The organism is Actinophytocola sp., from assembly GCF_035634895.1.
Lineage (GTDB): Bacteria > Actinomycetota > Actinomycetes > Mycobacteriales > Pseudonocardiaceae > Actinophytocola.
Genome location: NZ_DASQCC010000106.1, coordinates 1 through 57,041, shown reverse-complemented (window position 1 = coordinate 57,041; position 57,041 = coordinate 1). Strand labels below are relative to the sequence as shown.

Genomic DNA, 57,041 nt, shown 5'->3' with positions numbered 1-57,041 from the left:
GCGCCGTCGACCGTCTCGACCGGCACGAGGCACGCGGGCACCGGCCGGTCGTCGAGCAGCACGGTGCACGATCCGCAGGCGCCCTGGGAGCAGCCACGTTTCGCCGCGGTGAGACCGAGGGTGTCGCGCAGGACGGTGAGCAGCGAGGTGCCGGCCTTGGCGAGCAGCTCCTCCTCGCGGTCGTTGACGGTCAGGGACACGATTCGGGACGCCATGGTCAGTCTTCTCCAAGCAGGGCCCGGCGGACGTGGACGGGGAGGACACGGACGCGGTACCAGGCGGAGGCGTAGGCGTCATCGAACGCCTCGACCCCTTCGCCGGCCGCCTCCGCCGCTTCGGCCACGGCTCCCGGGTCGTCCCGGAGGATCCGCTCGGCCGCGTACGCGCGGACGGGCCGCGATGCGACACCGCCGAGCGCGATCCGGGTGCGTTCACCGTCGAGGACGGCCGCGACGGTCACGATCGCCGCGGAGTTGTGCCTGCGCCGCATGGCTTTCCGGTAGTGCCAGTTCTCGGGCAGGTCGAAGTGGACCGCGGTGACGATCTCGTCGGGCGCGACGGGTTCACCGACCAAGCCGGTGCGGGCGCCGTCGACGCTCACGACGTCGACGCGGGCGTCGAGGGCGAGCAGCGCCACCGCGAGGTCGCCGTGGGGTTGCGGCACGAGGAGGTTGCCGCCGACCGTGGCCAGGTTGCGAACCGGCGGGGAGGCGATCGAGCGGATCACGGGGTGGAGGAAGCCGAGCCGGTCGTCGGCGCCGACCGCCGCCAGTGTGGTCGCGGCACCGATGGTCACGGTGTCCGCGTCGACCCGGATGCCGGCGAGACCGGCGTGCCGCAGGGAGATCAGGTGCTCGACGGGCACGGCGCCGGTGTTGACCCTGGGCATCACGACCGTGCCGCCGCCGATGAGCCAGCCACCGGCGCGTAACAGGCCGGCCGCCTCCGCCGCCGAGGACGGCAGGTGGACCTTGGAGAGCACGGAACCTCCTCGTCGAGGCTCGAAAATTATCGATAATTGATAATCTGTGTGAGACGCTACGGTTGACGGCGACGAGCGTCAAGAGGAACGAATGACCGGAACACCGCGGCGGCCCGGACCGACCGACGAGCGGGCCCGGAGGCGAGAGCCGAGCGCCGAGCACACGACGACGGAAGGAGGCGGCCCGCGAGTGAGCACAGCACCCAGACCGACACAGCCCCTCCCCCGGCAGACACTGGGCCGCCAGATCCGCGACGGGCTGGTGCGGCGCATCGTGTCGGGCGAGCTGGAGCCGGGCACGCGTCTGGTGGAGACCCGGATCGCCGACGAGTACGGCACGAGCCAGGCGCCCGTGCGCGAGGCGCTGCGCGAGCTGGAGGCCATCGGCATGGTCGAGACCCGGCCTCGCCGCGGCACGTTCGTGCGCCACTTCATCCAGCAGACGCTGCGGGAGAGCTACGTCGTGCGCGCCGCACTGGAGGAGACGGCGACCCGCCTGGCGATGCCGGCCGGCGCCCTGCCGTTCACGGCACTGGAGGACGACGTGGCCGCCATGCGCTCAGCCGCCCGCGCGGGTGACGTCCAGGCGATCGGGGCGGCAAGCGTGTCGTTCCACCGCCACGTCATCGACGCGGCGGGGAACGAGCTGCTCAAGCACGCGTGGGAGTCACTCCAGATCGAGGCCCGCACCGCGGTGACGCTGCTGTCCGTGGAACCCGACCTCGCCGAGGTCGCCGAGGAGCACGACGAGCTGCTGACCGTCCTCCGCTCCGGCGACCTGGCCGCGGCCTGCCAGCTCACCCGCGACCACCAGTGGCACTACGCCGACCTCCCCCACGACGCCCACGGCCGCGCGAGGTGAACCTTCGCCCGTCGTGAGTCCGTGACGGTCAGCCGATGTGCGCACCCACGTGCCAGGCACCCATCGAGCGCGTCGCCGTTCGTCGCGCGAGACTTCTGTCACGACCCGATCAAAAGTTCCCATGTCTGTTTCGACATCCGGCAGAACTCCGGTGTGTTTGACTGTTGAGGTGGTGGAAGGCCCCGTCATCAACGTCGGCGACTCCGGCGCCGGTGCGCTGTTGCACCTGATGCGGGACGGGCAGCCCCGTACCCGCGCCGAGCTGGCCGGGCTCACCGGGCTGGCCCGCTCGACGATCGCGCAGCGGATCGACACCCTGCTCGGCGCCGGGTTCGTCGGGCCGGCCGGTGAGGCGACGTCGACCGGCGGGCGGCCGCCGGCAAGGTTCGCGTTCAACCCGGCGGCACGGGTGGCGCTGGCCGCCGACATCGGCGCGACCCACGGGCGGGTCGCGGTCACCGACCTGGCCGGGCGGGTGCTGGCCGAACACCGGGACGAGCTGGACGTCGCGCTGGGGCCGGAGACGGTGCTGGACTGGATGATCGAGCGGTTTCACGAGCTGCTGGCCGGCGTCGGCCGCGGTCAGCGGGACCTGATCGGGATCGGCGTCGGGCTGCCAGGTCCGGTCGAGCATTCCAGCGGGCGGCCGGTGAACCCGCCGATCATGCCGGGCTGGGACAACTTCGACGTGCAGGGTTATCTGCGCGAGCGGCTCGGCGTGGCGGCCCTGGTGGACAACGACGTCAACATCATGGCGCTGGGCGAGCACTTCACGCAGTGGCCCGCGGCGGCGCACCTGATGTTCGTCAAGGTCGCGACCGGCATCGGGAGTGGGCTGATCAGCCATGGCCGGCTGCACCGCGGCGCGCAGGGGGCGGCGGGCGACCTCGGGCACCTGCAACTGCCGCACGGCGCGGACATCGTGTGCCGGTGTGGCAACACCGGCTGCCTGGAGGCGATCGCGAGCGGGGCGGCCATCGCCGCGCGGTTGACCGGCCAGGGCCTGCCGGCGAAGTCCAGCAGGGACGTGGTGACGCTGGCACGCGGCGGTTCGGTCGAGGCACTGCACGCGGTTCGCCAGGCCGGCCGGGACATCGGCGAGGTCCTGGCGGCGGCCGTGAGCCTGTTCAACCCGTCGGTGATCGTGATCGGCGGGTCGCTGGCGCGGGCGGGTGAACACCTGATCGCCGGCGTGCGGGAGGTCGTGTACCGGCGGTCCCTCCCGCTCGCCACGCAGGATCTGCGGATCGTCCAGTCCCGCACCGGGGACCGCGCCGGCGTCATCGGCGCGGCGGTGATGGTGATCGACCACGCCCTGGCCCCTTCGCAGGTGGACGCGATGCTCGGCACACAGTCCGCACGCTGACCGCCTCTCGTGCACGCCGGCGGCGGCCAGGGCCGGCGCATTCTGAACATTGTCCAATAGCCGCACCTCTGGTAGAACGTGTTCTAGATTCGCCGGGAGGTGTCATGGGAGACGAGCGTGCGTGGGCCGACTTCTGCCAGGCGTTGGAGAAGGCCGGCGAGGTCGTGCTGAAGGGTCCCGACACCCCGCTCGACCGGGCCGAGGGCTACCGCTACCTGACCCGTCTGGTCCGCGAGATGCTGTACTCCACCGTCGAGAACGCGGATCCGGACTTCCCCCGCTTCCACGAGCTGGACCGCGTCAAGATCGGGGCCGACAACCCGGACAACGTGTACCTCTCGGCCAACATCCGGGGGGACCGCACCTACCGGATCACCGGCACGCGCGGCACGATCGCCTACTTCAGCATCGGCTCCAAGGCCAACCGGTACGCCAAGGACGGCACCATGGCCTCCACCGGCGAGCTCTCCGACCGCGACCTCGCCGTCGAGCCGGACGGCACCGTCGAGATCATCGCCAGTGCCACGCCACACGAGAAGAACTGGTTGCCGCTGGCACCCGACTCCACCGGTCTCGTCGTGCGCCAGACCTACCTCGACCGCACGACCGAGACGCCCGGCCGCTGGCACATCGAGCAGGTCGGTGGGCCGGCGCGGCCGAAGGAGCTGACCGGGGAGTTCCTGACCAAGGCACTGCGGCGGGCCGCGCTGTCCGTGCACGGCACCGCGGCCACCTTCGCCTACTGGACCGAGAAGTTCGCCGAGCGCCCCAACGAGCTGCCGGACTTCGGCCAGGACATGTTCCAGCGCGCGGGCGGCGACCCGGAGATCTTCTACCTGCACGGCTACTGGACGCTCGAACCCGGCCAGGCATGGGTGATCGAGACCGACGTGCCCGACTGTCCATACTGGAACTTCCAGCTCGACAACTGGTGGATGGAGTCGCTCGACCACGAGCGGCGCATGACGGTCAACAAGCACACCGCGACGCTCGACGGCGACCGGCTCACCATCGTCGTCGCGGAGCGGGATCCCGGCTGGGGCAACTGGATCGACACCTGCGGGCACACCACCGGCACCGCCCTGCTGCGCTGGCTCGGCGCCACCACGCACCCGATCCCGAAGTGCCGCGTGATCGACCTGGAGAAGTGATGGCAGCCACCCAGACGCTCGACCTCGACCGGCTGCTCGGCGCCGCGCGGGAGAAGACCGGGCTCGCCGACTTCGGCGACGAGTGGTTCGTCGAGCCGCTGCGAGTGCTCGTCGCCGCTCTCACCGCCGAGGCCCGGCTTTCCGAGCTGGGCCTGGCACTCACCCACCGCAGGCTCATCGCGTTGCTGGCGGACCGGTTGCGGCTGCGGCAGCTCCACCGCGACCACCCCGAGGTGCTGGACGAGGAAGTCACCGTCGCCGCCGAGATCTGCGGGTTGCCGCGCACGGGATCCACGCTGCTGCACCGGCTTCTGGCGTCCTCGCCGCACGTGACGTCGACACTGTCGTGGGAGACCTCCTACCCGCTGCCGTTCCCCGGCGAGGGGCCGGACGCGGCGCAACGCAAGCGGCTCGCGCAGGACCGGGCGAAGCTGTTCCTGGAGATGACACCGGAGTTCGGCGACATCCACACCATCGAGTGGGACGGTCCGGAGGAGGACGTCATCCTGCTCGACCGCACGTTCACGTCGATGAGCTTCGACTCGTTCTACCAGGTGCCGACGTACGGACTGTGGCTACGCAAGGTCGACCAGGGCCCCGCCTACCGCGAGCTGCGCGAGTGGCTGCAGGCGTTGCAGTGGCAGGACCCCACACGACGCGGCCGCCCGTGGGTCCTGAAGTCGCCGCATCACCTCACGGCCGTGGACACCGTGCTCGACACGTTCCCCGGCTGCCGGATCCTGATGACGCACCGCTCGCCGGTCAAGGCCGTGCCGTCGTACGCGTCGATGGTCAGCTCGATCTGCCACCAGTACAGCGACGACGTCGACCGGGTCGCGATCGGCCGCTACTGGCGGGACCGGTTCGTGACGACGCTGCGGGAGTTCCAGGAGGTGCGGGCGCGCCGGCCGGACCGCTTCGTGGACGTGCGGTTCACGGACGTGGTGGCCGATCCGGTCGCCACGGCGGCGCGGGTCATGACCTCGTTGGGGCTGCCCGCGGAGCCGGACGCCTTCGCCGCCTACATGACACGCAACCGCGAGCAGCGGCACGGCTCGCACACCTACACCGCGGCGGACTTCGGGCTGTCCGAAGGGGAGCTGGCGCGGGACTTCGCTTTCTACAAGGAGGTAGAACCGTGATCCTCGACGGCGAGGTGGTCATCGTCTCCGGTGTCGGGCCCGGGCTCGGCGCGAAGCTCGCGGCCCGCGCGGCCGCCGAGGGTGCGAAGGTGGTGATGGCGGCCAGGTCGAGCCAGGTGATGGACCAGGTGGCCAAGGAAGCCACCGCCGCGGGCGGGGAGGCGATCGCGGTTCCCTGCGACGTCAGGAAACCCGAGGACGTGGCACGGGTCGCCCAGGCGGCGGTCGAGCGGTTCGGCCCGGTCACCGGGTTGGTGAACTCGGCGTACTCGCACCCCGGCTTCCACGATCTCCTGGCCACACCGGACAAGCAGCTGCGCCGCTCGATGGACATCATCGTGCACGGGGCGCTGGAGATGACCAGGGCCGTGGTGCCGCACATGACCGGCGGCGGCTCGATCGTCAACGTGGGCACCATGTCCACGCGCAAGCCGATGCGGGGCGAGGGTGGCTACGCGGTGGCGAAGGCCGCGATGGCGTGTGCCACGCAGTACCTGGCCGTCGAGCTCGGCGAGCAGGGCATCCGGGTCAACCAGGCCGTTCTCGGCTGGCTGGACGGGCCGAACGTGCGGTTCTACCTGAAGATGACCGCGGAGCAGCGTGGCGTGTCCGAACAGGACATCTACGACGAGATCGCCGGTCGCAACCCGCTCAACCGGATCCCGCCGGACGAGGCGTGTGCCGGGGCGGTGCTGTTCCTGCTGTCCCGCCTGGCCTCCGAGGTCACCGGCGCCGTGCTGGACGTCAACGGTGGGGAGTACATGCCGGCATGACTCACGTGGTCACCTCGGTGACGGTGGAGATCGACGCGCCGGCGGCGGTCGTGTGGGACGTCCTCGTCGACTATCCCCGTTACCCGGAGTGGAATCCCTACACGGTCGCGGTCGCGACGACCTTCCGGATCGGCGAGCCGATCGACCTCACGCTGCCTGCCGTCGACGGCTCCGGCACCACGTTCGTCAACCGGGAGCACATCCGGGTCGTCGACCCACCACACCACCTGCGGTACGACACCGGCGAGGAGATGCCGGGGATCTTCGCCATCCGGGACCAGTGGATCACCGAGCTCGGCGCCGACCGCTGCGCGTACCACACCACCGACACGATCAGCGGCAAGTACGCCGACGTCGTCATGGAAAAGACGGGCGACTGGATCAAGGCGGGCTTCGACTCGGTGGCGCATGCGCTCAAGGCCCGCGTGGAGTCCTCGACCCGGCAACCCGGTCGCTGAACTTCGCTGACTGCTCACCCACGGCGAAGCTGGCATCGGCGACGTGCCGTTCAGGGCAGGTCGGTCACACCGAGCTCGGCGAGCCTCGCCAGTACCCGTTCCGCGGCCTGCTCCGCGGTCAGTTCCGTCGTGTCGAGGCGGAGCTCCGGGGCGTCCGGGCGCTCGTAGGGTGAGTCGATGCCGGTGAAGTTCGGTAGCTCGCCGCGCCTTGCCTTGGCGTACAGGCCTTTCGGGTCCCGCTGTTCCGCGACCGACAGCGGGGTGTCGACGAAGACCTCGCAGAACTCGTCGGCCGCCACCACCCCGCGGGCCAGCGCCCGCTCGGCGCGGAACGGTGAGATGAACGACACCAGCACGATCAGCCCCGCCTCGACCATCAGGCCCGCCACCTCCGCCACCCGCCGCACGTTCTCCACGCGGTCGGCGTCGGTGAAGCCCAGGTCCTTGTTCAGCCCGTGCCGCACGTTGTCCCCGTCGAGGATGAACGTGTGGCGGCCCGCGCGATGCAGCCGCTGCTCCACCAGGTCGGCGATCGTCGACTTGCCCGCGCCGGACAGGCCGGTGAACCACACGACACAGCCCCGGTGCCCGTTCAGCCCGGCCCGCTGGGACTTGTCGACCGACAACGCCTGCCAGTGCACGTTCGTCGCCCGCCGCAACGGGAAGCGCACCAGGCCGGCGCCGACCGTCGCGTTGGTCAGGCGGTCGATGACGATGAAGCCGCCGAGATCACGGTTGGCGCGGTAGGGATCCAGCGCGACCGGCTGGTCGAAGTGGACGTTGCCGACACCGATCTCGTTGAGCCGCAGCGTCTTCGCGGCCAGCTCGGTGCCGGTGTCGATGTCCAGCCGGTGCTTCGGCTTGTCCACCGTGACCCCCACGGTCCGCGCGCCCACCTTGGCCAGGTACCGGCGGCCCGGCAGCATCTCCTCGTCCGACATCCAGATCAGGTCCGCCTGGCACGCGTCGGTCAGCCCCGGCGGCTCGTCGCCGGCCAGCACCGCGCCGCGGGACACGTCGACGTCGTCGGCCAGCACCACCGTGATCGACTCGCCCACCGCCGCCGACTCCAGGTCGCCGTCGAACGTGACGAGCCGGGCCACCGTGCTCTCGGCGCCGCCCGGCACGACCCGCACCCGGTCGCCGACGCGCACCGAACCGCCGACCACCAGACCCGAGACGCCTCGGAAGTCCGGGCCGGGCCGGTTCGCCCAGCGTACGATCAGGCGGAACGGACCGGGCCGGGCGTCGTCCACGGACACGGTCTCCAGCCACTCGAGCAGCGTCGGCCCGTCGTACCAGGGGGTCCGCGCGGAGCGGTCGACCACGTTGGACCCGTCGACCGCCGCGACGGGCACGCAGGTCACCTCGTCGATGCCGATGCTCGTCGCGAATTCCCGGTACTCCTCGGCTATCGCGACGAACCGGGACTCGGTGAAGCCAACCAGGTCCATCTTGTTGACCGCGAGCGCGACCCGGCGAATCCCCAGCAGCGACACGACATGGCTGTGCCGGCGGGTCTGCCGCAGCACACCCTTGCGTGCGTCCAGCAGGATCACGGCCGCGTCCGCGGTCGACGCGCCGGTCACCATGTTGCGGGTGTACTGCTCGTGCCCCGGCGTGTCCGCGACGATGAACCGGCGCCTGGCCGTGCCGAAGTACCGGTACGCCACGTCGATCGTGATGCCCTGCTCGCGCTCGGCGAGCAAACCGTCGACCAGCGACGCGAAGTCCATGTCCCGCGCGGAGAGCGCGGCCAGCTGGTCGGTGTGCAGGACGCGGGTGTCGTACAGCAGCCGGCCGATCAGCGTGCTCTTGCCGTCGTCGACGCTGCCACACGTGATGAACCGCAGCGTCGACGGGTTCGCTTCACCCCGAAGATCCATCAGAAGTACCCCTCGCGCTTCTTCCGCTCCATCGAGCCGGACTGGTCGCGGTCGATCACCCGGCCCTGCCGCTCGGACACGTCGGCGGCCTCCGTCTCGGCGATGATCTCGCGCAGGGTCGTCGCCGTGCTGGGGATCGCGCCCGTGAGCGGGTAGCAGCCGAGCGTGCGGAACCGCACCATCCGCCGCGCCGGCTCCTCGCCCGGCCGCAGTGGCATCCGGTCGTCGTCGACCATGATCAGCGTGCCGTCGCGCTCGACCACGGGCCGGCGGTCGGCGAAGTACAGCGGCACAACGGGAATCTCCTCGCGTTCGATGTAGCGCCAGACATCGAGCTCGGTCCAGTTGGACAGCGGGAACACGCGGATGCTCTCCCCTGGCGCCTTCCGCGCGTTGTACAGCCGCCACAGCTCCGGGCGCTGGCCGCGCGGGTCCCACTGATGGTCGGCGGTACGGAACGAGAAGACGCGTTCCTTGGCACGCACCGGTTCCTCGTCGCGGCGGGCGCCGCCGAACGCCAGGTCGAACCGGTGCTTGTCGAGTGCCTGACGCAGCCCCTGGGTCTTCCACAGGTCGGTGTGCGCGGCCGAGCCGTGGTCGAACGGGTTGATGCCCAACGCGAGACACTCGGGGTTGCGGTGGACGATCAGCTCCAGGTCGAGCTCGGCGGCCACGCGGTCGCGGAAGGCGATCATCTCGCGGAACTTCCACGTGGTGTCCACGTGCAACAGCGGGAACGGCGGCTTCGACGGGTAGAACGCCTTGCGGGCCAGGTGAAGCAGGGTCGAGGAGTCCTTGCCGATCGAGTACAGCAGAACAGGACGCTCACTCTCGGCGGCCGCCTCGCGCATGATGTCGATGCTCTCCGCCTCGAGCCAGTCGAGATGCGTTCGCATGGTGACGACGTTACGCCCGTTCTGAACAACGTTCAATATGCTTTTGAACATCGTTCGATTTGCGGTACGGTGGTGACCGTGGAGAGCACCACCGCCTGGGGAGACGCGGAGGGACGCAGGCGTGACATCCTGCACTCCGCCGAGAAGCTACTGGCCGAGGCCGGCTACGCGGGCCTGACGATGCGGGCGATCGCCGTCGGCGCCGGGGTCAGCTCAGGCACCCTCTACCAGTACTTCGACGGCAAGGAGGACGTGTTCGTCGCGCTGATGGCCGGCCGGCTGGAGTCGCTCCGGGCCACACTGGACGGCCTGGACCGCGGCGTCGGGATCGCCGGGCTGTGCAGGGAGATCCTGCCGCAGGTGCGGGAGATCTGGCGGCTGTTCGGCCGCTCGGCCCAGCAGTGGCAGGCGAAGGTGCTCGCCGGCGGCCCACGGGGCAGGCGGGCGGTCGCGTCGGCGACGGTGTTCCGCGGGATGGCCCGCGCGCTCGAGCGGGCGTTGCACGAGACCGCCGCCGCGTCGGGCCGGACGCTCGTCGACCACCCGGCCATGGCCTACTGGGTCTGGGACTCGCTCATCGGGCTGGCGGACGACATCGTGCACGGCGGCTCGCTGCAGGCCCGCGTCTCGACGAACCGGCTGGTCGACTTCGCCACGGAGGCCATCGAACGAGGGATCGTCGCCATGCCCTGAGGGGGGTGGCAGGGCATGGCGACGATTGGACGGGGCGCTCGCGCGCCCGAAGTCACCCTCAGCGACGCGACGGTCGCCGCGTCGGCAGCGGCTGGGAAAGCGGCTGGGCCTGGGGCTGGGGTTGGGGCTGCCGCGGCCGCTGCTGTTGCTGCGGCTGTTGCTGTTGCCGCTCCTCCGCGTAGCGGTCGACCAGCTCCTGCACGCCACGCACGCCCTGACCGGTCGACTGCCGCATGTACCGGTGGTCCCGGCGCTGGGCAGTGGGCTCCGGCGTGTCACGCTCCTCGAAGGCCACCTCGCCGTCATCGGCCTCGTTCCACGTCGAGGACATCAGGACGGCGTAGATCGGGACCGCCAGCGCGACCACGGCCAGCACGAACACCGGGAACAGGAACGTGAAGACCTCGGCGCCGGCCGGCGCCTGCGCGGCGGGGTTGAGGTTCACCTCGACCGCCGCCATGCCGGTGTAGTGCATGCCGGTGACCGCGATCCCCATGATCAGACCGGCGACGACACGTAACGCGATGCTGTCGAACAGGACGGTGAACCACAGCGCCGCGGTGGCCGCGACGATCGCTATCGCGATGGACAGCCACACCAGCGCGTCGTTGTAGGTGATCGTGCCCTGGATCTGCAGCGCCCACATGCCCGTGTAGTGCATGAGGTTGACGGCGAGACCCATGATCAGGCCGCCGAGCAGCAGTCGCCACGGCGAGTAGCGGGACCGGACGCCGAACACCACGAGCCCCACGAAGACCGCGGTGATCGAGAGGGCCGCGGAGATCGCGGTGCGCCCGATGTCGTAGCGGATGGGCGAGCCGGGCGTGTCGAACCCGAGCATGGCGATGAAGTGCATCAGCCAGATGCCGACGCCGCCGATCGAGACCGCCGCGGCGGCGAGCCAGCCGAGTCGCGGGGTGTCCTGGGCATGGCGTGCCTGCAGCGTGCATGCCAGACCGACGACGCAGCCGACAACGGACACCAAATACGCGAAGAACAACAACCAAGAGCCCATCGCGAAATGGTGAACATGTCCCGCGGCAACAGGCATGACAAACCCCCTCATTGACCCGCGCGACGCTCCGAACAGCGCCAAAAATGTTCTTACCAGATCTACTCGGTACCATTCGTTCTGAATAGAAGCCCGTTCGAAGCAGCATGTCAAGGGCCTTGGTAACCACCAATACCATTCCTGCAAATTGCATCGAGCAAGCCCGCGGAAACAACTTGTTGATCGATAAAGAAGGATTACAAAAAAACGCGGGCCGCCGAGTTCCGGCGGCCCGCGTCAATTGCTACTCACGCGTTCAACAACTGGTTCAAGAATGATCGGTACTCCTGGATGACGACCCGGAGCTCCTCCGTGTCACCCTCGCCGTCCCGCCACTGCTCGTCGATGCGCTGCTTGCGCTCGGCCAGTTCACTCATGATCTCGTCGACGAGGTCGTTGGCGTTACGCACCGCCTGCGCCGGATCGTCCACGAAGTCGGCCTGGAGCTCACGCCACCGCTCGCGGAACCGGCCGGCGGCACCGTTCTCGAAGAACCCCTCACCCGCCGACGACTCGACGGACCCGGTCACGGGCTCACCGGCGGCGACCGCGGGCTCGCTCAGCGAGGTCTCCGGCTCGGCCAACGGGGTCTCGGTCTCGCTCACCGAGGCCGCCGGCTCGGCCGGCGGAATGTCGGTCTCGCTCACCGCGGTCTCCGGCTCGCTCACCGAGGTCCGCGACTCATCCCAGGCGGTCGCGGGCTCATCCACAGGCTCGTCCACGGGTTCCTCGACCGGTTCCGCGGTCTCGGTCGCCGGCACGGACCCTGACTCACGGGGCTCGTCCGGCAGCGGCTCGTGATCACTCCGGTCAGGGCGTTCCGCCGAAAGATCACCCGCAACGGGGATGCGCTCGGTGGGCGCGTGGTCGTAGCCGGCAGGTTCCTCGAAGGTCCTGGTCGTTCTGTTCTCGGTCATGTCTGTCACCTTCAGTTCGGCTGCACGCGGGCGCCGTTGTGGTCGACGCTGCGCTGGTCGACGCTGCGCTGGTCCACGCTGTGCTGGTCGACGGGATGGTCGGCGTTCTCGCGGGCGGCCGGCACATCGACGGGTGCGACCGTCTCGATCGGACCGACGAGCGAACGGAAGACCGTCCGGTAGTGCACGAGCGCGTTCCGCAGGTCCTCGGTCTGGGCGTCGCCCCGGCCGTGGACGCGGTGGGCGTCGCGGTAGTTGCCGACCACCGAGCCGTGCTCGACGGACAGGTCGGCGGCCTGCTGGTCGAAGCCGTCGGTCGGGTAGCCGCGGTCACGCATCACGGCGTGCACCAGCTCGCTCGCGTCACCGACGGTGCCGGCCGGGTCGTCGACGAACCGCTCCTGGAGACGCGCCCACTGCTCGGTGTAGCGGGCCCTGGCGGCGACGGACAGCGGCTTCAGGCTCAGCTGTGCGTGCCGCTTCTCCCGCTCGGTGAGCTCCCGCTCAGCCGCGCGGCGGTTGTCGGCGGACTCGAGACTGCGCTCGTACTCGGGGCCGAAGCGGTTGCGCAGGCGGCGACTGCGTGCCCGGCCACCGAGGAACCAGCCTGCCGCGAACAGCACGGCGAGCAGAACGACGACCAGGACGACTATCGCAGCGGTCGACATCGCACGCTCCTTCCATGAACTTTGTCGCGGGGGTAGTGCCCGTTGACATGGCCGTGGAAACCCGGTCTCGCGGGGATTGGGCCATCCGGACCAACGCGGCCCATCGCGTCGGCGCATCCCAGCCCGCGCAACGGGTTCGGGCGAGCCGCGGTGGTCAGACCGGTCAGCGCCCGGATAGGTTGCCGGGCATGGCGGAGGCGGTACTGGAGACCGGGATCGACCCGGACGACCCCGATGCGCTGGTGCTCGCCGTGGTCATCGACCCGGCCGGGTCCGCCGGCGAGCGGGCGCTGGTGGCACTCGGCGACCTCTGCTATCCGGACGAGGACACGGGCGCCTACTACATCCTCGGCACCGACGCGTTCGCCGACCGGCGCATCGAGGACGGTGAGGTCATCGTCGACATCGTCACCTACCCCGAGGTGCTGACCGGCATCGGCGTGGCGGCCCAGTTCCCGCCGTACGACGCGGAGACCGTGCTGCTGCTGCGGGCCACCGGCGAGACCGAGCACGACACCCTGCCCGCCGCGACGCTCGTGTTCACGACGCCGATCGACGAGCTGACCGACAACGAGGACGAGCAGCCGTACGTGCTCGCCCCTCCCCCTGGTGAACGCCACGCGGCCGAGAAGGTCCGGCCGTAGGACCCGGTGGACTACCGGCGAATCAGTGTTCGCCCTGTTCCAGGGTGACCGCGGTGCCGTGGTGTTCTGCCCACTGGTCACGCCACCACGGCGTTTCCACGAAGCCCCGCTTCAGCGTCAGCAGCTCAACCGACGCGTTCCAGCCCACCACACCGGACAGCTTCGCCAGCGTGGATGTGGTGAACTCGAACAGGCCGCGGGTCGAGTCGGCGATCACCTCGCACAACAACGCGTTCCCGTCCAGGGTCGCGCCCAGGTAGCGGACCGACGGGTTCAGGGCCAGTGCCGACGCCACCTCGTTCAGCTTCGCCGGCTCGACGGTCACCCACAGCAGTGTCTCCGCCTCCAGGCCGAGAAGTGAGGACGGGACGATCGTGAACACCGACGCGCAGCCGTCGGTGATCATCCGCTCGAAGCGGCGGCGGACCGTGCTCTCGTTGAGGCCCAACGTGTCCGCCACGGTCTTGAAGCTCGCCCGGCCGTCGTTGCGCAGGCAGTCCAGGATCGCCCAGTCCACCTTGTCCAGGTGGTCCGGCGCGCACAGGGACACCTCCGCCTGCGCCGACTCGTCGAACAGCAGCTGGCGGTACCAGTTGTGTGACACCTTGTACACGTGCAGCAACAGGTCGCTGTACCAGCGCTGGACGCCCTCGATCTGTTGCAGCTCCAGCATCGTCCTCGGGTAGCGGGTCGCGCCCGCGTTGACCACCAGCTCGATCGCGATGTCGTACGAGCCGGTGATCAGCGACGCCCACCGCACGTCCTCGCGCGCCACCAGCTGCTCGGCCACGTCGAGCTGTGTGCCGGGGCGGCAGCCGATGCGGGTGAAGAACGTCTCGACCGGACCCGTGCTGCCCAGGTTCGGCAGCACCGCGACCTTCAGCAGGTTGTCGGCCACCAGCTGCTGGACCCGCCGGGCGACGGTCGGCACGGAGGTCTCACACAGCGCGGCGACCGACGTCCAGCTGGCCCGCCCGTCGCCCTGCAACGCCACGACGATCTGCCGGTCGAGGTCGTCGAGGTCCCGGCCGCCGTTCACGGCGCGACTTCTGCCAAGAACTCTCGCACCACCTTCGTCCACGCCTCGGCCTCCTCGATCTGCGGTGAGTGGCCGGACTTCTCGAACACGACGAGCCGCGCGCCGGGGATCAGACTAGCGATCGTCTCGCTGCAGGACACGGGTGTGATCCAGTCCGTACGGCCGACCGTGACCAGCGTGGGCGCGGTGACCAACGGCAGCACCGGCTTGAGGTCGTAGCCGGGCATGTTGACCGAGAACGCGTGGTTGTGTGCCTCGTACCGGTACGGCGTGGCCTCGACCTTCGCCTCGACGGCCGCCGGGTCGTAGTGGTAGTCGTACAGCGGCAGGATCTCGCGCCAGCAGTCACGCAGGTCGGCGTCGTCGCGGACCCGACCGGCGAAGATGCGGTCCAGCTTCTCGCGGTCGATCTCCACCCGCGTGTTCGCGAGCGCGTTGGCCAGCGCCTTCTCCTCGTTGGAGTTGTCGGGCGAGGTGTCCCGCAGCACCAGCGCACGCACGCGGTCGGGGTAGCGGGTCGCGTACTCCATGGCCATGAAGCCGCCGTACGAGCCGCCGGCCATGACGATCCGCTCCGCGCCGACCCATTCCCGCAACGCGTCGACGTCGGCGGCCCACTGCTCGTGGCTGAACGTGCCGTTGCCCTCGCTCTGCCCCGACCCACGCGCGTCGAAGACCACGACGCGGTAGGTGTCGGCGAGGCGGCCGAAGCTGGCACGGGGCTCGGCACGCGAACCGAGGCCCGGCGCGCCGTGGTGGGCGATCAGCACCGGCGCGCCCGCCGGGCCGAGTACCTCGACCGCCAACCGGTTGCCGTTGATCTCCACCATCTCCGCGTCGGTCGTGGCGGCGGCGAACTCAGACACACCAATCTCCTTACCTGTGTTGATCTTGCGCTGCGCGGCCTCGCTCAGACGGGAACCACGCAGTCGTCGAGCGAACGCGGGAAGCTGGTCAGTGGGCGCGAGCCGTCCTCGGTGACGAGCATGCTGTCCGAGATCCGGTAGCCGGCGTGCCCCGGCACGTAGATGCCCGGCTCGTTCGAGACGACCATGCCCGGCTCCAGCACCGTCGGGTCGCCGTCCTCCAGCCACGGCGGCTCGTGCATGCCGAGCCCGATGCCGTGTCCCTGCCGGTGCCGCAGGTACCGGCCGAGTCCCGCGGCGCGGATCACCCCGAGGCACGAGGCGTTCGCCGCGCGGCACTCCGCGCCCGGCTTGATCGCCTGCCCGCCGACCTCCTGTGCCCGCCGCACGGTCTCGTGGTACCGGCGCTGCTCGGCCGACGGTTCGCCGAGCACGAACGTCCGCTCCCCCTCGACGAACCGGCCGCCGACCGCGCAGCCGAGCGACAGCTGGAACGTGTCGCCGGGCCGCAGGCGGTAGCCGGACGGCAACCCGTGCGGGTACACGGAGTTCTCCCCCGCGTAGACCAGCCCGCCCGCCAGCGGCGACACGACCACGACACCGTCGTGCTCGGCGTACATCGTGGCCGTGCCGACCTTCGTGACGTGTGCGGCGAGCTCGGCCTCGCTCGGGAACCGGCCGCCCGCGGCGACGGCCTCGGCAACCAGCCAGACGCCGGCCGCGAGCATGAGGTCGGTGATCCGCGCCGCCTCCTGGTGCAAGGCGATCTCGACGGGATCCTTGACGTAGCGGGCGACCGTGACCACGTCCGCCGGCACCAGCTCCACAGTGGACAGTGCGGTGCCGGCCGCATGCAGCCGGCCGTAGGACATCGACGTGGCGTGCCCGGCGCGGCGCCGGCCGAGGCCGACCGCGCCCGCGAGCACCGCGAACGGCGGTGTCGTGCCGGGATACTCGGGGTAGGACACCAGCTCCGCGACCGCGTGCTGGACCTGCGCGTGCTCCCGTTCCAGCTCGGGTAGCAGCAGGAAGCACCGGCCGTCGGTGTCGAGCCACACCGCGACCGGCCGCTCGCACGGATGGTGGAAGAAACCGGTCAGGTAGGCGACGTCCTCGGGGTCGTCGGTGAGCACGCCGTCCAGCCCGGCCTCGGCGGCACGCACACGCACCCGGTCCTGGACGGTTTCGAAGAAGCGGCGGTCGAGCCGCTGGGAGAAGGTCATGACTTGTTCCGCCTCGGGTTGCGGGCGTCGTTGTACGCGGTGGACAGCAGTGTCGATGCCAGCACCAGCAGGAAGATGGCCAGGGACGGGAACATCGGCAGCCACCACGCGGTCGACATGGCGCCCGCCTGCTGTGCCTCGTAGAGGATCCGGCCCCACGACCAGGTGTTCGGGTCACCGAGGCCGAGGAACGCCAGGCCCGCCGCGGACAGCACGGCCCGCGACGAGGTGAGCACGACCGACACCAGGATCAGCGGCATCACGGCCGGGATGACGTGCCGGCGGATGATCCACGCCGGCGAGCTGGTCATCAGCCGGGCCGCGTCCACATAGGGCAGTCGCACGACCGCAAGCGCTTGCGAGCGCACGACCCTGGTGACCTCGGGCCACGAGAACGCGGCGATCACCAGGATGATCGTGATCGTGCTCGGTCCGATGAGCGCCGCGACGAGGATCATGAGCGGCAGGACCGGCAGGGACAGCGTCAGGTCGACGACCACGCTGATCACCGCGTCCAGGCGGCGGAAGTACGCGCCCAGCACGGCGAGCAGCGTGCCGAACACGATCGCGATCACCGACGCCGCGGCCGCGACCAGCAGGCTCTGCCGGGCGCCCCACACGACCTCGCTGTACACGTCGAGGCCGAGACTGTCGGTGCCGAACCAGTTCGCCCCCGACGGCGGCGACAGCACCGCGTTGCCGTAGCCGGTCGGGTAGTCCGCCAGCAGCGGCGCGGCCACCGCCACGAACACCAGCGACACCAGCACGACCAGCGCCGCCACCCCGAGGGGCTCACGCAGGAACCGCCGCCACGTGTTCCGCGCCGGCGAGTCCACGGCGGACGCGGCCGGCAGTGCCGCCTGGAGCACCGGGTCCACGGGCGGGGTGGGCTCGGTCATCGTCATGATCCCACCTTCACTCGCGGGTCGAGCAGGCCGTACACGACGTCGGTGATCATGTTGACCACCACCACGACCGCGGCGAGCAGCAGGAAGGCTCCTTGCAGCAGCGGGAAGTCGAGCCGGATCACCGCGTCGTAGATGCCGCGCCCGATGCCCGGGTACGCGTACACGGTCTCGATGAGGATCACGCCACCGACCAGGTACAGGCAGATCTGCAGGCCGATCAACGTGGTCGTCGGCAGCAGGGCGTTGCGCAGCGCGTGCTTCCACAGCACCCGCCGGCCCGGCAACCCGTTGGCGTGGGCGAGGGTCACGTAGTCCTCGCCCAGCGCCTCGATCAGCGTCGACCGCACGGTCAGCACGTAGCTGCCCAACTGCACGAGCACCAGCGACAGCGACGGCAGCACCAGATGCGAGATGACGCTCACGTACCACGCGCCGCCGTACGTGCCGTCGGTGTACGCGCCGCCGATGGGGAACCAGCCCAGCTGCAGGCCGAACACGTACAGCAGCAGGATGCCCACACTAGGCACGAACAGCGACTGCCCGGTCACGGCGACCACCTGGACGAGGCGGTCGAGCACCCCGCCGGCGCGGGCGGCGGCGGCCACGCCGAGCGGGATGCCCAACAACACTGTCACCACAAGAGAAGCACCGACCAGCAACAGTGTCCACGGCAACATCTCCATGAGCGAGTCCGTCACGGGGATGTTCTGGCTGAAGGAGATGCCCAGGTTCCCCTGCAGCAACTGGCCGAGGTACTTGACGTACTGCACGGGCAACGGCTGGTCGAGGCCGTAGGTCCGCAGCAGCTCCGCCCGGATCGCGGGGGTCATGTTCGTGCTCGCGATGGCGATCGCCGGGTCCCCCGGCAGGAGCCGCAGCATCAGGAACGTGACCGTCACCGCGAACCAGATGGTGAGCAGGCCGCGACCGATCCGCTTGAGCACGAACGACAGCAACGACATCCGGGTGGCTCTCCGTTACGTGGACTTCTGCTTGGACTGCTACTTGGACTTCGTCGCGGACGCGACCGAGATCGGGTTGACGATCGAGAGCAGCTCACTCGGCTTGACCGAGAACCCGCTCCAGTCCGACCGGTAGGCGACGTAGAGGTTCTGCGTGTACATGATGTTGTCGTACACGTTGTCCCGCACCATCTTCGCCGCCTTCTGCAGGATCGGCCGCTGCTTGTCCCGGTCGAAGGTCACCCGTGCCCGGGTGATCAGGTCGTTGAGCGCCGAGTCGTCCACGTAGGAGTAGTTGATGGCGCCCTTCGGGAGGTAGGTCAGGGCCATGTTCGTCGCCGGGTCGTCCATGATGGCGAAGTTGCCGGCGTAGATGTCGAAGTCGCCCGCGTTGGTCTTGGCCAGGTACGTGTTGCGTTCCAGGCCCTGCAGCTCGATCGTGATGCCCGCCTTGGCCGCGCCGTCCTTCACCAGCGTCGCCCACTGCGTGGTCACCGGGTCCTGCAGCGAGTAGATCATCCGGAACGTCAGCGGGAAGTTCCCGTTGCCGTCGGCGGTGTACCCGGCCTGCTGGAGCAGCTTCTTCGACCCGGCGGGATCGTAGGAGTACTCCTTGATCGAGTCGTCGTAGAAGTCCTTCAGCACCGGCATGATCGGGCTCGACCCGGTCGAGACGCCCTGGTCCTGCAGCACGACCTTGCGGATCGCGTCGTAGTCGACCGCCTGCGCGAGCGCCTGGCGGACCTCCTTCTTCGCCAGGTCCGGCTTGGTCATGTTGTAGGTCATGTGCGCGTAGCCGAGGCCGGGGACCTCCGCGACCTTGATGCCGTCGGTGCCCTGCAGCCCCTTGACCTGGGCCGGCGGCAACGAGTTCGCGATGACGTCCACGTCACCGTTCTTCAGCGACAGGATCTCCGTGTTGACGTCCGGGAACACCCGGTAGACGATCTTCGCCGCCTTGGGCTTGCCGCCCTCGACCAGCGGGTAGTTGTCCACGCGGGTCATCGTGTAGCTCTGTCCACGTTGGACGTCGGAGAGCACGTACGGGCCCGCGGACACCCAGCCGCCGTTCGACCCGTCGTTGGCGAACTTCGCGACCGAGCCCGCCGGCTCGAACACGTGCTGCGGCACGATGTTGCCCCAGAAGCCGACCTCCGGGATCACGGTCGAGTCCGGTGCGGACAGCTTGACCTCGACCCGGGTGTCGGACACCGCGGTCGCCGACGCCATGTTGGTCAGCTGCCCGGTGAGCGTGCCGGCCGGCTTGTCCCGCTTGGTCGCGTTGAGCGTGAACGCCACGTCCTTCGCGGTCAGCGGCTTGCCGTCCGACCACTTCAGGCCGGACTTGATCTCGTAGTACCCGCTCGTGGGGTTGTCATAGCCCCACTTCGTCGCCAGCTCCGGCTGCTTGTTGCCGTCGGGGCCGATCGAGAGCAGGTGCGGGTACATGAGGTTGGTGATCCAGTAGTCACTGCGGCTGTTGCCCACCAACGGGTTGTAGTTGACCACGTCGGTCGTGGTCGCGATGGTCAGCGTGGCGTCGCTGACCTGGTTGCCGGATGTCGACCCGCCGCTGCCCGTGCCGGGCGCTTCCGGCGCGCACGCGGCCAGTAGCGCCACGGCGACGGCCGCGGTGATCAGTCGGGGACGCGATATCAAACCCAGACCTCCTTGAGGACTCGTAACGTGTTACCCCCGACGACCTTGCGGATCTCGTCGTCGCTGTAGTCGTGCCCGACGAGCCAGCCGATGATGTTGTGGAAGCCCTCCGCCGGGTTCTCCAACCCGTCCACGTACTCGACCTGGTCGAACTCGACGCCCCCGTGCGCCTGGCCGAGCGACAGGTTCGCCGAGAAGGCGTTGTGCAGGCCGACGTGGTCGCCGAACAGCGTGTCCGGCCCGAAGCTGACGTGGTCGATGCCGACCAGGTCCACGCAGAACCTGAAGTGGTCCATCACGGACTCCAGCGAGTGCCGTGGGTGGTCCTTGGACAGCGTGGTGTGCGGCGCCGCCTCGATGCCGATCACGCCGCCGCGCTCGGCGCACGCCCTGATCGTCTCGTCGTCCTTCATCCGGTTGGTCGGCCAGACCGTCCGCGACCCGGCGTGCGTGATGAACACCGGCACCTTGGACTTCCTGATCACGTCGAGGCCGGTCCGGTCGCCGGAGTGTGAGATGTCGATCGCGATGCCGAGCTTGTTCATCCGCTCGACCGCGCGGTCGCCGAGGTAGGTGAGGCCGCCGTCGCCGCGCTCCTTGAGGCCCCCGCCCAGCAGGTTGGCCTCGGAGTAGGCGATGCCCATCTGCCGCACGCCGAACCCGTAGAGCACGTCGAGCCGGTCGATCTCGTTCTCGATCGGGGTCGCCGCCTCGAGCGCGAAGATGTGCGCGATGCGGCCGGTCTCGGCCGCGTGCTCGATGTCCTTGACCGACTCGGCCTTGATCACGAAGTCCTGGTGGGCCAGGTCGGCCATGCGCACGCCCAGGTCGAACAGCACGTCCTGGTACTTCCAGCCCGCGTCGGAGCTGATGCAGCAGGTGCCGTCCATGCCGTTGTCGAACACGGCGGTCAGGCCCGAGCGGGCGAGGCCGTCGTAGCCCGTCGGCTCGCGACCCTGGCGGATGTGTTCCCGCAGGTCGGACATGTCGTCGGGGAAGACCTGCACGTGCTCGTGCAGCGAGATCACCGTCTCCTCGGCGAGGAGGCGCCTGGTCCGCTCCGCCTGCTCGGTGTTCAGGTCGAGCCCCTGGTAGGCGGGCACGCGACCGACCTGCGGGGCGTAGGTGAACGCCCGGTAGTCCTTGCCGGCCTCGAGGTACTCGTAGGCCGTGTAGCCGGTGTAGCGGGGAGCGGGATCCAGCACGCTGTGTCTCCTGTCTTGACTGTCTCGTGTGGAATGAAGCAGAGTGTCAGCAATATCCGGCATGGTTGTCAATGCATGTGTTCAAAGTCGGCATGATCGGTGACAAGATGAAACTTATCGGCAACACGCTGATGCGAGGATGCCCTGGTGAGTAGCCCTCCCCTGGCCCTGCGGGTGCGCGGCCTGTCCGTTTCGTTCGCAATGGACAGTGGCTCCGTCGACGCGGTCCGGAACGTCGACCTCGATGTGCCGCGCGGCCAGCTGGTCGCCCTGCTCGGCGAGTCCGGGTCGGGCAAGTCCGTGACGGCGCGGGCGGTCATGGGGCTCGCGGGTCCCGCCGCGACGGTCAGTGCCGACTCGCTCATGCTCGGTGACACCGATCTCGGGGCGGTGTCGCCCCGGCAGCTGCGCGGCCTGCGGGGCACGCGGATGAGCCTGGTGCTGCAGGACGCGCTGTCCGCGTTGAACCCGGTGCTGACGATCGGCGACCAGCTCGGCGAGCTGTTCCGTGTCCACAGTGGCGCGTCGAAGCGGACCGCACGCGCCAACGCCGTCGATCTCCTCGGCATGGTGGGGATTCCGGCGCCGGCGCAGCGGGTCGGCGACTACCCGCACCAGTTCTCGGGCGGCATGCGGCAGCGGATCCTGATCGCGATGGCGATCGCGCTGGAGCCGGAGCTGCTGATCGCGGACGAGCCGACGACCGCGCTGGACGTGACGGTGCAGGCACAGATCCTCGACCTGCTCGGCTCGCTGCGGTCCCAGCTGGACATGGGTGTCCTGCTGATCACCCACGACCTGGCGGTGGTCAGCGAGGTCGCCGACCACCTCGCGGTCATGTACGCGGGCCGGATCGTGGAGGCCGGCGACGCCGACACCGTGCTGGGCCGGCCGGGACATCCCTACACCGAGGCGTTGCTGCGGTCGGTGCCGCGGCTGGCGGCCCAGGGGTCGGACCTGTTCACGATCCCCGGCGCACCGCCGAACCCGGCGCGGGTGCCGTCCGGTTGCCCGTTCCACCCGCGCTGCCACCGGGTGGTCGAGACGTGCGCGACGGTGCTGCCGCCGCTGGAGACGGTCGCTGGCAGGTCGGTCGCGTGCCACCGGGCGGAGTCGATGTTGGCGTTGCATGCTCCGCTGCGAGGTGATGCCCGGTGAACACGCCGGTTGACACGACCGTCCTCGAGGCGGACTCCCTGGTCCGGCAGTACGCCGTCGGGTCGGTGTTCCACCGCGGCCACGTGTCGGCGGTCGACGGGGTGAGCCTGTCGCTGCGGCGTGGCGAGGTGCTGGGCATCGTCGGCGAGTCCGGCTGCGGGAAGTCGACGCTGGCACGGATGCTGGTCGGGCTGGAACGTCCGGACAGCGGCACGCTGTCGTACCGGGGCACCGACGTGACGGCGGGCGACCGCCGCTCACGCAGGCTGCTGCGCGACGGCGTGCAGATGATCTTCCAGGACCCGTACGCGTCGCTCGACCCACGCATGACGGTGCGCGACATCGTGTCGGAACCGTTGGCGGCAACGGGTTCCGGCAACCGCGCGACGCGAGCGGAGCGGGTCGCCTCGCTGTTGTCGCTCGTCGGTCTGGCGCCGGAGCTGATGGGGCGGTACCCGCACCAGTTCTCGGGCGGGCAGCGGCAGCGGATCGGCATCGCCCGTGCGCTGGCACTGGACCCGGCGGTGCTGATCTGCGACGAGCCGGTGTCCGCGCTGGACGTGTCGGTGCAGGCGCAGGTGATCAACCTGCTGGCGGACCTGCGCGAACGGCTGGACGTGGCGATCGTGTTCATCGCACACGACCTGTCGGTGGTGCGGCACCTGGCCGACCGGGTCGCGGTGATGTACCTGGGGCGGATCGCGGAGGTCGGGCCGACGGCACGGATCTACGACCGGCCGGCGAACCCGTACACGCAGGCACTGCTGTCGGCGGTGCCGTCGCCGGACCGGGCGGACCGTGGGCGCCTCGCGGAACGGCGTGTCCTCACCGGCGAACCTCCGTCACCGCTGGACCCGCCGGCCGGGTGCCGGTTCCATCCCCGTTGCTGGCTGGCACAGGACGTGTGCCGCGGCGAGACCCCGCCGCTGCGGGAGGTCGACGGTCGCCTGACCGCATGCCACTTCGCGGAGGAACTGGGAGCCCATTAGTGTCCCGCGCCGGAAATGCGGTGATAAGTCGGTGGATCCGGGTTTCTGCTGGCAAGACGCCGGTTCGCCCTCGTACTGGGTCGTACTTGGGCGAACCGGCAACGCCGCCAGCAGGAAGCTGGGCCGCCGAATTAGTCGCCTGATTTCCGGCGCGGGACACTAAGTGCACGCCTTCCGTAGCGCGTCGAGGCGCGCGGTGTTGCGCTTCACCCACCGCGCCACCACGCCTGCGTCCTCGAGCCGCTCCTTCTGTACCTGGAGATAGGAGTCCGCGAGTCCGAGCAACGACGACTTCACGTCCTCGTCGGCGACGTCGCCGGCCAGGTCACGGAGGCGTTGTTCCTTGTCCGCGGCGCGCTGCTTGAGCTTCTCCGGGTCGACGAGCGGGTTGAGGTCGGCGAGCCCCAGCGCCTCGGCGCACACGGACGCCCTGTCCGCGAACGAGTTCGCCTCCTCGGCCGCGTTGCCGACTTCCTCGCACCCCGCCAGTGCCAGCACCGAAGCCAGCACCACGCACACTCGCCTGATCCCCATACGACCCAAGGTAGCGTCCAGCACCTTCCGCGCGCGGGCTCTTGCTCGGATAGAGACAATTCTCCACACGAGCGGAGCACACCTCCCGGTAGGGAACGTGCCGTCGACAGGCTGCCGCGGGCGCCGGTCGAGCGTGGGCGACCGGCGCCCGACCGGTCGCAAGCGTCCACTTCGGACCATAATCGTCCACAAAGGACGTCGACCGGCCGGAACCAGGAGATCGGCGTGGAAGAGTTTCCCCACGACCGTGCCGGGTAGCCATTGACATGCGAGAGATAGTCGCGGCGCGTGGGCCGTTCGTCTCGATACACCTGCCCCCCGGGGCAGGCGCCCGGGCCTGGGGAGTCCTGAGGCACTCGCTCGACCTCGACGCCGCGACGGTAAGACTGCTGGACCGCGCCCTGGCGGACCCCGGCGCCACCCCGGCCGGGCGGTCCCTGATCGCCGCCGAGTCCAGGCTGCTGGTCGACGAGTCGCCGGCCTGGTGGCCGCCGGCACTGGTCGCGCGCGTGTCCGAGCTGCCCTACCTGCTGCCACTCGCGCCACGGCTCGGCACCAGGGCGCTGGTCGGCGGCCGTGAACCGGGACGCGGGACGTTCGAGCGGTTCCTCGCCAGACCCGTCGACGGCCTCGCCCGGTGCGCTGCCGAGCTGACCGCCGGCCGGGTCGAGGCGCTGGTGATCCAGCCCTACCTGCTCGGCAGCCGGCCGGTATGGGTGCACCACGGCAGGATCACCGCCGGCCAGGCGGCGGGCGCGACCCGCCGGCGCGCGGACGAGGCCCTGCCGATGGCGGCGCTGACCGCCGGCGCGGAGGTGCTCGTCGCCGACGACCTGAAGCTCGCCGACGGTGTCGGCGCGTTGCTACACCTCGACCCCGGCGTCGGCCAGTAGGTCGCGTGCCGCGTCGAGCTGGTCCTCCGCGACCAGGACACGGTTCGGGATGGCGCCGATCGACCCGTCGATCGTGCTCATCTGGTAGTCGGCGATGGTGTGCGTGATCTTGGCGTCCTCGAGCAGCGACGCGGTGTACGAGATCAGCACCGGATCATTGGAGCGGAGCAGCTCGATCATGGCGGCCCCCCTTTCAGGTCAGTTCAGCGTAGCCGCGAAACCACCGCGGGCCGCCCGCCACGCTTTCCCACGACGTGACATGGACCTCGCAGACTGTATACAGTATTCGTTTCTGCCTATAGTCTTGACCGAGGACCGTGTCGTAGAGCAACGAAAGGCTTCTGCCCTCATGTACACAGTCACCAACCCGGCGACCGGCGAACTCGTCGAGGAGATCGAGAACGCGACCGACGAGGAGGTGCGGGCCGCGATCGAGCGGGTCCACCACGGCTACTCGTCGTGGCGGCGCCGCCCCGTCGCCGAGCGGGCGAAGATCGTCTCGCGGGCGGCGGAGCTGTTCGCCGAGCGGGCCGACGAGCTCGCGGCGATCATGACGCTGGAGATGGGCAAGCGGATCAACGAGGGCCGCGGCGAGGTCGGCATCGTCGTCGACATCTTCGACTACTACGCGGACAACGGGCCCGCACTGCTCGCCGACGAGCCGCTGGAGCTCCGGAGCGGGCCGGCGGTGATCGTCAAGCAGCCGATCGGCGCGCTGCTCGGCGTCATGCCGTGGAACTTCCCGTGCTACCAGGTCGCGCGGTTCGTCGCGCCGAACCTGGTGCTGGGCAACACGATCCTGCTCAAGCACGCGTCGATCTGCCCGCGCTCGGCCGCCGCCATCGCCGAGATCCTGCACGACGCGGGCGTGCCGGAAGACGTCTACGTCAACACGTTCGCGTCGAGCCGCCAGGTCCCGGCGATCCTCGCCGACCCACGCATCGCCGGCGTCTCCCTCACCGGCAGTGAGCCCGCGGGCATCTCCGTGGCGACGGAAGCCGGCCGCAACCTCAAGAGGACCGTGCTGGAGCTGGGTGGTTCCGATCCGCTGATCGTGCTGGACACCGCGGACCTCGACGAGACCGTGAAGGCCACGGCCACCGCCCGGATGCGCAACTGCGGCCAGTCCTGCAACGCGCCGAAGCGGATGATCGTCCTCGCCGAGCTTTACGACGAGTTCGTCGACCGGATGTCCAAGCATGTCACCGACTTCTTCCAGCCGGGCGACCCGGCCGACCCGGCGACCAAGCTGCCGCCGCTCGCGTCGTCCTCGGCCGCGGACGAGGTGGCCGGGCAGGTGCGGCGGGCGGTCGAGCAGGGCGCCACGCTGCGTGCCGGCGGCAACCGGGTCGGGCCCGGCGCGTACCTCGAGGCCACGGTGCTGACGGACGTGACCCCGGAGATGGACGCCTACCGCGAGGAGATCTTCGGGCCGGTCGTGCTGGTGTTCCGCGCGTCGACCGAGGACGAGGCCGTGGCGATCGCCAACGACTCGCCGTTCGGGTTGGGCGCCAGCGTGTGGGGCACCGATCCCGAGCGGATGCGCCGCGTGGCCGAACGGATCGAGGCGGGAATGGTGTACCTGAACCGGGCCGGCGGGTCGGTCGCGGATCTGCCGTTCGGCGGCATCAAGCGGTCGGGTATCGGCCGCGAGCTGGGCGCCGCGGGTTTCGAGGAGTTCATGAACAAGAAGTCGATACGCCTCTGAACAGCAGGTGTCGGCGGGGACGAGCACGCTCGTCCCCGCCTTCGTCATTTCCGAAACTTTTAGCCGGATATCCCCGTCATTGACAACATCTCGGGCCAATCTCTACATTCAATTCCGGAATAGTTTCGAAACTTCCGGAAATCTCAAAGGCGCGACGACGGGAGACCCAACGTGGCCGCCGCACGAAGACTCAGCCAGCTGCTCGTTCCGCTACTCATCGCCGGCGCCACCATCGGCGCGACGCCGGCACACGCCGACCGGCACTCCTCGCCGACGGCCACGATCGTCGACTCGACCCGGCAGGGCGGCCGCACCGTGGCCTTCACGTTCGACGACGGGCCCGACCCCACGAACACCCCGGCACTGCTGGACCTGTTACGCCGCAAGCACATCCGGGCCGTGTTCTGCCTGTGGGGCGACCATGTCAAGCAGTACCCGCGGCTCGTGCGGCGGATCGCGGCCGAGGGCCACATCCTGTGCAACCACACGATGCACCACGACGACATGAGCACGTTGACGCCGGAGGCGATCCGCGCGGACCTGCTGGCGACGAACGCCGCGATCCGCGCCGCGGTGCCACGGGCACGGGTGCCCTACTTCCGCGCCCCGTTCGGTGCGTGGGGACAGACGCCGGAGGTCGCGGCGTCGCTCGGCATGCAGCCGCTCGGCTGGCGCCTCGCGATCACCGACTGGGAGCCACCGGGCACCGACGTGCTGGTCGACCGGCTGATGACCGGGATCACCGAGGGCGCGGTCGTACTGATGCACGACGGCGGCGGCGACCGGACGCAGACCATCGAGGCGGTGGCCGCGGTGACGCCGCGGTTGCGTGCCGACGGCTGGCGCATCACCGTCCCGGCGCGGCGCGGGTGACGGCGATGACACTGAAGATCTCCTGCGTCGCGACCCAGTCCGCCGAGCCGCCGCGCCGGTCCCGGCTGCTCGCCGTCCTGGCGACGGTGGGCCTGCTGCTGTCCGGCTTCGCGTCGGCCGGCGGCGAGACCGGCTCCCCCGCCGGCGTCGCGAACTGGGTCGGCACCTGGGCGGCGGTGCCGACGGCGACGCCGGCCACGTCGACGCCGGTGCTGGACGACGAGACCATCCGGCAGGTGATCCACACGAGCGTGGCCGGGAGCGAGCTGCGGCTGCGGCTGACGAACGAGTTCGGCACGCGGGCACTGCGGATCGGCGAGGTGCACGTCGCGCGCCGAGCCGGCGGCACCGGTACGAACATCGTCCCGTCGACGGACCGGGCGGTGACGTTCGGCGGCATGCGCTCGCCCACGATCCCGGCGGGCTCCCCGATGCTGAGCGACCCCGTCCGGCTGCCGGTCCCGGCCAGGACCGACCTGGTGGTGAGCATCTACGTGCCGGCCCCGACGCCGGTCACCACCCTGCATGCCTTCGCCAACAGCGGCAACGTGATCGCGGCGGGCGACGTGGCCGACGACCCGGCGGTCACCGGCCGGGCGGTGGGTCAGTGGTTCTTCCTGTCGGCGGTGAGCGTGCGTGCCGACCGCGGCGCCGGCGCGGTGATCGCGCTGGGCGACTCGATCACGGACGGCTCGACGGCGGCGGCCGACACGAACCGCCGGTGGCCGGACCTGCTGGCGAACCGCTTGCGGGACACGGGAATGCTGAACCTGGGTGTGGCGGGCAACCGCCTGCTGCACGACCCGAACCCGCCGCCGGGCAGCGACGCGCAGAACTTCGCGATGTTCTTCGGTGTGGCCGCGCTGAGCCGGTTCGACCGGGACGTGGCCGCACAACCCGGTGCCCGCTACGTGATCGTGCTGCTCGGCGTGAACGACCTCGGCCACCCCGGCACGGTGGCGCCGCCGTCGGAGACGGTGAGCGCCGAGGAGATCATCGCCGCGCACGAGCAGTTGGTCACCCGTGCCCACGCGGCGGGCCTGACGGTCTTCGGCGCCACGATCCTGCCGTTCAAGGACGACACGCTCGGCTTCTACAGCGAGGCGAACGAGGCCAAACGGCAGCGCGTCAACCGCTGGATCCGCACGAGCGGCGAGTACGACGCGGTGATCGACTGGGACAGGGTGATGCGCGACCCGGCCGACCCGCTCCGCCTGAACCTCGCCTACGACAGCGGGGATCACCTGCACCCCAACGAGAACGGCAACGCGGCGATGGCGGCCGCGGTACCCGTTCGGCTGTTCCGGTAGCCAGGACGGTCCGCTCCGGCCATCCCCGGGGCGGACCGCGTCCGCGGCTCGGGTGGCTCAGTGGTCAGCCACTGAGCCACCCGAGCCACTTCCGCTCGTCAGGCGGGAAGGTGCCAGACCTGGTTGCCGGACGCGGCGCAGTCCCAGATCTGCAGGCGCGTCGCGTCCGCGGAGCTGTTGCCCGTGGCGTCCAGGCAGCGACCCGACGCGGGGTTGCGCAGCGTGCCGTTGGACTGGGCCTGCCAGACCTGCGCGCCCGTCCCGTTGCAGTCGTACAGCTGGACGACCGTCCCGTTGGCGGTGCCGGCCGCGGCGATGTCCATGCACTTGCCGAGCGCGCGCAGGGTGCTGTCCGAGCTGACGGTCCAGCTCTGCGCGTTCGTGCCGTTGCACGTGTACAGCTGGATCGCGGCGCCGTTGGCAATGCTGGCGGCCGCCACGTCGACGCACTTGCCGGCGATGCCGGTGATCGGCCCGGTGCGGCCGGTCGGCGGGTTGCCACCGCCACCGGTCGCGGCCTCGTAGATGGCGCTCACCAGCGACGTGCCGCCGGTCGTGTCCTGGGACAGCTCCCAGTTCATGATGCCGCCCGCGTTGGCCATCGCCCACTGGGTCTTGCGCTTGACCGTGGGAATGCCGTTGTAGCACTCCTGCGCGCCGTTCGCGGTCGTGCAGTCGCGGTTGGCGTTCGCGGAGTCCAGTGCCACCAGCTGGGCATAAGTCAGGTAGCCCGGCCGGCTGTAGAACGGCACGCCCAGCACCGTCTTGCTGGCCGGCAGGCCGCGGCCCTTCCAGAAGTTCGCCGACGCGATCGACCAGTCGTAGTTGGCGTGCGGGCTGCCGCCGTCGTACGCCATGATGTTCAGCCAGTCCACGTAGCCGAACACCGCGGGCTGCACGCCGTTCGCGGTGCCGCCCTCGGACACCACGGCGGCGGTCAGCAGCTTGCCCTGGCCGTGCAGCGTGTTGCTGAGCTGCTGCATGAGCGCGGTGTAGTTGTTGCCGGAGGTGCCGGGGTCCGGGTACTCCCAGTCGATGTCGACGCCGTCGAGACCGTACTGGTTGAGCACGCTCACCACGCTGTTGACGAACGTCGTCCGTGAGCCGGAGTTCGCCGCCAGGGCCTCGAAAGCGGAGTCGTTGCCGTCGTTCCAGCCGCCGATCGACAGCGACACCTTGACGCCGTTGCTGTGGCCGAGGCTTACCAGCGACGAGAGCTTGCCGCCGTCGGGCACACCCTGCAACGTGCCGTTCGAGTTCGGCAGCACGAAGGCGTAGTTGATGTGGGTCAGCTTGCTGTACTGGACGCTGTTCACGCTCCCCGACCACGACGGCAGGTAGCCGACGCTGCGGAAACCGTTCGGGAGCGCCGCCGCTGCCGACGGTGCGGCGGCGGCCGTCGGCGCGGCGGCCGCGAAGGCGAGACCGGTGGCGACCGTCGCCGTGGCGAGGGCCGCCGCACCCCACCGGCGCCGTCGCCGGGACAGGTATGCAGACATGAGAGTTTCCTTCCAAGGCAGGGAGAAGGCTCGCTCAGTGAACCCCCGCGAACGAGTCTCAGTCAATAGTGGACGGGCTATTGGTTGAACCAATGTGCGCAGATTGTTAGTCAACCTTCCAAACCTTGCGGACCTGCCCGGAACCGGTTACGATCGGCCGCGACGATCGCGAGCGTCGGCCTGCGCCGCGCGTGTTCTCCTTTTCCCGTAGGCGATTTCGCCGCCGCTTTGTTCTGGGCTGGATTTCTCCGAAGCGTCGCGACCCCGTGACGCACCGTCGGGACCGCCGGGCGGGCCGTGCTCACCGTCGACCACGACGACGAGGAGCCCATGAGCGCGTGCGCGCCGCCCGTGCGAGCATCATGGGGTGGAATTCAACGACGACGCGGGACTAGACACCTCCCAGATCAGCGACAAGCGCGGGATCGGCGGCGGCATCGCGTTGGGCGGCGGTGGTCTCGGTGTCATCGGCGTGATCATCTACTTCGTGATCTCGCAGTTCAGCGGTGGTGGCGGCGACGCGTCGTCCGGCTTGGGCGGGTTCGACCTCGGCCAGAACGAGCAGGTCGGCGCCTCGTCGCTGGCGGACCGCTGCCGCACCGGCGCGGACGCCAACCGCGACGCCGACTGCCGGGCGGTCGCGTTCATCAACTCGATCCAGGGCTACTGGTCTGGCCAGCTCGACGGCTACCAGGTGGCGGAGACCAACTTCTTCTCCGGCGGTGTGCAGACGGGGTGCGGCAACGCCGACTCGGCCACCGGGCCGTTCTACTGTCCCGCGGACTCCGAGGTCTACATCGACCTGACCTTCTTCACCGAGCTGCACGACCGCTTCGGCGCGCAGGGTGGGCCGTTCGTCGAGGGGTACGTCCTCGCGCACGAGTACGGGCACCACGTGCAGCACCTGGTCGGGACATCCGACAAGGTCGGGCAGTCGGCCGGCGCGGAGTCCGGCTCCGTGCGCCTGGAGCTGCAGGCCGACTGTTACGCGGGCGCGTGGGCCAACCACGCCACGACCGCACCCGGGGCGTCCGGCAAGCCACTGATCACCCAGGTGACACAGGACGACGTGGCCGCCGCGCTGGACGCCGCGGCCCACATCGGCGACGACTTCATCCAGAAGGAACTGGGCGGCGGCAAGGTCGACACCACCCAGTTCACCCACGGCACCTCGGCACAGCGCCAGAAGTGGTTCTCGACCGGCTACCGGTCCGGGGACCCACAGCAGTGCGACACGTTCAACACGAACGACCTCGGCTGAGCGGAGCCGGCGGAGCGAGCATCGGAGTCCGACATGGCCACCCCGCCCGAGGCCCCTGCCGATCCGCCGGCCGAGCCGGCCGGCGGCACGCGGGTCGGGTCGCCGGCCGGGTCCTCGTCCGTCCCGGTCGCCGGTCCACCGGGTGACCCGCTCGTCGCCCCGGCCGGACCGCCACCCGATCCGCTCGCGCGGTTGCGGCGAGTGGCGCTGGCGTGCCTGTACGTGCTGGTCATCGCCGCGACGCTGTGGGTGTTCGGCCAGGTCGTCGCCCGGCTGTCGGTCGTGGTGGTGCCGTTGGCGGTGGCCTTGCTGGTCGCGTCGCTGTTCGCGCCCGCGGTCACCTGGTTGCACAGCCGTCGCGTGCCACGGGGGCTCGCCACCGCGGCGGTGCTGCTCGGTGGGCTCGCGGCCGTCGGCGGCCTGATCTACTTCATGGTGTCCACGCTCATCGACGGCCTGCCCGACCTCGGCGACCGGCTCGACGACAGCTACCGCCAGCTACGCGACTGGCTGACGAACGGGCCCCTCGGCCTCACCGGCGACCAGCTCGACCGCATGCTCGACGAGGGCAAGGCCTGGGTCACCCGCAACCGCTCGGAGCTCGCGACCGGTGCGCTGGGCGTGCTCACCACCGCGACCACGATGCTGGCCGGCCTCGTGGTCGTCGTGTTCCTCCTGGTGTTCTTCCTGCACGAGGGCTCCCGGATGTGGCACGGGACCACCAAGTTCCTGCCCGAGCCCGCGCGCACCAAGGTGCGCCACGCCGGGGAAAGGGCATTCCACGACCTCGCCAAGTACGTCCGCACGACCCTGCTGGTCGCGCTGATCGACGCCGTCGGCATCGGCATCGGTCTGGGGCTCACCGGGGTGCCGCTCCTCCTTCCGCTGTCGGCACTCGTGTTCCTCGGCGCGTTCGTGCCGATCGTCGGCGCGTTCGTGTCCGGGCTGGTCGCCGTGCTCATCGCGTTGGTGAGCAAGGGCGTCGTGGTCGCGCTGATCGTCGCGGGGGTGGTGATCGCGGTGCAGCAGCTGGAAGGCAACGTGCTGGAGCCGATGCTGATGAGCAGGTCCGTGCAGCTGCACCCGGTCGCCGTGCTGATCGCGATCGCGGTGGGCGTCGAGCTGGCCGGCATCGTCGGCGCGCTGTTCGCGGTGCCGGTGCTCGCGACGGTCCGGGCGGCGTGGCGCACGGTTGTGTCCCACGACGGCTGACGGTTACGTTGGGGGCATGCGCCGCCAGCTCACCGTCGCGTTGGCCGTCCTCTCCCTGCTGGGCAACGGAACCGCGCACGCGACCGGACATGATCCCTTGGCCCGCACCGAAAGCGGGGTGGTCCGCGGCACGGATGCCGGCCGGGTGGACAGTTTCCTCGGCATCCCGTACGCGGCCGCACCCGTCGGCGACCTGCGGTGGCGGCTGCCCCGACCCGCGCCGCACTGGCCGGGTGCGCGGGACGCGACGTCCTACGGCGCGGCCTGCGCGGCACAGGCCAGCACCAACGGCCCGAGGTCGGAAGCCGAGGACTGCCTCTTCCTGAACGTGCAGCGCCCGGCGGGCACCCGGCCGGGACAGCGCCTGCCCGTGTACTTCTGGATCCACGGCGGCGGGTTGCGCAACGGCAGCGGCAACCAGCACGACGGGTCGCTCGTCGTGCGCCGCACCGGCGTCGTGGTCGTGACCATCAACTACCGGCTCGGCGTGTTCGGCTTCCTCGGCCACCCGGGGCTGACCGCCGAGTCCGGCGAGTCCGGTGACTACGGGTTCGCCGACCAGCAGGCCGCGTTGCGTTGGGTGCACGGCAACATCGCCGCGTTCGGCGGTGACCCGCGCCGGGTCACGATCGGCGGCGAGTCCGCGGGTGGCTTCTCGGTGTGCGCGCACCTGTCCGCGCCCGGCTCGCGGGGACTGTTCGCCGCGGCCATGATCCAGAGCGGCTCGTGCCCCACGCAGACCCTGGCGTCGGCCGAGGCGGCGGGCACCGCGCTGGCCGGGGCGGTCGGTTGCGCGGACGTGGCGTGCCTGCGTGCGCTGCCGGCCGGGCGGTTGCTCGACGCCGGCGCGAACACACCCGTCGCCATCACGCGTGGGGTGCCGACGCTGCCGGACGACCCCGACCAGTCCGTGCGCACCGGCCGGTTCGCCCACGTGCCGGTGGTGATCGGCGCGAACCTCGACGAGGGCCGCACGTTCGCGCAGGGCTTCATCGGTCAGACCCGCGAGCAGTACGAGGCGTTCGTTCGGTCGAGCTTCGGCGACGGCGTGCTCGCGCGGTACCCGTGGCCCGCCGCCGCCGACCAGTTCACCGCCGCGTACCTCGTGGGCGCGATCTTCACCGACAGGGGCACGTTCGCGGGCATCGGCGGCTGCCCGAACCTCGGGCTGACACGGGCGTTCGCCGCGTACACCCGGACCTACGCCTACGAGTTCGCGCACCGCACCGGCCCCGGGCTCGCACCGCTGCCGGCCGGCTACGTGTGGGGCGCGGGACATGCCGCGGAGCTCGCCTACGTGTGGCCGAGCTTCGACAACGGCACGCCGATCGCGCCGACGTTCGACGCGTCAGAACGCCGGCTGGCGGCCGACATGGTCGACGCGTGGGGCCGGTTCGTGCGCACGGGCAGGCCACTGGCGGCCGGCGTGTCACCGTGGCCGAGCTTCGACCACACCGCGCGGGTGCTGTCCCTGCGTGCCGGCGGACGGTCGATCTCCCTGCCGGACAGGGAGATCGCCGCCGAGCACCAGTGCGGCTGACCGGGGTGCCGTCACGTCACTGTCGGCCGGCCCCCGGGGCTGGTGTCCCGCGCCGGAAATGCGGTGATCAAGTCGGTGGATCCGGGTTTCTGCTGGCAAGGCGCCGGTTCGCCCTCGTACTGGGTCGTACCTGGGCGAACCGGCAACGCCGCCAGCAGGAAGCTGGGCCGCCGAATTAGTTGCCTAATCTCCGGCGCGGGACACTAGTCGAACAGGCGGGCCGGCACGGCGGCCGCCATCACGCCGTAGCCGGTCGGGTTGAGGTGCAGGTGGTCGCCGACGTCGTAGGCCGCCAGCAGCTGGCGCGGTGCCGCCGGGTCGCGGACGGCCCGGTCGAAGTCGATCACCGCGTCGAACTCGTGGCTGGTGCGGATCCACTGGTTGACGGCCTGCCGCGCGGTCTCGCGGACGCCGGCCGGGTCGTCGTAGCCGGTGTTGCCGCCGAAGGGCAGCAGCGTCGCGCCGAACACCTCGATGTCCTTCGCGTGCGCCCGGGTCACGAACTGCTCGTACGCCGCGATGAGGTCGGCCGCGACCTGTTGCTGTGCCTCGGGAGTGGCCGCCGCGGTGCCGATGTCGTTGATGCCCTCGAACACGACCAGCCACTCGACGCCGCTCGTCGCGAGGACGTCCCGGTCGAAGCGGGCGAGCGCGTTCGGGCCGAGACCGTCGTTGAGCACGCGGTTGCCGCCGGCGGCCTGGTTCAGGATCGCGACGTCCGCGGTGCGGTGGCCGGCCTGCAGCCGGTCGAGCAGCTGGTCCGGCCAGCGGTCGTTCGCGTTCGTGGTGGATCCTCGGCCGTCGGTCAGCGAGTCGCCCAGCATGACCGCGCCGGACGTGCCGCGCTGGGCGAACGCCTCGACGCCGCTGAGGAAGTACCAGTGGTCGGCGCGTGCGGCGCCGGGCAGGTCGGCGTCCGCGACGTGGTTGCCGGCCAGCAGGTAGGAGGAGGTGCGCGAACCCGGGTGCGAGGTGATGTTGTTCGACGCCTGGCCGGTCGCGAGGTAGAGCGTGACGGCGAGGATGGTCCTCGGCCGGACGCGGAAGCCGAGCGGGTCCGACACCATCTGCGCGCCGACGGGGACGACGGTCGACGGCCGCCCGTTGAAGGTGACCGGGCGGGCGGTGTCCGGTTGGATCGCGGACACGCCCGCCTGGCCGCCCGCGGGCAGGGCGACGGAGACCGCGGTGATCGGCAGCGCCGCGCCGCCGAACGCGTTGGAGAACCGGAGCCGCAGGTTCGACCCGCCGACGGTGACGCGCACGGTCTGGCGCAACGTGGTGTCGGCCATGACGAGGCCGTCCTCGGTGAACGGGGGCGGCGGCATGTTGCCCGGCTCGGTCAGCTGCGGCATCGAGGTCCAGGTGTTGACCCAGCCGCCGGCCGCGACCGGTGACCCGTTCGCCGCCACCGAGTGCGGCGCGAGTCCGACCGAGACGGCCAGCACTCCCGCCAGACCGACAACGAACCGTCTTCCGCGCATGGCCCCATCGCCTCCCGCAGTATCGATGCTCGTTACGGAACCGGTTTCCGAGAATTATCGGAAATCATCGGCCCTAGCGGGAACGTAGAGCATTGTTTATTTCCCGGTCAACAGGACAACTGTCGCCGAAAATATCGCCGGCAAGTTCGGACACGATCGCGGAAACCCCTACTCCGCGGGAGTTACGTCGCTAAGGTCTGCGCATGAAAGCCGCGGTGCACATGAGGTACGGCCCACCGGACGTGGTCTCGGTCGCCGAGGTGGACAGGCCTTCGGTGGGCGAGCACGACGTGCTCGTCGCGGTGCACGCCACCACCGTCAACCGCACGGACTGCGCCTACCGCGCGGCCAGGCCGTTCTTCGTGCGTTCGGCGACCGGGCTCACCCGGCCGAAGCGGCCGGTCCTCGGCACGGAGTTCGCCGGCGTCGTCGCCGCGGTCGGCCGGGACGTCTCGAACTTCGACGTCGGCGACCGGGTCTTCGGCTACAACGAGGGCGAGTTCGGCACGCATGCCGAGTTCCTGGCGCTCCGCGCGAGCGGGTCGATCGCACTCATGCCGCCGGACGTGCCCTTCGCCACCGCGGCGGCCGCCACCGAAGGGGCGCACTACGCGCTCGCGTTCATCCGGACCGCCGGCATCGAGGCCGGGCAGGACGTGCTCGTCCACGGCGCGACCGGCGCCATCGGCTCGGCCGCCGTGCAGTTGCTGAAACACCTCGATGTCACCGTCACCGCGGTGTGCGACACGGCGAACCTCGCGCTCGTCGAGGGTCTGGGCGCCGACGAGGTCCTCGACTACACGACCGGCGAGTTCGCCCGTCACACCGGCACGTACGACGCGGTGCTCGACGCGGTCGGCAGGTCCACGTTCGGTCAGTGCCGGCGACTGCTGAAACCGGACGGCGGCGTCTACCTGTCGTCCGAGATGGGGCCATGGGCGCAGAACCTGGTCCTGCCGCTGGTCACGGTCCGCCGGAAGGCGCGGGTCAGGTTCCCGGTCCCGCGGCATGACCAGCGGATGATCGCCTACCTCGCCACGTTGCTGGCGACCGGCGCGTTCACGCCGGTCATCGACCGCCGTTTCACGCTCGACGAGATCGTCGCCGCGTACGAGTACGTCGAGACCGGCCGCAAGGTGGGCAACGTCGTCGTCGATGTCATCGGGTGACCGGCACGGCGACCGGTCGGATGCCGGTCAGATGATCGCGGCGGGATCGAGCCAGTCCCGCAGCGTCGGCGGCAGCCGCTTCTCCATCCCGTACGGCTCCAGGTGCGCGCCGAACACCTCGGCGAACGCCCGCGCCACGCTCTCGTCGTCCCAGCTCTCCCTGGTCAGGATCGGCGCCTTGAAGTACGGCTGGCCCATGATGTGCAGCTGCGGCCCGTTGCAGCGGATCACCTGCCCGGTGACGCCGATCGACCGGTCCCCGAGCAGGAACGTGACCAGCGGCGCGATCCGCTCCGGCGTGCGGTCCGGCGGGCAGTTGCGCATCGCCCTCTCGGTGGCGAGCACCATCCGGGTGCGGGCCAGCGGGCACACCGCGTTGACCCGGATGCCCGCCGCCTCCAGATCGAGCGCCCACGAGTACGTGAGCGACGCGACCGCGCCCTTGCTGGCCGCGTACGTGCCGAGCGCCCGCTGCCCGAGCAGGGCGCCGGAGGAGATGTTGACGATCGACGTGCCCGGGCGCATCACCCGCACCGCGGCGAGCCCGGTGTAGATGACGCCGAGGACGTTGACCTCCACCAGCTCACGCACCCGGTCGGGGTCGTCGTCCCAGGGCAGCGCCGAGTAGTTCAGCGCGGCGTTGTTGACCAGCCCGTCGAGCCGGCCGAACTCCTCGACGCACAGGTCGACGAGCTCCCGTGCCTCCCGTGCCTCGGCCACCGAGTGCAGGCTGGCCACGGCGACGCCGCCGGCGGCCGTGATGGCGGCGACCGTCTCGTGCGCGAGGCCGGCGTCGACGTCGTTGACCACCACCGCGGCTCCCACCGAGGCGGCATGCCGCGCGAACGCACGCCCAAGCCCCTGTCCCGCCCCGGTCACGATGACCGCGCGCCCGTCGAGCGTCGTCAACCTCGTCCTCATCCTCGTTGCCATGTCCGACTCCCCACAGTCGACCACCGTGATCGACACCAGTGTCCAACGTCGCTGGCCAGCGCGGGGCCGGTCGCGCCAGGAGGTCGCATCCTGCGCCAAACGCGCTGTCCGGAGTTCGGTCCGGGCGTACCGTCCGGCCGAACGTCAAGCGGCGTAACGTCGGGTTGGTGACGAGTGCGGACCTGTTGGTCGACGCGTTCGGGCGGATCCGGGAGATCGTCCACGCAACCGTCGACGGGCTCAGCGAGGACCAACTGACCTACCGGCCGGGGGACGATGCGAACTCCATCGCCTGGCTGGTCTGGCATCTGACCCGCATCCAGGACGATCACGTCGCCGGCGTGGCCGGCACCGAGCAGGTCTGGCCGAAGTGGGCGGACCGGTTCGGGCTGCCGTTCGACCAGCGGGACACCGGCTACGGTCACCGCTCGGCGGACGTCGCCGCGGTGCGGGTGCCTGCCGAGCTGCTCACCGCTTACCACGACGAGACGTGCGAACGGTCGCTGGAGTATCTTCGCCAGATCACCGACGCCGACCTCGACCGGATCGTGGACCGGCGCTGGGATCCGCCGGTGACACTCGGGGTCCGGCTGGTCAGTGTCGTCTCCGACGACCTGCAGCACGCCGGGCAGGCCGCGTTCGTGCGCGGGCTGTTACCCGGTTAGGGGGACTGGGCATGGGACGTGGCTGGCGGTGGCGCCGGCGAAGGCAGGACTGGCTCACGCGCGACCTCGACAACACCGAGTTCATGCTGCGGCTCACCCGCTGGCTCGCGTCACGCTGGACGCGCCACGACTTCGACGTCGGCTCGATCCTGCTCGACTACACCCGCCGGCTCAACGAGGCCGGGCGGCACGACGAGGCACTCGCCGCGCTCGACGAGGCCATCGCCATCGGGCGCCGGCACGTGCACGCGAAACCGGTGCGGTACGCGCCGAACCTGGCCGCGGCGTTGCTGATGAAGGGGCACCTGCTGGCCGAGCTGGGGCATCTCGACGAGGCCATGTCGTCGGCCGAGGGCGCCGTCGACATCTACCGGACCCTGGTGCCCGGCGACCAGCTGCGGTTCGAGCCGATCCTGTTCGCCGCGCTGACATCGCTCGGGTTCTGGCGCCACCAGCGGGGTGAGTTCGCCGCGGCGCTGGGCCCGTTCGAGGAGGCGTCGGTACTCGCGCGGCGCCTGCCGCCCGCGCGGCTGGCGGACCAGGCGATGGCGTTGAACAACCTGGGCGCGGTGCTGCAGGAGGTCGGGCGGACCTCGGACGCGCTGCCGCCACTCGAGGAGGCGGTCGCCATCCGGCGGCGGCTGCTGGCCGAGGACCGTGCGCGGTTCGAGCCGGATCTCATCGCCTCGCTGCGCAATCTGGAGCAGGCGCTCAGCGGGCTTGGCCGCTACGTGGAGGCGGTGCACGTCGTGGACGAGCTGGCCGCCCTGAACAGGAGCTCCAGCCCGGCGAACGACGCGGAGCCCGGCCCGGCCTAGGAGCTGATTCGAGCACGCCGTCGCGTGCGGTTGCTCACGGCGAGCGGGTTTGCCTTCGGCGAGCCGAGTTCGGCTCGCCGAACAGTCGGTGGTGACGTCGATCGCGGAACTGCCCGCCCAGGTCGGCGAGCGCCGCCCGCTGCCCGCCTGAGGGACCGAGGGCCGTTGGCCTGCGGTCCCTCCGCGTTCGCACCCCTCAGGTCGTTCGGCGACCAGTTCGGTTGTTTCGACGATCGTGAGGGTGGGGTTATCAAGTCCCCGGGCGTGACAGCGGACGAACGCGACACTGTCGTTAAATTGCCAATCGTCGTCTACTTCTTGCTACCAGCAGCCGCGATGTTGCATGCTGTTATTCGAACGTCGGCACCCCTGCTTGTCTCAAAGAAGAGAGACGCCCATGAAGCGTTCACGGCTGACCGCTGCCCTTCTCGTGGCAGGGCTGACCGCCATCGGCATTTCCGTCACCCCGGCGTCCGCCGCGAGCGGGGCCGAGCCGCCGAGTGCGGCGGCGGTCGCCGACGTGCCGCTCACCAGGACGATCTCCGCCAGCAGCGCGCTGCCGGGCTATCCCGTCGGCAACGCCGTCGACGGCAACCAGGCCACCTACTGGGAGAGCGCCAACAACGCGTTCCCGCAATGGATCCAGGCCGACCTCGGCTCGACCAGGGCGCTCACGCGGATCGTGCTGAAGCTGCCGGCCGGCTGGGAGGCACGCACGCAGACCCTCGCGGTTCAGGGCAGCACCAACGGAACGTCGTTCGGCGACCTCGTCGGCTCCACCGGCTACAGCTTCTCCCCCAGCGCCAACACGGTCACCGTCCCGCTCACCGCGAGCACCCGCTACGTGCGCGTCAACGTCACCGCCAACACGGGCTGGCCGGCCGCGCAGCTGTCGGAGTTCGAGCTGTACGGGCCGGACTCCGGCGACACCCAGGCGCCGTCCGCGCCGGGCAACCTGGTGCTCACCGAGCCGGGCGGCGGCCAGCTGCGCCTGGCCTGGTCCGCCGCGACGGACGACGTCGGCGTCACCGGGTACACCGTCTACCGCGACAACGTCGCGGTCTCGACGCTCACCGGCACGACGTTCACCGAGACCCGGCCGGCCGGCACGCGGATCGAGTACTTCGTCCGTGCCAGGGACGCGGCGGGCAACGAGTCAACCGACAGCAACCACGTCGTGCGTGCCGGTCCCGTCGCGGGCGCGAACCTGGCGGTGGGCAAACCGATCGAGGCGTCGTCGAGCGTGTTCTCCTTCGTCGCCACCAACGCCAACGACGACAACACCGGCACCTACTGGGAGTCCGGCGGCTACCCCGGCACGCTGACCGTCAAGCTGGGCGCCAACGCCGATGTCACCTCGGTCGCGGTCAAGCTCAACCCCGACCCGGTGTGGGGCGCGCGCACGCAGAGTTTCCAGGTCCTCGGCCGTGACCAGGGCGCCACGAACTACACGGAGCTGGTCGCGCGGGCGGACTACGCGTTCAACCCGGCCACCAACCAGAACACGGTGACGGTCCCGGTCACCGCGCGGACCGCGGACGTGCGGCTCCAGTTCTTCGCCAACAGCGGCGCGCCCGGCGGGCAGGTCGCCGAGCTGCAGGTCTTCGGCACCCCGGCGCCGAACCCCGACCTGGTCGTCACGAACACGACCTGGACACCCGCGAACCCGACCGAGGCCAGCCAGATCACGTTGTCCGCGACCGTCAAGAACGCGGGCACCGCGAACGCGCCCGCCACGACCGTGAACGTGAGCCTCGGCGGCGCGGTCGCCGGCGACGCGCAGGTCGGCGCGCTGGCGGCGGGCGCGTCCGCGACGGTGACCGTCAACGCGGGAACCCGGCCGACGGGCACCTACGCCGTGTCGTCCACAGTGGACCCGGCGAACACCGTCGTCGAGCAGAACGACACCAACAACACCTACACCGCACCGACTCCGCTCGTGATCACCCAGACGCCGGGGCCGGACCTCGAGGTCACCGGCATCACGTCGAACCCGCCGAACCCCGCGGCCGGCGCGGCCGTCACCTTCGCGGTCAGCGTGCACAACCGGGGCACCAGCGCCGCGGCCGCGAGCGTCACCAGGGTCAGCGTCGGCGGCACCACGCTCAACGCCAACACGGCGACGGTCGCGGCCGGCGCGACGGTGAGCGTGCAGGCCGGCACCTGGACGGCCACGAGCGGCGGCGCCACCGTCACCGCGACCGCCGACGCGACGAACGCCGTCGCGGAGACCAACGAGACCAACAACCAGCTCTCGGTGGCCATCGTCGTGGGCCGCGGCGCGGCGGTGCCGTTCGTCGAGTACGAGGCGGAGGCCGCGCAGTACCAGGGCCAGCTCCTGGAGGCCGACCCGCTGCGCACGTTCGGGCACACCAACTTCGCGACCGAGTCGTCCGGCCGCAAGTCGGTGCGGCTCGACAGCACCGGCCAGTACGTGGAGTTCACGTCGACCACCTCGTCGAACTCGATCGTGGTGCGCAACTCCGTGCCCGACGCGGCCGGTGGCGGCGGCCAGGACAAGACGATCAGCCTGTACGTCAACGGAACCTTCGTGCAGAAGCTGACGCTGTCGTCGAAGCACAGCTGGCTGTACGGGACCACCGACGACCCGGAGGGCCTGACGAACACGCCGCAGGCCAACGCGCGGCGGCTGTTCGACGAGTCACACGCGCTGCTGGCGCAGTCCTACCCGGTCGGCACGAAGTTCCGGCTGCAGCGCGACGCTGGCGACGACGCGGCGTTCTACGTCATCGACCTGATCGACCTGGAGCAGGTGGCGCCCGCGCTGCCGCAGCCGTCCGGCTGCACCTCGATCACGCAGTACGGCGCGGTGCCGAACGACGGGATCGACGACTCGACGGCGATCCAGCGCGCGGTGACCGACGACCAGAACGGCGTCATCGGCTGCGTGTGGATCCCGGAAGGGCAGTGGCGGCAGGAGAAGAAGATCCTGACCGACGACCCGAACGTGCCCAACGGCGGCGGCCAGTACAACCAGATCGGCATCTCGAACGTGACCGTCCGCGGCGCCGGCATGTGGCGCTCGCAGCTGTACTCGCTGATCGAGCCGCAGGACGCGGGCGGCATCAACCACCCGCACGAGGGCAACTTCGGCTTCGACATCGACAAGGGCGTGCAGATCTCGGACATCGCGATCTTCGGCTCCGGCCGGATCCGCGGCGGTGACGGCAACAAGGAGGGCGGTGTCGCGCTCAACGGCCGCTTCGGCACCGGCACCAGCATCACCAACGTGTGGATCGAGCACGCCAACGTCGCCGTCTGGGTCGGCCGCGACTACGACAACATCCCGGCGCTGTGGGGCCCGGCCGATGGCCTGCAGTTCAGCGGGATGCGGATCCGGGACACCTACGCGGACGGCATCAACCTCACCAACGGGACGAGGAACTCGAGGGTGTTCAACTCGTCGTTCCGCACCACCGGCGACGACTCGCTCGCCGTGTGGGCCAACCGCTACGTGAAGGACCCGAACGTCGACATCGCGCACGACAACGTGTTCACCAACAACACGATCCAGCTCCCCTGGCGCGCCAACGGAATCGCGATCTACGGCGGCTACGGCAACCGAATCGAGAACAACCTCGTCCACGACACGATGAACTACCCGGGAATCATGCTGGCGACCGACCACGACCCGCTGCCGTTCTCCGGCACGACCGTGATCGCCAACAACGCGCTGTACCGGTGCGGCGGCGTGTTCTGGGGCGAGCAGCAGAAGTTCGGCGCGATCACGTTCTTCGCGCAGAGCCGGGACATCACCGGCGTGACGTTGCGGGACACGGAGATCTACGACTCCACCTACGACGGCATCCAGTTCAAGACGGGTGGCGGCCAGATCCCGAACGTCGCGGTCACCAACGTCCGTGTCGACAGGTCCAACAACGGCGCCGGCATCCTCGCGATGAGCGGCGCGCGGGGCAGCGCGACGCTGACGAACGTGACGATCACCAACTCCGCGACGGGTGACGTCGTCGTCGAGCCCGGCTCGCAGTTCGTCATCAACCGGTGAACGAGGGCGCGGCCGGTCGGTCCCACCGGGGACCGGCCGGCCGCGCCGTTCGACCCCGCTACCTGCCCTCGGCGGTCAGGAGGCGGTGCGTCCTCATGATCTGGTCGTAGGACCGGGGCTTCGCGGTCGCCGTGCGAGCCGCGGCCGCGGCGGTGCCGTTCGGGCCCACCGCCGGCTTTCCCTTGGTGTAGAGCCAGGTGTTGAACAGACTGCCCAGCCGCTGGCCCGAGATCTTCTCCGCCAGCGCGATGAACTGCCTCGTCGTGCCGGTGCCGTACCTGTGCTTCGCCACCCACGTCCGCAGGATCCGGAAGAACGCGTCGTCGCCGACCGCGGTGCGCAGTGCCTGCAACGTCATGCCACCCCGGTCGTACACCGCGCCGTCGAACTGGTTCGCCGCGGTCGGGTCACCGGGGAGCACCTGCCAGAAGTCGTCGTCGGCCGGGATGCTGTCGTACCGGAACTGCGCGACCTCGGCCGGCGTGCCCTCGCCGAGGTAGTCCGACCACAGGAACTCCGCGTAGGTCGCGAAGCCCTCGTTCAGCCAGATCTCCTTCCAGTCGTTCACCGAGACCGCGTCGCCGAACCACTGGTGGGCGTTCTCGTGCGCGACCACGTAGGTGTCGGCGCCGTCGACGAAGAACCCGCCGTCGTAGACCGGGCGGGTCTGGTTCTCCAGCGCGAAGCCCAACCCGTTGTCCACGACACCGCCCTGCGCCTCGAAGGGGTACGGCCCGAACCAGCCCGACTCCGCCTCGAGGATCTCCGGCGTGCGTTCCACCGACGCCCGCGCGGCCGCGCCGCTGTCGCCGAGGTCGTCGCCGTAGGCGGTGATGACCGGCTGGCCGTTCGGCGCGGTCCCGAACCGCAGGTCGTACTGGCCGACCGAGATGAAGGTCAGGTAGGGCGCCTGCGGCCTGGTGCTGCGCCAGTTCCACCGCACCAGGTTGGGCACCTGCTGCCGCCTGCTCACCAGCACACCGTTGGACACCGCCTCGACGCCCGGCGGCACCGCGATCGACACGTCGAAGGTCGCCTTGTCCCGCGGGTGGTCGTTGCTCGGATACCACCACGGCGCGATCTGCGGCTCGTCGCTGGCGAGCACGCCGGCCGGCGTGCGGTGCCAGGCCTGGTAGTCGTACAGCTCGTGGCTGCCGGGCGTGTCGGTGTAGCTGACCACGATCGTCAGGGCGGTGCCCTTCGGCAGCCTGGACCTCGGCGTGACGGTCAGCTCGCCGGCGTCGGTCCGGAAGGCGGCCGGCACGTTGTTGACGCGGACGGAGGACACCCTGAGCAGGAAGTCGAGGTTGAAGGACGACAGGTCCTGGGTGGTGCGCGCGAGGAGCGTGGTGGTGCCGGACAGCACGTCGGTGGTCGGCACGTAGCTGAGCCGGATGTCGTAGTGGGAGACGTCGTACCCACCGTTGCCGTCCAGGGGGTAGTACGAGTCACCGATGCCGGCCGCGCCGGGCGAACCGGCGGCCGCGGCGGCGGGCGAGGCGAAAAGCACCGCGGCCAGACCGGCCACGATCAGTGCAGGGGCTCTTCTCATGTCCGGCACCCTAAGTCGGCGGTGCGCGTGCTCACCACCCGACAAACGTGTTGTCCCGCAAGGTAAAACACCACAAACCGGACCTGTCGGTATGATCCGCGCCCGGCCTCCGACACCTCGTCGGGCGGGCCCGGCCCAGGTCGGCGGCCAGGGGCCACGCGGATGACGCGGGGGGTAGCCGGTGCGCGGCTCGGTGTCGCGATCTTCCGCCGCAAGGGTGACACCGGGGTGCATCCTCGTCCGGTCTCGGTTAGGCTCGACATCTTCCCAGGTCACGGAGGCTGTCATGCCTGAACTCGACGACCTGCTGTGGCTGGAGCGGTCGGTGGAGAACCACTCGGTGGTGGTGCGGGCCGTCGGCGAGGTCGACATGCTGACCGCGCCGCGGCTGTCCCGGCAGTTGGACCTGGCCGAGGCGATCGTCGTCCCGCCTGCGCCGGTGGTGCTCGACCTGACCGGGCTGACGTTCCTGGCCTCGGCCGGCCTCTCCCTGCTGCTGGCACACGACAAGCGCTGCACGGAGCTCGGCAGCAGCCTGGCGATCGTGCCGGGTGGGCGCGCGGTCACCCGGCCGCTGAAGCTGACCGGCCTGGACAAGCTCCTGACCGTCACGCCCGATTTTGTCGGTGGGCCTGCCTAACCTGTCCCGCATGAGCACCGGAATAGCCGCTGACCTGCACCGATACCTCCAGCAGAGCCGGGAGTCGCTGCTGCGTTCGCTGGCGGATCTGCCGGAGTACGACATCCGCCGGCCCATGACCCCGACCGCCACGAACCTGCTGGGAATCGTGAAGCACCTCGTGGGCGTCGAGCTCGGCTACCTGGGTGACTCGGTCGGCCGGCCCGCGCCGGTGACGCTGCCGTGGCTCGAGGACGGCTCGGTGTGGGAGAGCGCCGACATGTGGGCCAAGCCGGACGAGACCCGGGAGTACATCGTCGACCTGTACCGCCGGGCCTGGACACACTCGGACGAGTCGATCGAGCGGCTGCCGCTGGACGCGCCCGCCTCGGTGTCCTGGTGGGCGGAGGACCGCCGCGAGACGACGTTCGGCTCGCTGCTGGTGCGCGTGCTGGAGGACACCGCGCACCACGCCGGCCACGCGGACATCGTCCGCGAGCTGATCGACGGCCAGGCCGGCAGGGACCACACCGCGACGGGCGACGAACAATGGTGGACGGACTACACCCGGCGCGTCCGGGAGGCAGCCGACCACCACCGCTGACGCCGGCCACCACTACCTTCGGGCACGGTCTTCCCTCGCCGAGCAACCGGGGCGAGGTGGGCACGTCCACCGGGCATGAGGTTCCTCGTCACGCAGCTGCTGCGCTTCGCGTGGGTGGAGGCCCGCTGCTGCGTCTTCGCGGTCGCGGTGTTCGGCGGGCTCGCGGTGTCCAGGATCGTGCCGTTGCCCATCGCGCGCTACGACGCGCTGCTGGTCTACTGCGTCCTGGTCACGGCGCTGTTCTGGCGCATCGGCTGGGAGACGGGCCGGGAGGTGCTGGTCATCGCCGGCTTCCACCTGGTCGGGCTGGTGTTCGAGCTGGTCAAGGTGCCGCTCGGCTCGTGGGCGTACCCCGAGGCGGCGGTCACGAAGGTGCTCGGCGTGCCGCTCTACAGCGGCTTCCTCTACGCGGCGGTCGGCAGCTACGTCGTCGCCGCGTGGCGGCTGTTCGACCTGCGGGTCTCGGGCTACCGGGCCGTGCCCACCGCGGCGGTCGCCGGCGCGATCTACGTCAACCTCATCACCCACTACTGGCTCCCGGACCTGCGCTGGCCACTCGCCGGGGCGCTCGTCGCGGTGACCTGGGGCGCGACCGTGCACTTCACCGTCGGCGGGCACCGCTACCGCATGCCGCTCGCGCTGTCGTTCGTGCTGATCGGGTTCTTCCTGTGGCTGGCGGAGAACATCGCGACGTTCTTCGGCGCGTGGCGCTACCCGCACCAACTGGAGGCGTGGCGGGTCGTGGACCCGGCGAAGTTCGGCGCGTGGGCGATGCTCATCAGCGTCACGTTCGTGCTCGTCGCGGCGTTCCACGCACGCGCGGGCCTGCTGCGGGAACCGGTAAGGCCTTTGCCAGCTCACCGATGAGCCGCCAGCACCACCCCGAGCGTCATACCGGGTGCCGGTCGGGCAGGCCGAGGTTCTCGCGCAGTGTCGTGCCCTCGTACTCCGTGCGGTACACGCCACGCTCCTGCAGCAGTGGAACCACCTTGTCGGCGAAGGCGTCCAGCCCGCCCGGCGTGATGTGTGGCACCAGGATGAAGCCGTCGCTCGCGTCCCGCTGCACCAGGTCGTTGATCTGTGCGGCCACCGTGGACGGTGCGCCGATGAACGTCTGCCGGGCGCTGACCTCGATCATCAGGTCGCGGATGGACAGGTTCTTCGCCGCGGCCAGCTCGCGCCATTTCCGGGCCACGGCCAGGGGATCCTTGTTCATGCGCACGCTCGCGCGGCCCTTCGCGACCGTGTGCTCGCCGAGCAGCGGGTCGTCCTCGGGCAGCGGGCCGTCCGGGTCGTGGGCGCTCAGGTCGCGGTTCCACACCTGTTCCAGCAGCTTGATCGCGGTCTGGCCGCTGACCTGCTGGCGCCGCACGAGCGCGGCCTGCTCACGGGCGTCCGCGTCGGTGTCGCCGAGCACGAACGTGGCCGCCGGGAACACCTTCAGCGAGTCGGGTGTCCGGCCGAAGCGTGCCAGCCTGCCCTTGACGTCCGCGTAGAACTCCTGTCCCGCCTCCAGCGTGCCGTGCCGCGAGAAGATCGCGTCGGCCGTGGCGGCGGCGAAGTCGCGGCCCTCGTTCGAGTCGCCGGCCTGGAAGATCACCGGGCGGCCCTGGGGACCGCGTGGCACGTTGAACTGGCCGGCGATGTCGAAGTGGTCGTCGGTGTGCGCGAAGGCACCCGGCCTCGGCCCGGCCAGGAACTCGCCGGTCTCCTTGTCCGCCACGATCTCGTCGCCGCGCCAGGAGTCGAACAGCTCCCACGCGGTGCGCAGGAACTGCTCGGCACGGCGGTAGCGGTCGCCCTCCGCGAGGAAGCCGCCGCGGCGGAAGTTCTCGCCGGTGAACGCGTCCCAGGAGGTGACGACGTTCCACGCCGCCCGGCCGCCGGACAGGTGGTCGAGACTGGCGAACTGGCGAGCGACCTCGTAGGGCTCGTTGAACGTCGAGTTGATCGTGCCGGCCAGGCCGAGGTGGGTGGTCACCCCGGACAGGGCGGCCAGCACGGTGAACGTGTCCGGGCGGCCCACCACGTCGAGGTCGTAGATCTCCCCGCCCTGCTCGCGCAGCCGAAGTCCTTCCGCCAGGAAGAGGAAGTCGAACCTGGCGCGCTCGGCCGTGCGGGCGAAGTGCTCGAACGACGAGAACTCGATGTGGCTGCCGGCCGCCGGGTCGCTCCACACGGTGGTGTTGTTGACGCCCGGGAAGTGCGCGGCCAGGTGAACCTGCTTGGTCATCGTGCCCCCTGTGTCATCGTGCCCCCTGTGTCGCCGCGTAACGGTTCTCCGGCCTCGGCAGGCCGAGGCGGTCGCGCAGCGTGCCGTTCTCGTAGGAACGGCGGAACACGCCGCGCTGCTGTAGTTCCGGCACCAGTCCCCTGGTGATCGCGGTGAGGTCGTGCGGCAGCGTGCCGGGGCGCAGCCGGAAGCCGGTGAGACCGTGCTGTCGCCACGTGAGGAGAAGGTCGGCCAGCTCCGCCGGGGAGCCGGTGAAGACGGCGGTGTCGGTGCTCAGCTCGGCGCGGTCGTTCAGCCGGGCGAGGCGGTCCGCGCCGTCCATGAACACCGTCAGCTCGCCGAAGACGTGTGGCACGCCGGTGATCTGGGCGGTGATCGCGGCCGCGTCGTCGGCGTCGCGGGGTGTCACGAGCACGACGTCCGCGGCGCGTTCGGCGAGCCGGTAGACGGGGGCGGCGTGCGCGAGCGCGAAGACCAGCGGCTGGCCCTGCGGCGGGCGCGGGGTGATCGACGGGCCCTTGACGTCGAACCAGCGGCCCGCGAAGTCGATGTAGTGCAGCTTGTCGCGGTCGACGAAGCGGCCGGTGGCGGTGTCGCGGATCTCGGCGTCGTCCTCCCAGCTGTCCCAGAGCCGCCTGACGACCTCGACGTAGTCCGCGGCCTCGTCGAGGAGGTCGGTCCGGTCGAGCGGCGCACGGCGGCCGATGTGCTCGGCGTGGTCCGGGTCGACCCGCACCCGGACGCCGGCGCGGCCGGTGCTGGCGTAGTCGAGCGTGGCGATGGCCTTGGCGATGTGGAACGGCTCGGTGTGGGTGGTGATGACCGTGGGCACGAGGCCGATCCCGCTGGTGCGGGGCGCGACCGCGGCGGCGATGAGCGTGGCGTCGAGCCTCGCCGGGAGCCCGAAGGAGTCCTCGAAGGTGACCAGGTCGAGCAGGCCGCGCTGCGCCTCCCGGACCAGGTCGGTCCAGTAGCGGGCGGTGAACAGCTCGGTCGGGCGGGCGTCCGGTTCGCGCCAGGCGGCGGGATGCCAGCCGGCACCGTCCAGGGCGACGGCGAGGTGGAGGGTCATAGCTCGGCCACCGCGGCGTCGATCCTGGCCTGGAGGTCGGGCGCGAGCACGACGCCGTCCGGGGTGCGCTCGATCTGCTTGTCGATCAGGAACAGGCCGGTGAGGACGTGCCGGGCGCCGAGGGCGGTGAGGACCGGGCGGAGCGCGTAGTCGAGGGCGAGGGCGTGGACGGGAGCGCCGCCGGTGAGGATGGGAAGGACGGTCTTGCCGGCGAGCGCGGCGGGCGGGAGGAGGTCGAGGAAGGTCTTCAGGACACCGGAGTAGGCGGCCTTGTAGACGGGCGAGGCGACGATGAGAGCGTCGGCGTCGGCGACCTTCTTGACAACCTCGCTGACCGCGGGGTCGTCGACGTCCGCGCCGAGCAACGCCTCGGCGGGCAGCGCACGGATGGGAACGACGTCGACATCGTGCGTATGACTCGCGATGTGCCGGAGCAACGCGACGGTTCGAGAGTCGACCGACGGACTGCCGGCCAACGCGACGATCGAGGGCACGGAACCTCCTGTTGGGACAGAGCGAACCGCGGCACCGCCCACGCGTCCACCGCGAGACGGTCCACGGGCACGGCGCGGCGCATGGTCACCGCCTTCTCCCCTGGCCCTTTCATTCAAGGCACGGGACGCGGACCAGGCAACGGAGTCCGCATCGTGGAACCGGCCGGGCTGGTGATCACCCGCGGCGGTCGGGCAGAGCCGCCGGCCGGCGGGCGCCGGGCGCCAGGCGCCCGGTGCCCGGCGCCGGGTGCCGGGCGGCGGCTGCTGTGGGGCGGGCGGCGGGTGCTGGGCGGCGGGCGGGCGGGGCCGGCGGGTGCCGGGTGCCAGGTGCCGGCTCGGACGCCGAGCCTGCGTCTGTTCCTGGGCAGCGGATGGCCCGCGGAGACTTCTGGACGGTGGCGATGCCGGGCACGCGTCTCGATACCGGTCATGATCGATACCCGACCTGCCTCGAGCGCGCCAGATCCGCTCGCGAGGGCGGGACACGGGCGCTCAGGTGAACTGGGCCAGGATGTGGCGGGCCACGGCGTCGTTCTGGCGGAAGCCCACCGCGTTCGTGTTCGGTCTGGTGAAGGCGCCGGGGGCCCGCGAGCTGGTGTGCGGGCCCAGCGCGAACCGCCGGGGGTGGGGCCAACCCGTGGCGTCCACCAGCAACCCCGCCTCCGTGGTCAGGATGCGCCCCGTGCTGTGTTCCGCCGCCGCGTCCAGGAGGACCTCCTCGGCCAGTTCGCCCCGGCCGTGCATCGCCCGCAGCAGCGGGTCCGTCGCCCGCCGGATGCTCGGGGCCGGGAGCCTCGCCTCCACCAGCGTGCTCGCCTCGATCTCGCCCGGCACCGCCGGGCTGCCCGCCACGAAACGGCCGTTCTCCGCGCGTACGAACATGTCCGGACCCACGAACCGCACGACCCCCGCCTCCGCCAGTGCCAGCAGCTCCCGCAGCCGATGCCCCGGCGGCCCGCTCGCGAAGAAGCTGAAGAACCCGAACCACCAACCATCCACATCGTCCAGCTGCGAGGACGGCCGCAGCTTCCCGGCCGCCACCACCCGCGCCAGCTGCCCGAACACCGCCAGCAACGCGTAGAACGCGCCAAGGTCCGCGCTGTACGACGCGTCCGCCCGCCGCGCCAGGTCCGACTCGACGTAGGCGCCGATGTGCGCCGTCAGCGCGGCACGAGAAGGGAACGACAGGTCACGGAGCGGACGATCCAACGCCGCCAGGTCCAGCCTGTCCCGTTCGTCCGGGACCGCCTTCGCCACCAGGGCACGCATGTCCGCGCTGTCCCAGGCCAGCGCCGCGTAGCGGTCGGCGAACTCGTCGAGGTCCAGGCGCACGCGGGAAGGGTGACCCGTGAACAGCTCGTGGTAGTAGCCCCAGGTGATGTCCTTGGCCATCAGTGGCCAGAGGTCGGTCCGGAAGTCCAGGCGGCCCGGTCTCGCCAGCAGGCGCTCGATCTCGGCCGGACCGAAGAACTTCGGCAGCTCGGGCGGCGTGCCCTGCCGCTGGTACTCCGGCTTCGCGTGGTACGGCACGCCTCGCCGTGAGCCCACGTACAGGACCGGCTCCCGGCCCGACGGCACGTAGCCGCTCGGCGTGAACCGGCCGCCCCGGCTTTCGGTCAGCAGTACCGCCAGGTCCACGAACGCCAGGCCGAAACCACGGAGCAGCAACGGTTCTCCCGGCCGCACCGCCGACAGGTCCAGGTCGGCGGTGTACGCCGGCGGGACGTAGCGCAACCCGTGCACGCGGGCATACTCCGCCAGCCTGGCCTCCTCCGGCGCCGGAGCCGCGTCGAGGTGCCCGAGCGCCAGCACCACCAGGTCGACCACCAGCGGCTCGCGGCCGCCGGCCAGCCAGACCCGCTGCACGCCGTCCTGCTGACCGGTCACGTCCACCGCCCGCGCCGCGTGGACGCGCACCTCGACCGTGTTCGGCAGCGCCTCGCGGACCCAGTCGTAGAACCAGTTCAGGTACGCGCTCTGCAGGCGCCGGGTCGGGAACGTCGTCGGGGTCATCGAGTGCAGCTCGTCGAGCAGTGCACCGTCCACTGTGGCCACCAGCTCGCCGTCGCGGACCGCCACCACCCACTCGGCCAGCGTGGGACCGGGGCGGATCGGGCCCGCGCACTGGACACTGCTGTCGGTGAACATCGTGACGTCCTCGGGCATCGAGTTCATCCGCAGCAGCGGGGACTGCGCGAACCGCCACACCCGGCCGGGCCCGGGCGGGAACGGGTCGACCAGGTGCACGGTCAGCCGCCCACGCAGCAGCTCGGGCGCGTTGGCCGCGATTCGTTCCAGGAGCCCGATTCCTCGTGGACCGGCGCCGACGATGGCGATCGCGTGCGTGTTCTCGGGTGACCCCATCCGTCCCTCCCACCGGTGACGGTACGGATTTCCTGGGTCGCGAGCAGCTACGTCCGCATCCTGGGAACCGTTGACGACAGCCGGTGCGGCCGGGTCCGATGATGAGCGTGCCACCGAACTCGACCGTCGTCGTGCAGCTGAACATCGAGCTGCCGAGAAACCCGGACACGCTCGCCAGGCTGTCCGATCTGCTGCACTCGGTGGCCGAGCTGCCCGGTGTCGCCGTCCGGCAGCCCGCGCTGCCCGATCTGCCGCTGCCCAGACAGTCCACATCGGACGAACGGCTGCGGATCCTGCCCCACGCGCGGACCGTGTTACGTCAGGGGCTGCCGATCCCGTTGACCCGCCTGGAGTTCGACCTGCTGCTCTACCTCACGGAACGGCCGCGCCGCGTGCTGCCGCGCCGCACCCTGATGGCCGACGTGTGGGGCATCGACGAGCCGATGAACAGCCGCACGGTCGACGTCCACATCCGACGCCTGCGGGACAAGCTCGGCCCGGACGAGCCGCGGATCACGACCGTGCGCGGCATCGGCTACCGCTTCGACGGCGCGCACGACGTGATCATCGAACTGGCGCCGGAGTGGATGGTGGTATGACACACAGACACCTGGCGCAGGAGTCCACGAACACGCGGATGGCGGGCCGGTCGTCGTCGGTGCGCCACACGACCGCGAGCCGGCTCGGCGGCAACCCGCCGACCGGCCGGCAGACGACGTCCTCCCGCTGGTAGATCTCCACGTTGCCCGCCGCGAGGAGCGTGACGCCGAGTCCGGACGCGACCGCCTCGAACGCCTCCTCCGCGGTCGCCGCCTCGGTGGCCACGCGTGCCGGCACGGTGCGCTGCTCGGTGGCGAGCCAGAAGTCGCGCGCCGGACCGGCCGGCAGCGCGACGAAGGCCTCGTCCTCGAGCCGGGCGAACGGGATGACGTCGAGGGACCCGAGCGGATGCCCCGCCGGCAGCGCCACCCAGCGGTCCTCGGTGGCGACCACCCGCCACGACAGCCCGGCGACGGGCACCGGCAGCCACGCGACGGCCACGTCCACCTCGCGGCGCAGGAGTCCGGCCGTCGCGTCCCGCCAGGACACCTGCCGGAACGACAGCTTCCAGTCCGGCAGCCGCGCCGCCATCGCGGCGGTGACCCTGGGGATCAGCCCGCGGCCGATACGGGTCTGGAACCCGACGGTCAGCGTCGTGTCGTCCGCCGCGACGGCCACCGCGTGAACCGTCTCCTCCCACTGGGAGATCAGCAGACGGGCCCGCGCCAGCAGTTCGGCGCCCGCGGGGGTGAGTGCGACCGTCCGCCGGTCGCGGTCGAGCAACCTGACCCGCAACGTGCTCTCCAACTGGCGGATCTGCTTGCTCAGCGCCGGTTGGGAGACGAACACCCGCTCGGCGGCCTTCGTGAAGCTCAGCTCGTCGGCGACCGCGACGAAGTAGCGAAGGTCCCGGATGTGAGCGTCCATAACCAAAGGCTATAGGTTCGTCGCCCTGGATCGTCGCCCTGGATCGTCGTCGCGGAACGGCCGGTGCGCGGGCAGATTTTCGTCGCGGGCTCTGGACGGTCGCGCCCTGCAACGAATAATCTCGTTTCGTTGCCCGCATGAAACGATTCAACCACTCAGCGAGGGTCACGACCCTCGAACAGGCCCGGCGCCCCGGACTCCGGCGGTACGTCGCGGCGCAGTCGGCAGGCCGCGGCAGAACATCACATCGAGGTGATGACCAGGCGTGAAGAGCGATCCGACGACAGAGATCCGGTGTTCGTTCGCGGCGAGGCAACAAGGCGGTTGGGTGCTGTCCACTCGCGCGCGCCGAACATGACCCCTTTCCGCGCCGCGCTTCACAGCGATCACTGGACCAGACAGGAGTTGCCATGAACCGTCCGATCCGCGCGACGAGTGAGCCGACGTCGACCGACCGCCAGACCGACCTTCGGCCCGCGCCGGTTGCCAGCACGTCGATTCCGGTCGACTGGAACGGACCGAGCACCGTGTCCACGACGGCGCCGACGCTCCAGGTCGTGGTGAACCCGAAGATCCTGCGGACGTCGCCGATTCACGACAGTGTCTTCCGCGCCCTGCGGACCCTGGACGCCGACTACGTGCGCTTCGTGCCCTGGTTCCCCTATCCGAGGTTCGCGGTCGCCGAACTGGAGCCGCCGGCGGACGGCCGGACGAGCTGGGACTTCTCGCTCATCGACCCGCTCATCGAGGACTTCCAGAACGCCACGGCCGGCCGGCCGGCCATCCTCAACTTCAGCACCATCCCGGAATGGATGTGGCAGCCCATCCCGTGGACGCTGGAGGACGGGGCGTTGCACGTGGTCGGCGGTGACAACGCGCTCGCCGCGGGCGGGATGGACTGGACTGACTACACCTTCGACGTCGGCGTCACCCCGCTCGGGACCGGCTCGCAGGACGGGATCTCCTTCGCGCAGGCGGGCTGGCTCATGCGGATGCGGGATCCGGGCAACGGCTACGGCTTCGTCCTGTCGAACTACCCGTACACCTCGCCGGCGGCGCCGGGGTACATCGTCTTCATCCTGTTCAGCAGCGGCCAGATGGCCAGTGTGCAGGCAACACCGTTGCCCTTCGCGGTCGAGGCCGGCCGGACCTACCAGGTGCGGACGACCGCGACCGGCGGCGACTTCGCCGTCACGGTGAACGGCACGGAGGTGTTGACCGTGCACGACGACACCTTCGCCACGGGCACCGTCGGCTTCCGCGAGCACGGCTCGGAGTCGGCCACGTTCCACGACGTCGTCGTGACGGCGTCCACCGGCGCGACGCTCCTCGCCGACGACTTCTCGGGCGACCTGTCCCGCTGGACCGCCGCCGCCACCTACCCGGACGACCCGGAGCAGGTGGCGTTCGCCTACTCGAAAGGCACTCGGCTCGCTGTCTCGCCCGAGGTCGTGGCCGACTACTTCAGGCGCCTGGTCTCCTGGTACACCGCAGGCGGCTTCACCGACGAGTACGGCGCCTTCCACGCCTCGCCCCACCACTACCCCCTGCCGTACTGGGAGGTGCTCAACGAGGCCGACTTCGAGCACACCATCAGCCCGCAGGACTACACGACGCTCTACGACGCGATCGTCACCGCGATCCGTGAGGTGTCACCAGGCACGAGGTTCGTCGGGCTGTCGCTCGGCAACTCCGCCGGCCTGGACTACTTCCGGTACTTCCTCGACCGGGACAACCACGAGCCTGGTGTTCCGCTGGACCTGATCAGCTACCACTTCTACGCCCAGCCGAAGGCCACCGACACGGTGGACGAGTACGGACCCGACGGCTTCGCGCAGGCGGACGGGTTCCTCGCGAACGTCGAACAGGTCGAGAACATCCGCAGGGCACTCGCACCCACGGTGGGCACGACCGTCAACGAGCTCGGCACGATCCTCCCGGGGTCGGCCACCCAGGCCGATCCGGCACCCATCCCGGACGCGTACTGGAACTTCTCCGGCGGCGTCTACGCCTACGTGTTCGCCCGCCTCGCGCTCATGGGCATCGACATCGTGGGCGAGAGCCAGCTGATGGGCTATCCCAGCCAGTACCCGTCGGTCTCGATGCTCGACTGGACGACGGGCGAGCCCAACGCCCGGTACCGGGTGCTGCAGCTGATCCTCGAGGAGGCCAAGCCAGGCTGCCGGCTCATCGAGATCCCGGACCAGTCCTCGGGCGGCAGTCTCCACGCCCTCGCCATGAACGACCACGGGCGCCGCAAGGTACTGGTGATCAACAAGACCAACACGCCCGTCGAGGTCGGCATCGACGGCCTGCGAGGAGGTCAGGTCAGGATCGTGGACCAGCGGTCCGCCGGCGGTCCGATCCGGGACGAGCAGAACTCGGGCACCTTCACCCTCGGCGGGTACGCGGTCGCGGTCGCCATACTCGCGGCGTGAGCCGACTCGTCCGCCGCCGGCACGAGGCACCGGCGCACGTCATCCGGGCACGCGGCCCGCGCCGTGGCGGTCCTCGGTCTTCCGTGAGCTCGACGGGACGTAACAGAGGCCGAAGAACACCATGCCGAAGAAGATCGTCTTCACGAACTGGAGGCTGTCCCCGCGCAGTGAGTACATGAACGTCGCCACGAACAGCACGTTGAGGTAGGTCCACCAGTCGGATCGGTCCGACCGGTTGACGATGAACCGGTGGACGAGGGTGACGAGGAAGAACACCACGGGGATGCCGACCATCCCGAAGTTGAGGTAGGCCTCGCCGGTGAGGGAGAAGCCGTAGCCCCCGTTCGATCCCGGCACGTACAGGTCGACCAGCCACTCACTGAGCGGCGTGCTCCTCGTGTGCAGCCAGTTCGGCAGGATGTCGAGCAGGGTGTCGAGGTAGGTCGTGCCGTCCCGGTATGGGAGGTAGTCCGGCACCACGCTCATGACGAAGGTGTCGACGAAGGCGACGGACCCCAGGTTGAGCGTCTGCTCCAGGTTGAGCTCCTGGGTCTGCCGGGCCGCCGCCAGGAAGGAGGCCACGGCGATGCAGATGGCGCCGGCCAGGACGAGCCGCGTCGACCCGGAGCGGTTCTTGAGCAGCTGAGCCTGGATGAGCACGCTGAGGAGGATGAAGATGAAGTCGCGCTCCGCCGTCGCCAGGCAGTACAGGAGGTACAGCCCCACGTTCACCCAGTAGATGTTGCGAGTCAACGGGGTCCTGATGGCGATGAA

General features: G+C 70.3%; 51 protein-coding genes and 1 pseudogene (1 of these 52 running past the window's edge). 26 read left to right on the top strand and 26 right to left on the bottom strand.

All coding sequences use genetic code 11. From position 1 onward, the window contains the following. On the bottom strand, nt 1-215 hold the start of the coding sequence (locus VET29_RS15110; RefSeq protein ID WP_324920401.1) for a (2Fe-2S)-binding protein. Its footprint begins 274 nt before the window's first position; the window shows 215 of its 489 coding nt (coding positions 1-215); the start codon lies at nt 213-215; the stop codon falls past the left edge of the window. Nucleotides 216-217: 2 nt separating this feature from the next. Continuing rightward, nucleotides 218-982 carry an FAD binding domain-containing protein gene (locus tag VET29_RS15105; RefSeq protein ID WP_324920399.1) on the bottom strand — a complete coding sequence of 255 codons (765 nt, stop codon included), beginning with the start codon at nt 980-982 and terminating at the stop codon, nt 218-220. Between the two features lie 190 nt (nt 983-1,172). Here VET29_RS15105 and VET29_RS15100 point away from each other — a divergent pair, with 190 nt between their 5' ends. The 6 genes from VET29_RS15100 (at nt 1,173) to VET29_RS15075 (ending at nt 6,734) form a co-directional block, all read left to right on the top strand. Further along, nucleotides 1,173-1,844 carry a GntR family transcriptional regulator gene (locus VET29_RS15100; protein WP_324920397.1) on the top strand — a complete coding sequence of 224 codons (672 nt, stop codon included), beginning with the start codon at nt 1,173-1,175 and terminating at the stop codon, nt 1,842-1,844. A 172-nt stretch (nt 1,845-2,016) separates the two neighbouring features. Further along, a complete protein-coding gene (locus VET29_RS15095; RefSeq protein ID WP_324920395.1) occupies nt 2,017-3,210 on the top strand; it encodes an ROK family protein in 1,194 nt (397 codons plus the stop codon). A 104-nt stretch (nt 3,211-3,314) separates the two neighbouring features. After that, the gene (locus VET29_RS15090; protein WP_324920393.1) at nt 3,315-4,361 is read left to right on the top strand and encodes a DUF1214 domain-containing protein; all 1,047 of its coding nucleotides are present in this window, start codon (nt 3,315-3,317) and stop codon (nt 4,359-4,361) included. Beyond that, a complete protein-coding gene (locus VET29_RS15085) occupies nt 4,361-5,503 on the top strand; it encodes a sulfotransferase (RefSeq protein WP_324920391.1) in 1,143 nt (380 codons plus the stop codon). The genes VET29_RS15090 and VET29_RS15085 overlap by 1 nt, the downstream gene beginning before the upstream one ends. Next, a complete protein-coding gene (locus VET29_RS15080) occupies nt 5,500-6,276 on the top strand; it encodes an SDR family oxidoreductase (protein ID WP_324920389.1) in 777 nt (258 codons plus the stop codon). The genes VET29_RS15085 and VET29_RS15080 overlap by 4 nt, the downstream gene beginning before the upstream one ends. Next, complete coding sequence (locus VET29_RS15075; RefSeq protein ID WP_324920387.1) at nt 6,273-6,734, top strand: SRPBCC domain-containing protein; 462 nt, start codon at nt 6,273-6,275, stop codon at nt 6,732-6,734. The genes VET29_RS15080 and VET29_RS15075 overlap by 4 nt, the downstream gene beginning before the upstream one ends. 50 nt (nt 6,735-6,784) lie before the next feature. Here VET29_RS15075 and cysC read toward each other — a convergent pair whose 3' ends face one another. Together cysC and cysD are read right to left on the bottom strand one after the other, a co-directional pair. Continuing rightward, nucleotides 6,785-8,620 (bottom strand): adenylyl-sulfate kinase, encoded by a 1,836-nt coding sequence (gene cysC / locus VET29_RS15070; protein ID WP_324920385.1) that lies wholly within the window; start codon nt 8,618-8,620, stop codon nt 6,785-6,787. After that, entirely contained in the window at nt 8,620-9,567 is a 948-nt protein-coding gene (gene cysD / locus VET29_RS15065; protein ID WP_349256444.1) for a sulfate adenylyltransferase subunit CysD, read from the bottom strand. Before cysD ends, cysC begins: the two co-directional genes overlap by 1 nt. Nucleotides 9,568-9,594: 27 nt before the next feature. Here cysD and VET29_RS15060 point away from each other — a divergent pair, with 27 nt between their 5' ends. Beyond that, the gene (locus VET29_RS15060; RefSeq protein ID WP_324920380.1) at nt 9,595-10,209 is read left to right on the top strand and encodes a helix-turn-helix domain-containing protein; all 615 of its coding nucleotides are present in this window, start codon (nt 9,595-9,597) and stop codon (nt 10,207-10,209) included. 307 nt (nt 10,210-10,516) lie between these two features. Here the strand turns inward: VET29_RS15060 and VET29_RS15055 are convergent. From VET29_RS15055 to VET29_RS15045, 3 genes and pseudogenes are all read right to left on the bottom strand, one after another. Then, nucleotides 10,517-11,260, bottom strand: a pseudogene (locus VET29_RS15055) (MHYT domain-containing protein); the annotation flags it as partial. A gap of 248 nt (nt 11,261-11,508) precedes the next feature. Further along, nucleotides 11,509-12,177 carry a hypothetical protein gene (locus VET29_RS15050; protein ID WP_324920378.1) on the bottom strand — a complete coding sequence of 223 codons (669 nt, stop codon included), beginning with the start codon at nt 12,175-12,177 and terminating at the stop codon, nt 11,509-11,511. Nucleotides 12,178-12,188: 11 nt separating this feature from the next. Then, complete coding sequence (locus tag VET29_RS15045; protein ID WP_324920376.1) at nt 12,189-12,845, bottom strand: hypothetical protein; 657 nt, start codon at nt 12,843-12,845, stop codon at nt 12,189-12,191. 188 nt (nt 12,846-13,033) lie between these two features. On the opposite strand from VET29_RS15045, the gene VET29_RS15040 reads away from it, so the two are divergent. Then, complete coding sequence (locus tag VET29_RS15040; protein WP_324920374.1) at nt 13,034-13,489, top strand: hypothetical protein; 456 nt, start codon at nt 13,034-13,036, stop codon at nt 13,487-13,489. Between the two features lie 22 nt (nt 13,490-13,511). Here the strand turns inward: VET29_RS15040 and VET29_RS15035 are convergent, their stop codons facing one another. The 7 genes from VET29_RS15035 to VET29_RS15005 are packed head-to-tail and all read right to left on the bottom strand — an operon-like array spanning nt 13,512 to nt 21,351. Next, a complete protein-coding gene (locus tag VET29_RS15035; RefSeq protein ID WP_324920372.1) occupies nt 13,512-14,528 on the bottom strand; it encodes an Lrp/AsnC family transcriptional regulator in 1,017 nt (338 codons plus the stop codon). Then, nucleotides 14,525-15,394, bottom strand: coding sequence for an alpha/beta hydrolase (locus VET29_RS15030; protein ID WP_324920370.1), 870 nt, complete (start codon nt 15,392-15,394; stop codon nt 14,525-14,527). Before VET29_RS15030 ends, VET29_RS15035 begins: the two co-directional genes overlap by 4 nt. 44 nt (nt 15,395-15,438) lie before the next feature. Then, nucleotides 15,439-16,617 (bottom strand): Xaa-Pro peptidase family protein, encoded by a 1,179-nt coding sequence (locus tag VET29_RS15025; RefSeq protein WP_324920368.1) that lies wholly within the window; start codon nt 16,615-16,617, stop codon nt 15,439-15,441. Further along, entirely contained in the window at nt 16,614-17,522 is a 909-nt protein-coding gene (locus tag VET29_RS15020; RefSeq protein ID WP_324920366.1) for an ABC transporter permease, read from the bottom strand. The genes VET29_RS15025 and VET29_RS15020 overlap by 4 nt, the downstream gene beginning before the upstream one ends. Further along, nucleotides 17,519-18,487, bottom strand: coding sequence for an ABC transporter permease (locus VET29_RS15015; protein WP_324920364.1), 969 nt, complete (start codon nt 18,485-18,487; stop codon nt 17,519-17,521). Before VET29_RS15015 ends, VET29_RS15020 begins: the two co-directional genes overlap by 4 nt. A 39-nt stretch (nt 18,488-18,526) precedes the next feature. Continuing rightward, complete coding sequence (locus VET29_RS15010) at nt 18,527-20,146, bottom strand: ABC transporter substrate-binding protein (protein ID WP_324920361.1); 1,620 nt, start codon at nt 20,144-20,146, stop codon at nt 18,527-18,529. Then, nucleotides 20,143-21,351, bottom strand: a complete 1,209-nt coding sequence (locus VET29_RS15005) for a dipeptidase (RefSeq protein WP_324920359.1) — start codon at nt 21,349-21,351, stop codon at nt 20,143-20,145. Before VET29_RS15005 ends, VET29_RS15010 begins: the two co-directional genes overlap by 4 nt. Nucleotides 21,352-21,498: 147 nt before the next feature. Here VET29_RS15005 and VET29_RS15000 point away from each other — a divergent pair, with 147 nt between their 5' ends. Together VET29_RS15000 and VET29_RS14995 are read left to right on the top strand one after the other, a co-directional pair. After that, nucleotides 21,499-22,509 (top strand): ABC transporter ATP-binding protein, encoded by a 1,011-nt coding sequence (locus tag VET29_RS15000; RefSeq protein ID WP_324920355.1) that lies wholly within the window; start codon nt 21,499-21,501, stop codon nt 22,507-22,509. After that, a complete protein-coding gene (locus VET29_RS14995) occupies nt 22,506-23,498 on the top strand; it encodes a dipeptide ABC transporter ATP-binding protein (RefSeq protein WP_324920353.1) in 993 nt (330 codons plus the stop codon). Before VET29_RS15000 ends, VET29_RS14995 begins: the two co-directional genes overlap by 4 nt. Nucleotides 23,499-23,657: 159 nt before the next feature. Here the strand turns inward: VET29_RS14995 and VET29_RS14990 are convergent, their stop codons facing one another. Further along, nucleotides 23,658-24,032 carry a hypothetical protein gene (locus VET29_RS14990; RefSeq protein ID WP_324920351.1) on the bottom strand — a complete coding sequence of 125 codons (375 nt, stop codon included), beginning with the start codon at nt 24,030-24,032 and terminating at the stop codon, nt 23,658-23,660. 266 nt (nt 24,033-24,298) lie between these two features. Between VET29_RS14990 and VET29_RS14985 the strand changes: the two genes are divergently transcribed. After that, nucleotides 24,299-24,925, top strand: a complete 627-nt coding sequence (locus VET29_RS14985) for a hypothetical protein (RefSeq protein WP_324920349.1) — start codon at nt 24,299-24,301, stop codon at nt 24,923-24,925. Here the strand turns inward: VET29_RS14985 and VET29_RS14980 are convergent. Further along, nucleotides 24,896-25,105, bottom strand: a complete 210-nt coding sequence (locus tag VET29_RS14980) for a DUF2007 domain-containing protein (RefSeq protein ID WP_324920347.1) — start codon at nt 25,103-25,105, stop codon at nt 24,896-24,898. The genes VET29_RS14985 and VET29_RS14980 overlap by 30 nt on opposite strands. A gap of 169 nt (nt 25,106-25,274) precedes the next feature. On the opposite strand from VET29_RS14980, the gene VET29_RS14975 reads away from it, so the two are divergent. The 3 genes from VET29_RS14975 to VET29_RS14965 all read left to right on the top strand — a co-directional run bounded on the left by VET29_RS14975 (nt 25,275) and on the right by VET29_RS14965 (nt 28,816). After that, nucleotides 25,275-26,633, top strand: coding sequence for an NAD-dependent succinate-semialdehyde dehydrogenase (locus VET29_RS14975; protein WP_324920345.1), 1,359 nt, complete (start codon nt 25,275-25,277; stop codon nt 26,631-26,633). 171 nt (nt 26,634-26,804) lie between these two features. Further along, nucleotides 26,805-27,506: a polysaccharide deacetylase family protein gene (locus VET29_RS14970; RefSeq protein ID WP_324920343.1), complete on the top strand. Its 702-nt coding sequence runs from the start codon at nt 26,805-26,807 to the stop codon at nt 27,504-27,506. Between the two features lie 5 nt (nt 27,507-27,511). After that, a complete protein-coding gene (locus VET29_RS14965; protein WP_324920341.1) occupies nt 27,512-28,816 on the top strand; it encodes an SGNH/GDSL hydrolase family protein in 1,305 nt (434 codons plus the stop codon). 98 nt (nt 28,817-28,914) lie between these two features. Here VET29_RS14965 and VET29_RS14960 read toward each other — a convergent pair whose 3' ends face one another. Continuing rightward, nucleotides 28,915-30,315 (bottom strand): glycosyl hydrolase family 18 protein, encoded by a 1,401-nt coding sequence (locus tag VET29_RS14960; RefSeq protein WP_324920339.1) that lies wholly within the window; start codon nt 30,313-30,315, stop codon nt 28,915-28,917. A gap of 367 nt (nt 30,316-30,682) precedes the next feature. Here VET29_RS14960 and ypfJ point away from each other — a divergent pair, with 367 nt between their 5' ends. The 3 genes from ypfJ to VET29_RS14945 are packed head-to-tail and all read left to right on the top strand — an operon-like array spanning nt 30,683 to nt 34,328. After that, on the top strand, nt 30,683-31,576 hold the full coding sequence (ypfJ, locus tag VET29_RS14955; RefSeq protein ID WP_324920335.1) for a KPN_02809 family neutral zinc metallopeptidase: 894 nt from the start codon (nt 30,683-30,685) through the stop codon (nt 31,574-31,576). A 33-nt stretch (nt 31,577-31,609) separates the two neighbouring features. Further along, entirely contained in the window at nt 31,610-32,788 is a 1,179-nt protein-coding gene (locus VET29_RS14950) for an AI-2E family transporter (protein ID WP_324920333.1), read from the top strand. A gap of 16 nt (nt 32,789-32,804) precedes the next feature. Then, nucleotides 32,805-34,328 (top strand): carboxylesterase/lipase family protein, encoded by a 1,524-nt coding sequence (locus tag VET29_RS14945; RefSeq protein WP_324920331.1) that lies wholly within the window; start codon nt 32,805-32,807, stop codon nt 34,326-34,328. 203 nt (nt 34,329-34,531) lie between these two features. Here VET29_RS14945 and VET29_RS14940 read toward each other — a convergent pair whose 3' ends face one another. Continuing rightward, a complete protein-coding gene (locus VET29_RS14940; protein ID WP_324920328.1) occupies nt 34,532-35,812 on the bottom strand; it encodes an SGNH/GDSL hydrolase family protein in 1,281 nt (426 codons plus the stop codon). A gap of 203 nt (nt 35,813-36,015) precedes the next feature. Between VET29_RS14940 and VET29_RS14935 the strand changes: the two genes are divergently transcribed. Beyond that, the gene (locus VET29_RS14935) at nt 36,016-36,981 is read left to right on the top strand and encodes an NAD(P)-dependent alcohol dehydrogenase (protein ID WP_324920326.1); all 966 of its coding nucleotides are present in this window, start codon (nt 36,016-36,018) and stop codon (nt 36,979-36,981) included. Nucleotides 36,982-37,008: 27 nt separating this feature from the next. Here VET29_RS14935 and VET29_RS14930 read toward each other — a convergent pair whose 3' ends face one another. Beyond that, on the bottom strand, nt 37,009-37,914 hold the full coding sequence (locus VET29_RS14930; RefSeq protein WP_324920324.1) for an SDR family oxidoreductase: 906 nt from the start codon (nt 37,912-37,914) through the stop codon (nt 37,009-37,011). 167 nt (nt 37,915-38,081) lie between these two features. On the opposite strand from VET29_RS14930, the gene VET29_RS14925 reads away from it, so the two are divergent. The 3 genes from VET29_RS14925 to VET29_RS14915 all read left to right on the top strand — a co-directional run bounded on the left by VET29_RS14925 (nt 38,082) and on the right by VET29_RS14915 (nt 43,424). After that, complete coding sequence (locus VET29_RS14925) at nt 38,082-38,579, top strand: mycothiol transferase (RefSeq protein WP_324920322.1); 498 nt, start codon at nt 38,082-38,084, stop codon at nt 38,577-38,579. 11 nt (nt 38,580-38,590) lie between these two features. Continuing rightward, nucleotides 38,591-39,397 (top strand): tetratricopeptide repeat protein, encoded by an 807-nt coding sequence (locus tag VET29_RS14920; protein WP_324920320.1) that lies wholly within the window; start codon nt 38,591-38,593, stop codon nt 39,395-39,397. Between the two features lie 397 nt (nt 39,398-39,794). Continuing rightward, nucleotides 39,795-43,424, top strand: coding sequence for a CARDB domain-containing protein (locus VET29_RS14915; RefSeq protein ID WP_324920317.1), 3,630 nt, complete (start codon nt 39,795-39,797; stop codon nt 43,422-43,424). 58 nt (nt 43,425-43,482) lie between these two features. Here the strand turns inward: VET29_RS14915 and VET29_RS14910 are convergent, their stop codons facing one another. After that, nucleotides 43,483-44,976 carry a M1 family metallopeptidase gene (locus VET29_RS14910; protein ID WP_324920315.1) on the bottom strand — a complete coding sequence of 498 codons (1,494 nt, stop codon included), beginning with the start codon at nt 44,974-44,976 and terminating at the stop codon, nt 43,483-43,485. Between the two features lie 286 nt (nt 44,977-45,262). Between VET29_RS14910 and VET29_RS14905 the strand changes: the two genes are divergently transcribed. The 3 genes from VET29_RS14905 (at nt 45,263) to VET29_RS14895 (ending at nt 47,066) form a co-directional block, all read left to right on the top strand. Next, a complete protein-coding gene (locus VET29_RS14905; RefSeq protein ID WP_324920313.1) occupies nt 45,263-45,616 on the top strand; it encodes an STAS domain-containing protein in 354 nt (117 codons plus the stop codon). A gap of 10 nt (nt 45,617-45,626) precedes the next feature. Next, nucleotides 45,627-46,199: a DinB family protein gene (locus VET29_RS14900; protein WP_324920311.1), complete on the top strand. Its 573-nt coding sequence runs from the start codon at nt 45,627-45,629 to the stop codon at nt 46,197-46,199. A 75-nt stretch (nt 46,200-46,274) separates the two neighbouring features. Next, complete coding sequence (locus VET29_RS14895; protein ID WP_324920309.1) at nt 46,275-47,066, top strand: DUF817 domain-containing protein; 792 nt, start codon at nt 46,275-46,277, stop codon at nt 47,064-47,066. Between the two features lie 22 nt (nt 47,067-47,088). Here VET29_RS14895 and VET29_RS14890 read toward each other — a convergent pair whose 3' ends face one another. The 4 genes from VET29_RS14890 to VET29_RS14875 form a co-directional block, all read right to left on the bottom strand. Beyond that, the gene (locus tag VET29_RS14890; RefSeq protein ID WP_324920307.1) at nt 47,089-48,432 is read right to left on the bottom strand and encodes an NtaA/DmoA family FMN-dependent monooxygenase; all 1,344 of its coding nucleotides are present in this window, start codon (nt 48,430-48,432) and stop codon (nt 47,089-47,091) included. A gap of 13 nt (nt 48,433-48,445) precedes the next feature. After that, nucleotides 48,446-49,504 carry an LLM class flavin-dependent oxidoreductase gene (locus tag VET29_RS14885; RefSeq protein ID WP_324920305.1) on the bottom strand — a complete coding sequence of 353 codons (1,059 nt, stop codon included), beginning with the start codon at nt 49,502-49,504 and terminating at the stop codon, nt 48,446-48,448. Continuing rightward, entirely contained in the window at nt 49,501-49,998 is a 498-nt protein-coding gene (ssuE, locus tag VET29_RS14880; protein ID WP_324920303.1) for an NADPH-dependent FMN reductase, read from the bottom strand. The genes VET29_RS14885 and ssuE overlap by 4 nt, the downstream gene beginning before the upstream one ends. A gap of 492 nt (nt 49,999-50,490) precedes the next feature. Then, complete coding sequence (locus VET29_RS14875; RefSeq protein WP_324920302.1) at nt 50,491-52,362, bottom strand: FAD/NAD(P)-binding protein; 1,872 nt, start codon at nt 52,360-52,362, stop codon at nt 50,491-50,493. A 107-nt stretch (nt 52,363-52,469) separates the two neighbouring features. Between VET29_RS14875 and VET29_RS14870 the strand changes: the two genes are divergently transcribed. After that, nucleotides 52,470-52,961, top strand: coding sequence for a winged helix-turn-helix domain-containing protein (locus tag VET29_RS14870; RefSeq protein WP_324920300.1), 492 nt, complete (start codon nt 52,470-52,472; stop codon nt 52,959-52,961). Here VET29_RS14870 and VET29_RS14865 read toward each other — a convergent pair. Beyond that, complete coding sequence (locus VET29_RS14865) at nt 52,927-53,829, bottom strand: LysR family transcriptional regulator (RefSeq protein ID WP_324920298.1); 903 nt, start codon at nt 53,827-53,829, stop codon at nt 52,927-52,929. The two genes, VET29_RS14870 and VET29_RS14865, sit on opposite strands and share 35 nt — an antisense overlap. Nucleotides 53,830-54,239: 410 nt before the next feature. Here VET29_RS14865 and VET29_RS14860 point away from each other — a divergent pair, with 410 nt between their 5' ends. Further along, nucleotides 54,240-56,267 carry a GH39 family glycosyl hydrolase gene (locus VET29_RS14860; RefSeq protein ID WP_324920296.1) on the top strand — a complete coding sequence of 676 codons (2,028 nt, stop codon included), beginning with the start codon at nt 54,240-54,242 and terminating at the stop codon, nt 56,265-56,267. A 39-nt stretch (nt 56,268-56,306) separates the two neighbouring features. Here the strand turns inward: VET29_RS14860 and wzy are convergent. Continuing rightward, nucleotides 56,307-57,041, bottom strand: a 735-nt coding sequence (gene wzy / locus VET29_RS14855; RefSeq protein WP_324920294.1) for an O-antigen polysaccharide polymerase Wzy, incomplete at its 5' end; no start/stop codon positions are given.

Bases quoted from the DNA above. Each gene is read 5' to 3' on its own strand.
- VET29_RS15045 (WP_324920376.1), bottom strand. From the start codon at position 12,845: ATGTCGACCGCTGCGATAGTCGTCCTGGTCGTCGTTCTGCTCGCCGTG.
- VET29_RS14960 (WP_324920339.1), bottom strand. From the start codon at position 30,315: ATGTCTGCATACCTGTCCCGGCGACGGCGCCGGTGGGGTGCGGCGGCC.
- VET29_RS14905 (WP_324920313.1), top strand. From the start codon at position 45,263: ATGCCTGAACTCGACGACCTGCTGTGGCTGGAGCGGTCGGTGGAGAAC.
- VET29_RS14885 (WP_324920305.1), bottom strand. From the start codon at position 49,504: ATGACCCTCCACCTCGCCGTCGCCCTGGACGGTGCCGGCTGGCATCCC.
- VET29_RS14985 (WP_324920349.1), top strand. From the start codon at position 24,299: ATGCGAGAGATAGTCGCGGCGCGTGGGCCGTTCGTCTCGATACACCTG.
- VET29_RS14860 (WP_324920296.1), top strand. From the start codon at position 54,240: ATGAACCGTCCGATCCGCGCGACGAGTGAGCCGACGTCGACCGACCGC.
- VET29_RS14990 (WP_324920351.1), bottom strand. From the start codon at position 24,032: ATGGGGATCAGGCGAGTGTGCGTGGTGCTGGCTTCGGTGCTGGCACTG.
- VET29_RS15040 (WP_324920374.1), top strand. From the start codon at position 13,034: ATGGCGGAGGCGGTACTGGAGACCGGGATCGACCCGGACGACCCCGAT.
- VET29_RS14935 (WP_324920326.1), top strand. From the start codon at position 36,016: ATGAAAGCCGCGGTGCACATGAGGTACGGCCCACCGGACGTGGTCTCG.
- VET29_RS14965 (WP_324920341.1), top strand. From the start codon at position 27,512: ATGACACTGAAGATCTCCTGCGTCGCGACCCAGTCCGCCGAGCCGCCG.
- VET29_RS14975 (WP_324920345.1), top strand. From the start codon at position 25,275: ATGTACACAGTCACCAACCCGGCGACCGGCGAACTCGTCGAGGAGATC.
- VET29_RS14920 (WP_324920320.1), top strand. From the start codon at position 38,591: ATGGGACGTGGCTGGCGGTGGCGCCGGCGAAGGCAGGACTGGCTCACG.
- VET29_RS14895 (WP_324920309.1), top strand. From the start codon at position 46,275: ATGAGGTTCCTCGTCACGCAGCTGCTGCGCTTCGCGTGGGTGGAGGCC.
- VET29_RS14865 (WP_324920298.1), bottom strand. From the start codon at position 53,829: ATGGACGCTCACATCCGGGACCTTCGCTACTTCGTCGCGGTCGCCGAC.
- VET29_RS14875 (WP_324920302.1), bottom strand. From the start codon at position 52,362: ATGGGGTCACCCGAGAACACGCACGCGATCGCCATCGTCGGCGCCGGT.
- VET29_RS15015 (WP_324920364.1), bottom strand. From the start codon at position 18,487: ATGTCGTTGCTGTCGTTCGTGCTCAAGCGGATCGGTCGCGGCCTGCTC.
- VET29_RS15025 (WP_324920368.1), bottom strand. From the start codon at position 16,617: ATGACCTTCTCCCAGCGGCTCGACCGCCGCTTCTTCGAAACCGTCCAG.
- VET29_RS14890 (WP_324920307.1), bottom strand. From the start codon at position 48,432: ATGACCAAGCAGGTTCACCTGGCCGCGCACTTCCCGGGCGTCAACAAC.
- VET29_RS14930 (WP_324920324.1), bottom strand. From the start codon at position 37,914: ATGGCAACGAGGATGAGGACGAGGTTGACGACGCTCGACGGGCGCGCG.
- VET29_RS15085 (WP_324920391.1), top strand. From the start codon at position 4,361: ATGGCAGCCACCCAGACGCTCGACCTCGACCGGCTGCTCGGCGCCGCG.
- VET29_RS15050 (WP_324920378.1), bottom strand. From the start codon at position 12,177: ATGACCGAGAACAGAACGACCAGGACCTTCGAGGAACCTGCCGGCTAC.
- VET29_RS14980 (WP_324920347.1), bottom strand. From the start codon at position 25,105: ATGATCGAGCTGCTCCGCTCCAATGATCCGGTGCTGATCTCGTACACC.
- VET29_RS15020 (WP_324920366.1), bottom strand. From the start codon at position 17,522: ATGACGATGACCGAGCCCACCCCGCCCGTGGACCCGGTGCTCCAGGCG.
- VET29_RS14950 (WP_324920333.1), top strand. From the start codon at position 31,610: ATGGCCACCCCGCCCGAGGCCCCTGCCGATCCGCCGGCCGAGCCGGCC.
- cysD (WP_349256444.1), bottom strand. From the start codon at position 9,567: ATGTTCAAAAGCATATTGAACGTTGTTCAGAACGGGCGTAACGTCGTC.
- VET29_RS14900 (WP_324920311.1), top strand. From the start codon at position 45,627: ATGAGCACCGGAATAGCCGCTGACCTGCACCGATACCTCCAGCAGAGC.
- VET29_RS14940 (WP_324920328.1), bottom strand. From the start codon at position 35,812: ATGCGCGGAAGACGGTTCGTTGTCGGTCTGGCGGGAGTGCTGGCCGTC.
- cysC (WP_324920385.1), bottom strand. From the start codon at position 8,620: ATGGATCTTCGGGGTGAAGCGAACCCGTCGACGCTGCGGTTCATCACG.
- VET29_RS15090 (WP_324920393.1), top strand. From the start codon at position 3,315: ATGGGAGACGAGCGTGCGTGGGCCGACTTCTGCCAGGCGTTGGAGAAG.
- VET29_RS14915 (WP_324920317.1), top strand. From the start codon at position 39,795: ATGAAGCGTTCACGGCTGACCGCTGCCCTTCTCGTGGCAGGGCTGACC.
- VET29_RS14945 (WP_324920331.1), top strand. From the start codon at position 32,805: ATGCGCCGCCAGCTCACCGTCGCGTTGGCCGTCCTCTCCCTGCTGGGC.
- VET29_RS14910 (WP_324920315.1), bottom strand. From the start codon at position 44,976: ATGAGAAGAGCCCCTGCACTGATCGTGGCCGGTCTGGCCGCGGTGCTT.
- VET29_RS15075 (WP_324920387.1), top strand. From the start codon at position 6,273: ATGACTCACGTGGTCACCTCGGTGACGGTGGAGATCGACGCGCCGGCG.